Below are 55,510 nucleotides of genomic sequence, written 5' to 3'. Positions count from 1 at the left end.
TGCGGCGCGGCACGCTGTCGCCGATCGTCCGCCGCGCCCTGGAGGCAGCGGGCCTGCCGGACGGCGAGGCACTGGTCCGCGGCCTCGCGGAGCGGATCGTGACGGAGAAGGGGTTCTACGCGCTCCACGCGGACGGCGACTCGTGGCTGATGTACGACGTCATGTTCTGGCTGTACTCGCACCTGGCCACCGCGTCATCGTTCGAGGACTTCGTGAACCGAGCCGAGGGGCAGGACGACTATGAGCGGCCCTGCTACACCCTCATGGTCACCACGTCGTTCGTGGCCGACCCGTACGGTTTCTGCACGGGCGGGTACGCGGAAGGGTTCCTGCGGGACTGGTGGGACGCGAAGGTCGAACGCGGGAACCTCGTCGCCGCGGACGGCGGGTACCGGTTCGATCCGGAGTATGCGACACAGCTGCTGAGGGTTCTGCGTGCGACCGGCGGGATTCGCTGAGCGGCCGCACACGTCGGACGGTCACGGCGACCCGATCCACGCCCGGGCGTCGGGGTGCCGGGCGTGGATCGGATCGTGTGCGACTAGGCGGACGCCATCGTCGTCGCCCAGCGATAGTCCGCCTTGCCGGCCGGGGTTCGCTTGACCTCGTCCACCAGCACGATCGAACGCGGGATCTTGTAGCCGGCCAACGTCTTGCGGCAGTGCTCCTGAACCTCGTCGAGGGTCAGTTCGGGCGATCCGGGATAGGTCGCGATGACCGCGGCGACCTGTTGGCCCATCCGTTCGTCGGGCGCGGGCACGACGAGAGCGTCGGAGATCGACGGGTGCGCGTGCAGGGCGGCCTCGACCTCCTCGGCGAAGACCTTCTCGCCGCCGGTGTTGATGCACTGCGAGCCGCGGCCGAGGAAGACGATGGTGCCGTCCGCTTCCGCCCTGCCCATGTCGCCGAGCACCGACAGGCGGGTGCCATCGGCGCGAGTCGGGAACGTCCGGGCTGTCTTCTCCTCGTCCTTGTAATAGCCGAGGGGGACGTTGCCGATGCGGGCGATGTAACCGATCTCGTCGGAGCCCGCGGGAAGCTCGTTCAGCCGCTCGTCGACAAGGATCATGTTCGGCGAGGGCGGCATTCGCAGATTGCCTGCCTCGTCGATGGTGAAGGCGCCGTCGTTCCCGGACTCCGAGGCGCCGAAGTTGTCCCGCAACAGCAGGTCCGGCTTGACCGCCAGCATGCGGTCCCGGACGCTGGTGGACCAGATCGCGCCGCCGGAGGTGATCGAGAACAGGGAGCTGAGGTCGACCTCGCCCTTGCGTCGTTCCATCTCGTCGACCAACGGTAGCCCCATGCCGTCGCCGACGATGAGGATCACCTGGACCGAGTCCTTCTCGATCGATTCGACGACCTTCTGCGGGTCGAAGTCCCGCCTGAGGACCACGCGAGCACCGAGGGTGAAGAAGGTGAACAATGAGTACAGCGCGGCGCCGTGCATCAGGGGTGCGGCGATGAGGAAGGAGAATTCGGGGAATTCCTTTGCGGCGCTGGCAATCTCGGCAAGGTCTTGCCGGGTGCCCTCGCCGTATGGATTCCCGCCGGAGAGCGGCTTGCGGAAGAAGTCGTCGTGCCGCCACATGACACCCTTCGGGTATCCGGTGGTCCCTCCCGTGTAGAGCAGGTACAGGTCGTCGCCCGTGCGGGAGTCGAAATCCGCCGTGGGCGACAGCTCGCGGGCCTCGGCGAAGGAGACCACGGACACTGCACGCGCATTCGCGGCGGCGAGCAGCTCGTCGGCGACCTCGCCCACCACGAACACCGTCCGGAGCATCGGGCACGCCTCGAGGAGGGCGGCGAGGGTGCGCTGATGCTCGGGGAGTTCGATGACCACCGCGACCGAGTCGGAGTTGGTGAAGATGTACTCGAGCTCGGCGGGCGTGTACCGGTAGTTGACATTGATCGGCACCGCGCGGATCTTGATCAGTCCCAGGATGGATGTGACGTGCTCGATGCCGTTCTTCAGGAACAACGCGACATGGTCGCCCCGGGAGATGCCGGCCTGTGCGAGCAGGTGGGCGGCCCTGTTGGCCTCCGCGTCGAGCTGGGCGTAGGAGAGGTTCTCGCCCTCGTAGGTCAATGCAATGCGATCGGGTACTGCGCTGGCGACCGTCTCGAAAACGTCCGCGAGGTTGAACTGCATCTTCATTCCTTTCAGAACCGGTCCGCGATGTCGAGGGCGATGACCCGAACCTAGAACACGTTCCAGGCCATCTGCGGGGAAACTGATCGATTGGTGCATTTCCTGCGGTCAGTCGGAGGTCGTTGACGGGGCTTCCGGTATCCGCATCATGCGGAACGAGTTGAGCAGCCCGAGGAGGCCGGCGAGGATAGGAACGAGCAAGGCGATCTGAAGGGCGAGGGGTCGTGCCTCCGTGTTGATGCGGATGATCTCGTCCTGAATCTCCTGGGGCTGGTCGACGAGCAATCCCTCGAGTTGGGTGTTGCTCATGACCTCCGCGTCGTCCTCGAGCACCTGCGCCACGTGCTGCTGGTCTGCCGGCGGGAGCACGGTGCTCGATTGCGCCATCGAGGTGAACGCGATGGACAGCGTTGCCAGCAGGGTGGCGCCGGCGAACGCCAGACCGAACGACAGCCCGAACGACCCTGCCGCTGAGTTGGTGCCTGCGGCCTCGCTGACCCGCTCGTCCGAGATCGGGGCGAGCGTGTAGTCGTTGAGCTGCGACACCAACAATCCCAAGCCCGACCCCGCGATGATCAGAGGGACCACCAGTGCCCAGCCGAACTCAGCCCGGGGCACGATCGGGATCAGCGCAACGATCCCGATCGTGAGGAGGAAGAATCCCCACCGGATGATGCCGCTGGGGCGCCGATCGCCCGCCCTCTTCCCCGCGAGCACCGCCACCGCGAACATGCTGAGGGAGAGGGGTGCGAGGGACAAACCCGCCTGCATCGCGTTGTACTCGAGCACCATCTGCAGGTAGATCGGCAGCGCAATCATCGTGCCGCCCAGCGCAATCTGCTGGAGCATTTGCTGGGAGACCCCCAGCCTGAAGATCTTGGATGTGAACAGATCCGGGTCCAGCAGGGTTGGTTCGCCCCGCCGCTTGCGCCGCACCAGCCAGTACGCCAGTCCGGCCAGTGCTGTCGCACCGATCACCAGGAGCGCGGCCACTGCTTCGCCGCCCTCCTGCCACATCAGGATTCCCAGCACGATGCCGCCCATGCCCAGCACGGAGAGCGCCGCCCCGACCGTGTCGATGCCCCGAGGCTCCGTGTACGGGACATCGCGGACGAGCGTGATGCCGGACAGCACGATGGCGATGATGACGACCTCGAGCACGAACGCGATGCGCCAGGACAGGTAGGTGGTGATGAACCCTCCGAGCAGCGGCCCGACCGCCGCGGCGATCGCGGCCGCCGCCCCGACGAGGGCGTAGACCTTCTTCTGGGCGCCTCCTTCGAAGTTGCCGTGGATGAGGGACTGCATGGCGGGCAGGAGGAGTGACGCGCCGATCCCACCCAGCACGGCCCAGAAGATGACGACCGCAGTCAGGCTCTGCGCGAGGGCCATCGCCGACGCACCGATGGCGTAGCCGAGGAGGCCGAGCACGTAGGCACGTTTGCGTCCGATCAGGTCGCCGATCTTGCTGCCGATCAGGATGAATGCCGCCGATACCAGCGCCTCGAGGGCGATGGCCGCCTGGACACCGCTCACGGTCGTGTCGAGGTCTCGAACCACGGACGAGATCGACACGTTCATCAGGGACGTGTCGACGACAAGAACGAACATCGCCATTGCCAGCAGGACGGCGAGCAGGCGTTGAGTGCCCGCCAGTTGCTCGGCGCCGCTGTCAGTTGATCCTTCTGTCATCGGACACCCACCATCTCGGCAGTCGCCGTGGGCGAGCACTAAGAAGAACGAGCCACGGACCAGCAGTATTGCATGTCTGACACGATGCGCGAGGCCGAGTCCGCCGCGCCGTATCCGCACCGATCGCATGGCCAACGCGTCTGTTTTGTTACGGCGCGACGATGCAACCGGGTCCGATCGGCGTACCCGGGTTGACGGTGACCGTCTCGATCGGTCCGCCCGCCGATGTCTGATAGGCCATCAGGGTGTGTTCTCCGGGCGCGGTCGGTGTCCAGAGCGAGAAGGCGTGACCCAAAACGACGGGCGGGACGTAGTAGGGATCGACGGTGTCCCAGATCAGCTCGTGCGGGAAGAAGGTCGACGCGCGGTTGAGGTCGACGATCCCCACGCCGGGCTCTGCGAGAGTGCCCGTCCTGGCCACGACCAGGTAGGTGCAACCGGCCCCGTACGGCGTTGTCGGGCCCCCGCTGAGCCCGGGGACGACGGTGACGTCGACTACCTCCGCTGCGGCCGAGGGCGCGGACATGGTGACCACCGCGGCGCAGACGGCCACGGCGAGCGGGGTGGCGCGGGCAATCCTCGAAGAATTCATACCAGTGGGTCGGTTTTGTCGCCGGCGCCGTTACAGAGTTGAACCGGTCAGGGCCTGGCGCCTGCCCGAGCCGGCAGCCCTTCGGCAAAGGCGCGGGCCGACTCCAGGTCCGCGGCGTTCGGTCGTCCCTTCCGGATGCCGCCGACCAGCTTGAACGGAAGATAGGTATCGAACGCGCGACACGAGAAGGTGTCGATCACCTCGAAGCCCTTCTGTCCGAGACGGCGTACGAGGGGGCGGGAGAAGGCGTGGGGCCGTGCATCGGGAAATCCGCTGGTGGCGAAGACAAATGCCTTGTGTCGTTGCCCCTCCGGGAGTGACTCGACGAACTCGAGCAGCCGCGCGTGGAAGGACCCCAGGTAGATCCCTGACCCGAATCCCACGAGGTCGTAGGCGGCCAGTTCCGCAATATCGACCTGGTCAGGGGCGACAACGCGGGCATCGAGCACCTGGCCCATGACGTCCGCAACCCGCTTCGTGTTTCCGTGAGATACGGAGGTGCACACGATGATCGACTTCATGAAGACGCTCCCCTCGATTTCGGGATGGCGCCGACACGCTCGCCTTCCCCACCCCGTCCCCTTTGAGGTGCGTCGTCAGACTAGCGGCAGTTGCGCTCGGAAGGATGCGTTGTCTGCATCGTCACAGAGGTCATGAGCGCGCAGGGTCGTAGACCATCGCGATCTCGCCCAGTTCGCCGGTCTTCTGATGTGTGAGCGTCCAATTCGAACTGGGCAGGCCGTCGTCGAACAGTCGCTGCCCGCTCCCGGCGATCTCGGGGCAGATCATCAGATACAGCCGGTCGAGTAGGTCCGCCGAGAGGAGTGGCTTGATGATGCTGGCGCTGCTGTCGACGAGGATGTCGCCCTCGCCGGTGGCCTTGAGTTCGGCGTTGAGCCGGATGCTCTCCGCCTTCCCGGCTTCGGATCAGGGCTGTCGAGGTTTCTGATTCTCGGCGATCCAGGCCGCGATCTGCGTCCGCGAGGTGAACCCGAGCTTGGAAAGGACGTGCTCGACATGACCCTGCGCGGTGCGGGGCGAGATCACCAGCGTCGCGGCGATCTCCTTGTTGGTCAGTCCTTCTGCCACGAGGTCGGCCACCTCGGTTTCGCGGCGGGTCAACAGCGGTGCGACCGGTGCCGCACGGGGCTTGTCGGTTTGGCGGTCCCCGAGTGCGTAGGCGACAGCGTCGTCCACACTCATCTCGGTGCCGGTGCGAAAGGCCTCGCCGTAGGCACGGGTCCCCAGCGCGTCGCGGGTGAGTCGCTCGCATTGGTCGTGATGGCCGATCAGGTAAGTGAGGGTCACCGAGTCGCTTCCCACGGCCTTCGCCAGCGTCTGCGCGGCACCCATCAGGACGGCGGCGCGCGTCGCCTTGCCCTCGCGCATCTCGTTCCAGGCCAACGACTCCAGGCACCAGCCCGTCATGGCCGGGTCGTTGATTTTCCGGCTCAGCCGCAACGCCTGTGCCGTCAGGGTGGCTGCCCTGTCGTAGTCGCCCGCCTGTAGCGCTGTCTGTCCGAGAGCCCACGAGGAGTGTGCGCGGAAGAAGGATTCCTCTCGCGGGGTGGTGATCGCAAGGATCTGCTCGTGGCAGGCGACGGCCGTTTCCTCGTCTCCCAGCAGTCCGCTCGCGCCCGCCAGGCCGAGGAGGCCACCCAGCTGCCGGGTGATCTCGTACCCGGCTCGCCTTGGAGGGGGCCCGATCTCGGATCGCACTCCTGCGCTGGCGAGCGCGGCCTGGAACGGTTCCACCGCGGCGGCGAGGTCGCCGGTGAACAACGCCATATAGCCGCTCGCGTAGTTCGCGGTCTCGAGCGACTCGGGGTCACCCAATTGCTCTGCGAGCGTTCGGCATTGCGCAGCCCTCGCCGCGGCTTCGTCGGGTTTTGCCTGCATTCCCGCCAACACGGTGTCGTCGTACAGCGAGTTCAGGCGTTCCTCGGTCTGCGCGTTGACGGCGGTTGTCAGAGAGCGGTCCATCCAACGCCTGGCCTCCGCCAACTGGCTGCGGCACAACCAGAACGCAACGAACATGGCATTGGTGAGACGCGCGTTCACATCCGGATCGGTGGTGACGACCGGCTCGGTCAGACTGAACGCCAGCGCCTCCCGGAGGTTCGGCTGTTCGCGATCGAGCCGGGCGATCCAATCGGTCTGGCGGGGGCCGATCCACTCGGACTCCGCCCTCAGCACCAGTTGTTCGTACCACGAGAGGTGCCGCCGCTGAGCCCGATGCAGGTCGCCGGATTCGCGCAGCTTCTCCTTGCCATAGTCGCGGATCGTTTCCACCATGCCCAGGCGCACGACGTCCCCGACCTGCTCACGAACCAGGACGGACTTGTCCACGAGCGAGGCCACCGCGTCCAGAAACTCGCCGGCGACCAGCTCCTCGGGACAGATCCCCTCGGCCGCATCCAGCTCGAAACCGCCCACGAACACCGACAGCCACGCCCACAGCTTCTGCTCCCGGGCCCCGCACAGCTCGTAGCTCCAGTCCACACACGACCGCAACGTCTGGAGCCGGGTCGGCGCCGCCCGCGAGCCGACGGTCAGGAGGCGATACCTGTCGGTCAGGCGGTCCATGATCTGTCCGGCCGACATCGCCCGGATCCGCACTGCCGCCAACTCGATCGCCAACGGCAGCCCGTCCAGCCTGTCGCAGATGCCCGCCACCGCAGCACAATTGGTCTCGGTGAGCGCGAAGTCCGGCTGCCGGGCGCTGGCCCGTGTGACGAACAGCGCCACCGCCTCGTACTGGGCCATCGCCTCGAGCGGTGGGGTCTGCGCCGCGTCAGGAACCGTCAACGGCGGCACCCGCACCACCCGCTCTCCGTCCACCCCGAGGACCTCGCGGCTCGTCGTCAGGATCCGCAGCCCCGGACATGCTCGCAGCAGGCTTTCCACCAGCTCCGCGACGGCGCTGAGCAGATGCTCGCAGTTGTCCAGGACCAACATCGTCTGCCTGGTGGCGAGGTGATCGATCAGCAGGTCGGACATCGACCGACCCGGCTGATCCGGTAGTCCGAGTGTGGCAGCGACGGTCTCCGCCAACAAGGCCGAGTCGCGCAGTTCGCCGAGCTCGACCCACCAGACCCCGTCGGCGAAAGCCCGACGCGAATCCTCGGCGACCCGTAAGGCCAACCTGGTCTTGCCCACGCCGCCGATGCCGGTCAACGTCACCAACCGGGAGGCGGACTGCAGCCGCCTGACCTCGGCTATCTCGTGGCGCCTGCCGATGAAACTCGTCAATTCCGCCGGCAGGTTTCCTGGCTTGTCCATCACGGAGGTCGTCATCGAGCAGGCCTCCCATCTCGCAGGCTTCCGGTGTTCAACGCTACGCCTGCCGGGTTTCCGACCGGCTCATGGTGGCCATGTTTGTTGCCGATCGGAGAATGACCGGACCTTGGCACCGCCTCGAACCGGGAGGCGAGGCTGCCTGGTTGGGTATCGACCAGGTGGTGGGTGACGTTACGTGCCTCAGGCCCGTAGAGGGGCTATTGGGTGAATTGTCTAAAGCTCAGCGCGGGGCCAGGTTTCGTAGGGCGAGGGCGAGAACGCGGTGCATGTCCTCGGTTTGATAGCCCGTCCCGGGCTCGCACGTGTGGTCGGCGACGAGGTGGTTGGACATGGCCAGTCCGTGCAGCAGGACCCAGAGCAGGGGGCCGACCTCCCGGACGTCGCCGGCGATGAGGGTGTTGCTCTGCTGAGCCTCGACCACGAGTTCGTTGAAGTAGCCGGTGAAGTCCTGGGCGGCGTCTACCAGCACCCGGCTCGGATTGATCGCGTAGTCGCCTCCGAACTCGAGTCGGTAGTGGTTCGGGTATTCCCAGGCGACTTGGACGTAGGCGAGGCAGGCGCGAAACAGCGGGGTGGAGTCCGTCGCGGTGTCCGCGACTGCGCGCTGCATCTCTGCCTTCAGGGCGGTCAGGTTCTCGGCGGCCACAGTGCTGAGCAGGTCGTCCTTGTCCTGGAAGTGACGGTACGGCGCCGTCCGCGACACGTCGGCCGCCGCGCCGACTGCCCGCAGCGTGACGTGAGCCGGTCCGCCCCGCGCCAAGAGGTCGCTGGCCGCGGCGATCAGGGTGCGGCGCGTGTCCCGGGTTCTGTCCTGCATCTCCTGAGGGTAGAAGCTTGTTGACGCCGTCAACAAACCGCTGTTAGGTTGACGCCGTCAACCTGGTTCGTCCTAGATGGGGGCTCAATGACATCGACATCGCAGGCGAATCCGCTCGAATTACTCTGTTCGGATGTTGCTGCCTGGAATTCCCAACGGGCGGTTTGTGACTCGGGGAGCATCAGCCTCGTCGACGCCGATCTGGCGGGTGCGAATCTCGCCGGTGCAAACCTGGCCGCCGCCGACCTCACCGGCGCCGACCTGTCGGGAGCCGACCTCACCGATGCCAGTCTCGCAGGTGCGAATCTGACCTCCGCCGAGTTCGTCGGGGCCGTCCTGACGAGGGCCGATCTCGCCGGTGCAGTCGCCCATGACGCGAACTTCACCGGCGCCTTTCTCACGCGGGCCGACCTGCGGGAGGTCGACCTGACGATGGCCTTTCTGACGTCAACCTTCCTCGGGCACGCGGATCTGACCGGAGCGGATCTCTCCGGCGCGTACATGACCAGCGCATTCCTCGGTGACGTCAACCTGACCGGCGCCACCCTGATCGGTACCTATCTGGGCAAGGCCAACCTGACGGGCGCGAACCTCGCCGGTGCCGTCCTGGACGGCGCCGATCTCACCGGCGTCACCATGCCGGACGGCACGGAGGCCGGCTGACCGATGCATCCGACGGTGAAGACCGCATTGGCGTTCGTCAACAGAGTGACCGCCGCCCTGTACCGGAGATCGGACGGTCGTCTCGGTGGGAAGTCGGTAGGACTGCCCGTTCTCCTCTTGACGGTGCCCGGTCGCAAGACCGGAATTCCGCGAACCGCCCCGGTCATCTACCTCGAGCACGGCGATTCGTACGTTGTGGTGGGTTCCGCATTTGGATCGAAAACCGACCCTGATTGGATGAGGAACCTAGCGGCGGCCGACTCCGTTCGGATTCGGATCGCCGATCAGGAGTGGGATGTATCGGCACGCATCGCCACGGGTGACGAGCGAGACAGCCTCTGGCGAAACGTGATTGCGCCCGACCTGCCCTCGCTCGCGAAACATGAGGCGCGTTCCGGGCGTACGTTCCCGGTGGGCGTCCTGGCGCGACCATGAATCAGCTTGCGGGACTGCCGATGCCAACGGAACCCTCCCCGCCGGGCTGACCGGGCTCCGCGCCGCCTGCGGGCTCGCGCACGTAGGCGTACATCTGCGACGGGGCGGTCGAGGTGCCGCCGAAGTAGAAGCCGGCGTACCACTTCCCGGTTCTGGTGGGGTTGGAAGGGCAGGACCGGGGGAGCGTGGCCGTCTCGTGGATGTCCCGGCCGAGGATGGTGCCATCGACGGCGAAACGGTATACCGGCCCGTCGATCTGGATCGAATACCTCAGGGGCACAGTGGCAGCGAGATCGTCGTGGGAGAGGGTGACGAGCGCGCTTTCCGGGTATTGATGCACTCCATTCGCATTGGCGTACGGCACGAGTTCGAGTACGCGCGGCGATGTGTCGGTACGCCACCGCCAGCCGAACATGGCACCGTTACGAGCAAGGTCGAAGTCGCCGCAGTCAGAGAAGCCGGGCAGCTTGTTCCAGTCGAACTGGTCCTCTGGCTGGGTGGGAGAGGTGAGAACGTACTCGGCGGTCGGGGTCAGCACGAAGTCGTAGGTGCGCGACGCCCCACCGGGGCTGACCCAGCCCTCCAACGGGCCGGTTGCGCCGGTCGGGCGACCCACCGACGCACTGTGCGCGCCCTGCTCGATGGTGTAGCTCGACCATCCGGGGGGCGTGCCAGGGGCCAGGCAGCCGCTCAGCACGGTGGCCGCCGTCAACGCTGTGGCGGCGATGCCGGCCTTTCGGGTGATCCTGCGGCTCACGGTTCTCCCTCCGGTTTCGACCCGCACACCCTCCCACACGCTTCGTTCGCCCGCCCCGTTTTCGAAGCGGCCGATTGTCGGTGACCACGGATTCCTCGGCATGCGCCCGCGGTCAGGCAGGAGAGTTTCGACCGCCGTTCATCACGGTCTGCCACCAGTCGTTGAGGGGGCTTGGTTCCGGCCAGTGGATCTGCTCCTCGGCGGGCGGAACGTGGGGGTCGCGGCGGCTCGTATTCGACTCGCCGACCCGGGTCTGCGGGTGATCGTCCTCGCGCGGCACAGCGCTGCACCTCCCTGGCACCGGTGCGCCCGCCGAGCGCGAGCGCGGCCATTGTGCACTACGAAGTTAGCACCGAATGTGATCGACAGGTGGGACCTGGTTCCGGTTCTACGCCTGCACTATTCGATGATGATTTGAAGTGAATGGCGTGTACGTCTTGAGCTCAGCGCGGGGCGAGTGCGCGGTCCGCGAGTGCGGTGACGACCGGCGTGAGCGCCAGTGCATGCTCGAGCGTCAGGTGGTTGTCGTCGCGGAACACCAGATCCTTGCCGACGATGACGGGGCAGCGGTCCGCGGTGCAGAACAACTCCGTGAGGTCGGCGTACTGTCCGCCGCCTGCCGCGGTCGCCGCGGCCTCCGCCGCGACTCCCGCGGCATTCACCGCGACCGGGCGGAGCGGCGAGCAGGCGGTCACGTCGTCGAGGTGGGCGGACAAGCACGTCGGCACGGTCGAATGCGGATCGGGGACCGGACCGAGGACGAGGACGGCCGCTCCTGTGGCCCGTAGCTGCGCCACCATGTGGGTCAGGCTGTCGAGCCAGGCGGGGCCGTAGACGTCGAACCCGAAGTCGCCGCCGTAGCGCCGGGACATGCTCAGCACGATCAACCGTGGCCGCTCGGCCAGTAGCCGCGCGACGACCTCGCCTCGCCACTGCTCACACTCGCTGTACTCCCGACCGAGGTAGGGGCTGGTGATCGGCAGGTCGAGCAGCGGGCAGGTGACCTTGCCCAGGGTTTTGAGCCGCCAATGTCGTTGCTCGGCAGCCGATTCGAATGCGGGATCCCACATTGCGGCGTGCGAGTCGCCGACCAGCGCCACCGTCGTCGTCGAGGTCGGATCGCCCGCGGCACAGTCGATCGCACCGACCTCGAGCCAGGACCGCACGCAGCCGTTGACGAATACCTCCGGCTTGTCGGCCGGTGCGTCGGCCAACGTCGGGGACAGATTCGACGGCACGGCGAGCGTTGCGGCCGACTCCGTGACCGCGGCGTGCACCTGCGCGGTCAGCTGCTGCACCGCGGCCTCGTGCGGGTCGACGGACGGGGCCGCCGCCGCGGGCGCGGGCGCGGTGGTGACCGTCAGATCCGCAGCCGCCGCGCCGTGGCCGACCGGGACGGGGCGTGCGACGAGGAGCAGCAGCCCCGCGCACACGGCGACGGCCGTGATGGCGCCACCGAGGGCGAGACTGCGCGATGCCGAATCCCGTAGCGGTGCTGCGAACCGGACCGGATTCTCGACGAGGTACAGGGTCAGCATGGCCAATCCGGCGGACAACGCGACCGCACCGAGCCGCCCGAGCAGGCCGAGGGGATGACCGAGGAGGGCAGGCATCAGCAGGAGTGCCGGCCAATGCCAGAGATACCAGGAGTACGACACCCGGCCGACGGCCCGGATCGGCGCAAGTGAGAGTCCGCGACCGACCCCCAGTCGCGGTGCGGCGCAGCCGGCGCCGATCACCAGGACGGTGCCCAGCACCGGAAGCAGCGCGGCGGTGCCGGGATACGGAGTTGTCTCGTCAAGTCGTGTGCACGCGAGGACGAGCAGGACCAGGCCCGCCCATCCGGCGACGGTGGCCGCGGTCGCGGGCAGCCGACTCCACCCGCGGAGCGAGAGCGCCACCAGTCCGCCCGCTGCCAGTTCCCAGGCCCTCGACGGCAGCGAGAAGAATGCCCACGACGGCAGCGTGTCGGTCCAGGCCGACGAGACCGCGAACGATGCCGCCGCAACCAGCGTGAGTACGAGCAGGTACGGCGTCGGCGATGTCGGGGCATCCGCGACGCCGCGACGCGAGACGCGCCGAACCAGCCAGGCGGCCCCGATGATGAGGGCGGGCCACAGCAGGTAGAACTGCTCCTCCACACCGAGCGACCAGAAGTGCTGGAACGGCGACGGCGGCGCGTCGGCGGCCAGGTAGTCGGTGCCGTGCAGGGCGAACCGATAGTTGCCGACGTAGAGCGCGCTCGCCATCTCGTCGCCGAGGACGTCCCGCGCCTGCAGCGGAGGCAGCAGCACCGCCGAGCAGATCGCGGTGACGACCAGCACCAGGCCACCGACAGGCAGCAGCCGTCGAGCCCGCGCGCCGTAGAACCGGGCGAGGCCGACCGTGCCGGTGGTCGACACATCGCGCCACAGCAGCCCCGTGATCAGGAAGCCGGAAACGACGAAGAAGATGTCGACGCCGACGAACCCGCCGCCCACACCGGGAACGCCCGCGTGGAAGAGGACGACCATGACCACGGCGACGGCCCGCAGACCCTCGATGTCCGGGCGGAAATCCCTGGATCGTGTTGCAGCGGGATCGGTGAGGCGGTCACCGTCGGATCGGCGTTCTCGCTCTGCAGTGACAACGGTGTTCACCCCGACCAGCCGTCCTCCCCCGAAGATCCAGCCACCCCGTGTATCCGGGCAGACGCACCGCAGCGGAGTCCCGTGCAGCGGTCGGCCGCAGCGTAGGCGAAATCATCCCACTGAGATCCCCGCACGGTGCCGAGCCACGCCGGGACAACTTTCCGGTCTGTCGGGCTTCGCTCAGCGCTCCCGCGGCTTCGTGAGGAGGTTGTCCGTGGGGGTCGGACGACGAAAGAAAGGCAAGGAGTTTGCCAACTCCCTGCCACTCTCAACATATAGCGCGATGGGGGTCTTGCGGCAAGACCCCCATCGTGTTGCAGAATCTCCAAGCCGGAGGCCAGGACCTGCGGAAATCAGGGATTCGCGAAGCACGCGGGTTCTTGTCGAACGGGGGTTTTCGAATGATCGACGTGATCGTTGCCGGTGGCGGACCGACCGGACTGATGCTGGCCGCAGAGTTGCGGCTGCATGGCGTGCAGCCGCTCGTCCTGGAGAAGCTGACCGAGCCGACCAGGCATGTCCGGTCGCTCGGCCTGCACGTGCGCAGCGTCGAGGTGATGGACCAGCGCGGTCTGCTGGAGCGGTTCCTCGCGCTGGGCAAGAAGTACCCGGTCGGCGGCTTCTTTGCCGGCATCGCCAAGCCGCGGCCCGACCGGCTGGACACCGCGCATCCGTACATCCTCGGCATCCCGCAGCCCGTCACCGAGCGACTGCTTAGCGAGCACGCCGCCGAACTCGGCGCCCCGATCCGGCGCGGCCGCGAACTGGTCGGCCTGAGCCAGGACGACGACGGGGTGACCGCCCAGCTGGACGACGGCACGCAGCTGCGCTCGCGCTACCTCGTCGGCTGCGACGGCGGCCGCAGCACGGTGCGCAAGCTGCTGGGTGTCGGCTTCCCCGGCGAACCCACCCGGGTCGAGTCGCTGCTGGGGGAGATGGAGGTGGCCGCGCCGCCGGAGATCCTGGACGCCGTTGTGTCCGAGGTCCGCAAGACCCACAAGGGATTCGGCGCCGGACCCTCCGGGGACGGGGTGTACCGCATCGTCGTGCCCGCCGCGGGGGTGGCCGAGGACCGGTCGGTCCCGCCGACCCTCGAGGAGTTCAAGCAACAGCTGCGGGTGTTCGCCGGCACCGACTTCGGCGTGCACTCACCGCGTTGGCTGTCCCGCTTCGGCGACGCCACCCGGCTGGCCGAGCGCTACCGGGTCGGCCGGGTGCTGCTGGCAGGCGACGCTGCGCACGTCCACCCGCCGCTGGGCGGGCAGGGCCTCAACCTGGGCGTCCAGGACGCGTTCAATCTGGGCTGGAAGCTGGCCGCCGAGGTGGGCGGCTGGGCGCCGGAGGGGCTGCTGGACAGTTACCACACCGAACGGCACCCGGTGGCCGCCGACGTGCTGAACAACACCCGCGTGCAGTCCGAGCTGCTGTCCACCGAGCCGGGTCCCCGGTCCGTGCGCCTGCTGCTGTCGGAACTGATGGACTTCGAGGAGGTGAATCGGTTCCTGACCGAGAAGGTCACCGCGATCGGGGTCCGGTACGACTTCGGCGAGGGGCACGAACTGCTCGGCAGGCGGCTGCGGGACGTGGCGCTGAAGAATCGAGGCCGCCTCTACGGGCTGATGCACGCCGGCCGCGGGCTGCTGCTCGACCAGACCGGTCGGCTGTCGGTGGCGGGCTGGGCGGACCGCGTCGATCACGTCGTCGACGTCAGCGACGAACTCGACATGCCCGCCGTATTGCTGCGGCCGGACGGCCACGTGTCCTGGGTCGGTGAGGATCAACAGGATCTGATCGGCCGGCTGCCCACGTGGTTCGGCGCTGCGGCCGGATGAGCGCGCGTGACCCGGGTATCCGCGTGCGGATCACACCATCGGACCGCGCCAGAGGCGTACCACTCCTGACGGCCAGTCACAGCTCGCGCACAGTCCGTTGGCACCGCCGACAAGTGTGGCATCCGGACCGAGGCCTGCCGGGTGATCGAGCCGGGTCCAGGAATCGAGATCCGCTGCACCGGAGGCGAATACCTGGTGATCGTCGTCGCCGACGCACACAACGAATCGATCCTCGGCGCCAACTGCCCAGTGGAAGGGGATGCCCTCCTCGATGCCGGAATCGATGTCTTCGGAACGTATCGACATGAATGAATCCGAGTCCACGGCAGGGCGCACCCGCATGATGTCCGACTCGTGCGTCAGCGTCACCACCGAATCGACTCGGCCGACATCGAGGACGACCTCTTCGTCGTACACGAGCGGGTCGAGACGATCGCCGAGCCGAATCGGATCGATCCAATAGACCGCACAGCCATCCTGCCCTGCACCGATCGAAAGCCCGAGATGCCCGCTGCGGGTGCGGGAAACGTGTGATCCTCCCGCCGTCAGGTCGGTGAGTTCGACGGACGCGACCATCTTCCCGTCGCGGACAAGGCACCAACGATCACTGTGGTCACCAGGCTCGGTGAACGCGAATGTCTCGCTGGCCGAATCCCAGTACGCGGAACCGGTTCCCCACTCCGGCCAACCGTCGTGGACGTGCTCCCAGACGACCGATCCGTCCGGCCTGTGCAGCTGCGCTCGGTCTCGAAGACTGACCGCCGCGTAGTCGAGCGCGTCGGACACCGTCGAAGCACCGCATCCTTCGAATTCGGCTGCGAACAGCGACCGGTCGAATGTCGCGTCGAATACCTCCAGCCGTTCGGGCGACGATACGAGCCAGCCGGCCGGATGCGAGGTGACCGTGCTGCGCTCCGGCATCGTCAACTCGGCGCCCACCGGTGCCAGGAATGTGTTCGACATGGCGCCGAGCCTACAAACGATGGCGGCGACCACCGTGCGCGCTCGGTCCTCCCATGCTCGGCCTTCGATGCCCGCGTGCGCCGAGGTGCACTGCCACAACAATTCGGTGCTAACTCGGTGTGGCGACGACCTCGTCGACCTCGAGGGTGTGCGCACTGCACCGGGTGACCGTGTCGTATGACGACGGTTCAGGAAGGTCAGTTCCCATCCCGCGCATCAGCGCCCGCATCAGCGAACCGACCGAACGAGCCTGGATCACGAGCGCGGCGTCCAGAGCCGCCAGTGCGAGCAGGGCAGGGCCGCCGATCCACAGCGGAATCCTCATCGCTCCTCCTCTGGCCTCGTTGCCCGCCAGCGCCGGCGAGATGCATCGCCTCGTAGGCACCGACATAGCTGGAAGATTACTGAGCCGTGGTCCGTGCCGGGCGATTTGCCGAGGTCTGCCGATCGGGTGGTCGGCCCCGCTGGGTGGATCGGGGGTTCTACCCAGCGGGACCGGCGACGTTTCGGTCGGGGGACGAAAACGGCGCGAATGAAGTCTAGCGATGCGAACAATTGCTGGCAAGCTTCCAGCTAACTTATTGGGACTCGGCTCAGCTGGTTGCCCATCGCATCCGGTTCCGCGAACGCAGACTCAGATGACGTTGTGCTGCGGGGTTTCCCGGGCGTACCACTGCTCCGCGGTTTCCTGCGCCTTCGCCGACGCGATGCTGTCGGCGATGCCGGCTATGCCGACGGCAAACCCGATCGCGGCGACCGCTGCCACCACCGCGGCGATGAGACGCCTCTGTCGGCGGGCTTGGCTGTTGGCGGCCTCGCGGCGCTGTCGGGCTACCTCGAGGCATGTGAACTTGTCGTGCGCGATCCTTTGGGCCTGCGCCGGATGGCCGGCGGCGGCCATCGCGACTTGGTTGGAATGCAGTGCGGCGATAGCCCCCGACAGTTCCTCGTCGGTCATGTCGTTCACCGCCTCCATCAGAGGTGTACTGACGGGGGCGACGGATCTCCGCGGGGCGACGGACCTCCGGGCCGAGTGGCCTGCCTGCATGCAGAGAAGTCCGACGGCGATGAGGGCCGCGGACGCTCCTGCTGTCAGGAGTATCAGCGCTTCGGACTCGGTGAAGTGCGCCGCGAGGGCCAGTCCGCAGGTGAGGCCAATGCCTGCGGCGAGTTCGGCAACTCGATTCTTGAACGCCATCGGTTGGCCTTCGTCACGCTGGTCTCGACCATTTGCTGCGGTCATACTGCCCTCTTCGTTTTCATGCGCAGATGGACCGGCCTGTTCGGCTACTGATCGAAGCTGGAGGCATCCGGCTAATCCGCAGCACTTGGCCGTCAGGATGTTGCTAGAAGATAGCAGTTCTAGGCTTGGTCAAGGCCGAGGGCGGTGAGCCGGCTCGGATGCCTAGTCGATTGTGGTGGTTGACTCTAATTGCACGGCACCTGCCGACTTCGCGGCCGAGGAAGCGATGCGAGGCTGTAGATTTGCTGGCGCTGCTTTCGGCGTTGTGGGGGGCGCTGTCGGAGCCGGGCTCGAATCGGCGTTCGGTCGGGGTGTCACGTGGATGTCTGTGGGCAACAGGCCGGGTGTGGTCGGTTCGGCGCCGCGAAGTGGCCGCTATTGCGGGTGAGTGAAGGTTTCACGGGCATCGGTGCCCTGCCTTGCAGTCTGGCATTTGCCAGATTTCAGCAAACAGCTAGCATACCCGTGGTGGCCTGCCGACCCAGCCGATCGCTCAGTGGTTGCCCACTCACGAATCGTTGCAGGTGCGTCGCTGGATGGGGATTTGTCCGACGGCCTTCATGGGTATCGGAGTTGCTTGATCGGCGAGCGGCGGACTTGGAGACGCAATGGTGAGGATGCCGGCCGAGAGTGGTGTGCCGGCGATCGGTGGACGTGATGCAGGTGGACGCTCGTTAAAGCGCCTTCGCCGCGGCCACCGGGCGCTGGCGGTACTCCGCTGGTGCGGTGCCGGTGCAATCCTTGCCGGGATCGGCCTGGGTGGCGCCGCGACGGCGGTCGCCGACCCGATTCAGGGCTGCGCCCAGTCACACTCGCATCGACCCTGCAATCCGAACCATCCCCAGTGTCCTCATGGAGTCCCTGCGTCCGGGCCTCCGTGCGGAACCCGCCCAACGGCTCCGCAGACGGCCCCGCCGCTGGTGACGCCAGTGGTGCCCGAGCCGACCACCACGGCGCCAACGACCCCGTCCACCACGGCGCCAACGACCCCGTCCACCACGGCGCTAACGACCCCGTCCACCACGGCGCTAACGACCCCGTCCACCACGGCGCTAACGACCCCGTCCACCACGGCGCCAACGACCCCGTCCACCACGGCGCCAACGAGCCCGTCCACCACGGCCGGGGGTGGACTCGTCCCGGTCCCGGTCCCGGTCCCGGTCCCGGTCCCGGTCCCGGTCCCGATTCCGATTCCGGTCCCCCCTCTCCAGGGCGGTGGTCCCACGCTGTCCGGCAACAATCTGGTGATACCGCCTCCCATCTCCGTACCTCCGGGCGAGTTGGTCCCGGCGCACGTCCCGGCACCTCCGGGCGAGGTGGTCCCGGCGCCCGTCCCGGTGACTCCAGGTGAGTCGGTCCCGGCACCCGTCCCGGCGCCTCCGGGTGAGACGGCGATCCCTGCGCCCGTCCCGGATTCTGCCGCCGACGCCATCGCGCCTGGTTCGACCGATGTTCGTCCCGATGTCTCACCGCTCGACGAAACTCGGTCGCCGCAACCGGGCTACGAGGCCACCTCGGCCCAGTCTGGGTTGGGCGAGTGGGGGAGCGCGCTGGTGAGCCTCGGCGGGCTCTCGACCGTCGCGGCGGTGTCTGCGGTGTTCTCGGCCCGGGGCGCGCGTGCGCAGCGCGCGAGGGCGAACGCGACATACGCAGAGTTCTTCGGACCGACCGCGCGTCGCGGCCTGTGATGGGGGACGAATGACCAAGGCGATCAGGTCTCATCGCCGTGTGTCGGCGGCCGTCGATGCGGTGTGTGCGGTCGCGGCGTCGGCCGAGGCGTCAAGCCTCGCGTCGGTGGTCGTGCGGGTCGCTGCGGAGCGAGGTCGCGAGATCACCGTCCGCACGCAGCCGCTGCCCATCGGTGTCTATGGACAACACCTCAGCTTTGTCGATCATGACGAGATCATCATCGCCGATGGTTTGCCGAACCCGGACCGGACGCTCGCGCACGAGCTGGGGCACGTCGTCTTCGGTCATGCCGGTGCGGCGATCGAGGAGGAGACGCTGGCCGCCGACGATGACCTCATCGCATACATGCTCAGCCAGCGCTCGCGCGGCGTGGACCCGCCGTCCGTCGAGCACGAGATCCAGGAGTGGGAGGCCGAGACCTTCGCCGGCCTGCTTCTGCACCGGCTGGCCATTCTGTCCAGACACGGCAATCCCGTGTCGGTGCTGCGATACGACGAGGCGCTCGGGTGAGTTACTGGATAGTTGCGCTGCTCGCCTGGATCGCGGCGGGAGCACGGGTGGGGCGCGCGATAGTCCGCGCCCCCACGATGGTCAGATTCGCCATCGTGGCAGCGGTGGCGTCGCTCGCGGTCGGGGCATTCGTCGCGACCCCGGAACTCCGCGTTCTGCTGGGACGTCACGTCGACGTCGATCTGCTCTCGGTCGGACTGTGGATGGTCAGCGCGGCCTCGAGTTTCGTGATCGCCGCTGCCGTGTGGCCGCTCGATTCCCGGCGCGCCGTCGGCCGGTTCGCCGGGGTGGTGTACGCCCTGGCGGCGGTCGCGGTCGGCGCCGCCTGGGTTCTTGATGCGCCGTGGATTGCCTGCGCGGTCGTGGTTGCGATGTTCGGGGTCGTGTCCGTCACCGGTGTCCGCCACCTCGCGCCGACCCCGCTCGGTCGCGGGATCGCGCTGTTCACTGCGGGCAGCGCGGTGATCGTGGTGGCCGGGGTCGCCGCGATCGTCCGCAACGGATCGACCTTTTTCGATCCCGGCTGGCCGTGGGCGCTTGGCACCGCGTTGATGGCCTCGGGTGCGCTGTGGTTCATGGTGGAGGCGTGGGTGCGGGCGCGGATCGTGCTTGCCCGGCTGCGGAAGGTTCATCGCCTGGTCACCGAGCGCTTTCCCGAGGTGGTCGATGGCGACCTCGCGCACTCCAGCAGCGTGCTGCGGGCCTCGGATCAGGTGTCACAGATTCTCGACGCGCTCTACCTTCAGATCGGTCTCGGAATGGGTGGACTGGACGATTCGCCGGTCCCGTCGAGTGCGGCCGAACGCGCTCGGGTTGTCGCGCAATGGGTGGACCACTCGCCCGAGGTCCCGTTCGACCCGGAGTGGATCAGCACCCCAGATGGCGTCTCGGACCGCAGATGGGTTCTGGAGATCGCCCGCGCGCATTCCCGGCTCGCCCGGCGCTGATCGCGCCCGCGGCGCGGACTATTCGGTCGAGTCCGGGGGAACCGCGGGCAGGCCCTCGCTCGCGCGGAGCTTCTCGGCCATCGCGGTCAGGAGAGTCTGCGACTCCTCTGACAGGTCGAACGCGCGGCTCGAGAGCCGGCGCAGCCCGTACCCCTGCAGCTGCGAGAGGAGTTTCAGGTCGTGATCGATCTTCGCTGCGTAGATGTCGTTGAAGAAGTAGTCCGGCTTGACCTTGAAGAACTTGGCCAATGCGGCCACCGTCTCGTTCGAAGGATTCGTCCGCTGTCCCGAGCGCAACTGTGACAGGTACGGCTTCGAGATGTGGTGCCCGGCCTCGATCAGTGCATCCGCCACTTCCGCGTTGGTGTGCGGCTTTCGCCCGGGAGGGTGCACGGTCTCGAACAGCTTGTTCAAGCGCGAAGCGAAATCGGAGTCCATCTTCGGGGACTGGGTCCTTCCAGCGGGTTTACCGCGTCAGAGGGCTGAGATAGCTAGATGATAACTCACGTCACCACTCGTGTTCGGAATACTAGCCGCTGATTCGGACTCGGCCGGCTCGGGTGGGTGTGGGTCGCCGAAATCGCCGCTATTGGGGTGGCCGGTCGCACTCCCCACTCGTCGGCGGACCCTACGTATTCCGGCCTTGAAGAATGGGCACTGCTCGGAACCTTCGGTCGCCGGCCGACTTTCGGAATCGACCGCCGTTGATTAGCCTGATGTTAGCTGGCTGTCTGACGGGTCCCGCACGTTCGCTGGGGCCGAGGGCGCCGGCACGGGAGGGGAATTTCATGAATATCGTCAAGACCACCACTGCGGTCGCGGGGCTCGTTGTCGGGGCGGCGGGGGCATTGCTGCTCGGCGCCGGTACCGCGTCGGCGCTGACGCCGGTGGTGAACCCCGAACTCCAATATGTCGGTGCGGTTCTCGATCCCAGCGAAACCCGGGTCGCCGCGGACATCCAAGCAGGCAATGTGATCAATGCGGTCTTCGGGGACCGTTGGACCGTCGGTCTCGACCCGAAGTCGGTGTGGAACACCGGGGGGTGGACGCCGGTGACGGGCGATCAGTTCATCGACGAAGCCGCCTCCCATGGGGGTCGGGTCGCGGTGTACCTGCAAACCCCCGACCTCCACGGGAATGTGTTCACCGCCTACTCGCGATGGTGAGACCCGAGCCACGTCAGGTCTGTCCGCATCCGTATCTGTTTGCGGAAGTGTCACATTCGGGCAATTCCGGCCGCCGAAGTGCCACTGCCGGCGAGGTCGCTCTTGGCTAGCTCCGGGGGACCCGGAGGCGGTTCTGCCGCGCAATCAGTTCGGCAACACTGATCGTCGGTGCGTCGTCCGAACGCCGATTTCGGGTGGCCCCAAAAGCGGGCGAGACGGACGGACATGACTCGCCGGCAACGGACTTCAGCGAGGGCGCGGTTTCCGGGGCGGCTTCCTGTGCGGGCATCGGGCCATACGATGCGGCGAGATCCGGGATGTCGGATGGCATCCGCTCGTCCGCGAGGATCGGCTCGCCCATGCCCAGCTTCTCCTGAATACGCTTCATCCAGGCGGGCGCCCACCAACAATCCTCGCCGAGCAGCTTCATCGTCGCCGGCACCAGGAACATCCGGATCAGGGTGGCGTCGATGATCAGCGCGGCGATCATGCCGTAGGCGATGTACTTCATCATCACCAGCTCGGAGAACGCGAACACTCCGGTGACGACGATGAGGATCAGTGCCGCCGCGGTGATGATGCGGCCGGTGTGCGCGGTGCCGATCCGAACCGACTCGGTGGTGCTTGCACCCTGTGCCCGCGCCTCCACCATCCGGGACAGCAGGAACACCTCGTAGTCGGTGGACAGGCCGTAGACGATCGCCATGATCAGCACCAGGACCGGCGACATGATCGGGCCGGGGGAGAAGTTCATGAAACCGGCACCGCTGCCGTCGATGAAGATCCACGTCAGGATGCCGAGGGTCGCGCCGAGGCCCAGCGCGGTCATCAGCACCGCCTTGATCGGCAGCACCAGCGATCCGAACGCCAGGAACATCAGCAACGTGGTCAGCAGTACCACCGTGGCGATCATCACCGGCAGGTTGTCCAGCAGCGCGGCGATCGAGTCCTGCTCGATCGCGGGTGTCCCGCCGACCAGCATCGTGACCCCGTCGGGCACGTCCATGGCCCGGAGGTAGTCGATCGTCGCCTCGGAGTCGTTGCGGTCGGTCAGGCCGGCCTTGAAGACCGTCACCCCATCCTTGGTCGCGTTGTTCACCGAGAACGTCTCGACCAGACCGGGCGCACCGTTGGCCTCCTTGACGATCTGGGTGATCTGCGGCGTGCCCTGGGCGCCCTCGAACACCAACTTGATCGGCTCAGTTCGATAGCTGGGGAACAACTCGTCGAACTGTTCCTGCGCGAGGCGGGTCGGGTTGTCCGGTGGCAGGTAGGTTTCGTTGATCCCGCCCAGCTTGATCCCCGAAATCGGGATGGTGAGTAGTAGCAGTCCGATCACGATGGGGATCGCGACCTTCAGTGGGCGCTTCATCACCCACTGGGTCAGCCGGCCCCAGACGCCGTTCTCGATCTCCTCGGTGGTCTTGGTCTTGCGAATCGACCTGAGTCCGAGCGCATCGACACGAGGGCCCAGGATCCCCAGGATTGCCGGCAGCAGCGTGATCGAGATCAGTGCGGCCAGGATGACCGCCGCGATGGCGCCGTATGCCATGGATTTGAGGAAGCCCTGCGGGAAGATCAGCAGGCCGCCGAGGCTGGCGACGATCATCGTTGCGGAGAAGACGATGGTCCGGCCGGCGGTCATCACGGTGCGTCGCACGGCGTCGCCGGTGTCGTAGCCCTCGGCGATCTCCTCGCGGAAGCGGCTGACCATGAACAGGCCGTAGTCGATCGCCAGGCCGAGGCCGATCAGCGAGACCACCGACAGGACGAACCCGTTGACCTCGGTGAGCTGAGCCAGTGCCTTGACGACACCATTGGCGGCGATGATGGTCAGGCCGCCGACGATCAGCGGCAGGGCCGCGGCGACGATGCCGCCGAAGATGAAGAAGAGCAGGACGCCGACCGCCGGGATGGCCAGGATCTCCATCCGGTGCAGGTCGTCGGCCATGGTGTCGCTGATCGTGCCGGTGACCGGCTGCAGCCCGGTGAGCTGGACGTCGATGCCGTCGATGTAGAACTCGTCGCGGACCTTCTTGAAGTTCGCGGCGACCTCGGTGTCGTTGTCGCCGTTGATCGCAACGCTGGCGATGGCGTGTTTCTTGGCGGGATCGGCCATCAGGGCGGCAGCGATCTTGGTCTGCCAATAGCTGGCGTTGACCTTGAGGATCTCGTCCGGGTTGTTCGCCGCCAGCTCGTCGAGGCTCTTGGTGACCTTCGCGCCGAACGCCGGGTCGTCGACGGTCTTGCCCTCGGGCGCGGTGTAGAGGAGCACCACGTCCGCGCGGGTGTCGCGACCGAAGGTGCCGTCGGCCAACTCTGCGGCGGCCACGGACTCAGATCCAGGGTCGACCAACCCGCTCTGGCTCAGCTGCTTCTCGACCCCGAGGCCGTACGCCCCGAGGGCGAGCATCAGCCCGACCATCAACCCGATCACGGTGAACCGCAGGCGATAGGCGATCCGTCCCCACGTAGCGAACACCTGCTGCGCTCCCCCCTGGTGGTGCACGGACCGGGCGCACCGAACGCCGGGCCCGGTATGCCCGCGCATGTCGAGGCAACATCCCCACCGGTCCTCGACCTGCTCGGCACTGCGAGGCTCACGGTACGCAAGGTCTCCGGTTCTGGAGGGCAGTCACATGCTGATCGGGCTGGGTCAGCCGACCGAATCGCAGGCGGAAGGTGCACGGCGAAGGGTGAATTCCCTGGTGGTCAGGTGTCCAAGAGTGATCTCCGGCGGTCCTCTAAGAAGGTTCTGAGAATCCCACCAACCGCCGCGTCTCTTCGTCCGAAGAGCCTGACGTGCAGGCTGTCGGTGGTCGATCGTAGGGTCGGCGCGACGGGCCGAGCGGCCCGCGGATCAGGAGGAGCGAGGCGTGGGGACATGGGGTTCGGGACCGTTCGAGAACGACGGAGCGGGCGACCTGCTCGCGGCGATTCGGGCAGGTGACTTCGAGATCGAAGACTTCAGCGGTCATGTCGACGAGGGGTACCTCGAGGCGGACGACGCGCAGGCGGCCATCGCGCTTGCGGAGGTCGTCGCGGTGGCCCACGGACTCTTGCCTGCGCCCCCACAGCTCGAGGGCATCGACACCGCCGCGTACACCGGGTCCCTGACCCAGGAGCAGCGCGGATGGATTCTCGCCACGCTCGAACGGACGATCGCCGACAGCGACACCTCGGAGCTGCACGAGTTGTGGGCTGAGAACGGTCCGGAGGATCTCGAGGCGTGGCGGGCGCCGATCCTGAGCAGGCTGGAGAGCCTCAGAGCGCTGAGCTGAGTCGACCAGCCGCTGCCGTGCCACGGGGACCGGAAATGGACCCCGTGACACGCTGCGGCTTCGTGGGTCTGCATCCGATCAAGCGGCGTCGAGGGCACCGGTGATCTTGCGGGCCATCTCGGTCATGGTGGGGCTCGGCTCGCCCTGATGGATCTGGGCGGCTTCGATGGTGACGTTGATGGTGCTGCGGAAGTTCTCTGCCTCTGCCGGAGCCTGCTTCTCGAGCAGGCTCATGGCCGCCGTCAGCGCCGGGAGCACGTGGTCGGCGAGTTCGGCCACGGACTTGCCGTTCAGGTCCTTGATCGAGGACTTCTCGGCGAGCACGCGCCCGACGAGGCCGGTCGCGGAGGACAGGGCGATGGTGCCGTTGGTGGCGATCTTGTGGGGCGAGCGGCCGGCGGCGGCCAGCAGCGACACGGCGCCGTAGGCGGCGGTCCGCAGGGTGATCTTGTCCTGGTCGGTGAGGGTGACGGACATGGTGGTGTTCTCCTTCGAATCTGTTGTGGTGAAACTGAATTGAAGAGTCAGGTAGTCGAATATGTTGGGCTGGTCGGCGATTGGTTCGACTAGTCCCGCTGATCCAGGGCCGCCGCCGTCTCACGTACGGCCTCGGCGACGGCCCGGAAGTCCTTGCGAAGAATGTGGGAGTGGTTGCTCGCGACCTTCGCGCTGACCTGGATGTTCGGGTTCCGGTCGAGCACCGGGTCGAGTGAGGCCCGCACCGCTTCCATCTCCTCCTCGCCTCCGCCGAGGTTGGCGCCGGTGGCCAGCACGTAGCGCACCGGGCAGGTCACGCGGTCGAGGACCGGACCGAGGGCGGCGTGGAGCTCGTTGGCCTCGATGTTGACCTCGGCGTGCTGGTCGGCGGTCATCCGCGCGGCCATACCGAGCGGGCGCGCCACCGGCATCAGAAACCGCATCCGGCGGAACAGCTTCCGGATCCGCTCACGCGCCTCCTCGCCGGTGATGCCGTATGGCATGGCGCCGTCCACCGACACCACCCCGGCGACGCGGTCCGGGTTCCGTTCGGCCCAATGCGCCGCGAGCAGCGCGCCATAGGACCAGCCCACGAGGATCGGCCGCTCCACCCCACGCGCCGCGAGGATCGCGTCGACATCCCGCAGACACGCCTCGAAGGAGTAGTCCGCCGACCGCTTCGATTTGCCGCGGGCCCGCTCGTCGAAGGTGATGTGCCGGTAGTCGGGGCCGAGTTCGGCGAGCAACGGCCGCCAGGGCTTCTGATCGGCGTAGGAGCCGTTCAGATAGACGATGGGACGGCCGGGTCCACCGGTGTCGGTCACGGCCAGCTCCGTGTCGTCGACGGGAACCATGCCGGTCCAGCTCGAAGTGGTCGAGTTCGAAACAGTCATTCTTCTCATCTCCTTGCGGCGCCACCGGCACCCCGTCGATGTTCGGTAACTTCTGAACGATTGAGACAGTACGTTGCGTTTATTAATCCGTCAACACGCAACTTTGGTCTATTTAGCCAGTTCAAACGGAAACGATTGGCTTGTTTTGCAATGAATATGACGGTGAACGCAATGGGTGGTTTGGTTTGAGCTTTGCAATGGGGTGGGGCTGAATGCATACTGGGGCGGGTGCGGGCGCCGCGCTCAGCGCATGTCGATACGGAGGGGACCGGCACCGATGCCCGGAGGCAGACTCACCAATGAGGACCGTCAGCACATCGCGGCGGGGCTGGCCAAGGGGCTCGGATACGCAGAAATCGGCCGCCGTCTGGAGCGGCCCGCCTCGACCATCATGCGGGAGGTCACCCGCAACGGCGGACCCGACGACTACCGCGCGGACCGGGCGCAGAAGGCCACACGCCAGCGCGCGCGCCGGCAGAAGCAGGCTCAGCCTCCGGCGCCGCCGATCCCCGACGGCGGCCATGGGCGTGACCCCCAAGCGGTCCAGGAAGTCGCCGAATCCTTCACCGAACTCCTGATTCAGCAGGGGCTGCCCCGGATGGAGGCCAGGGTGCTGGCATGCCTGCAGATCACCGACTCCGGCGCTCTCACCGCCGCCGACCTGGTCGAGCGGCTTCGGGTCAGCCCCGCATCCATCTCACACGCAGTCGCATTCCTCGAACAGCAGGGAATGCTCCGGCGGGAACTGGTTCCCGGTGGGCGTCGCGAACGTTACGTCATCGACGATGAGATCGGGCTCCGGAACCTTCTCACCGCTGTGCAGATGAGCGTCGCCCTTGCGGCCGCATCGCAGCGCGCCGCCGAGATCCTCGGGCCAACCACCCCGGCGGGCGCCCGCTTCGAATCCTCCGCCGAACTGACTCTCCTTGTGAGCGAGGCCCTCCGGCAGGCCATGGAGCAGTGGCGGCAGCGCCTGGCCGCCCGCAGTGCCGGGTGATAACCGAGATCCCTCGCTGGTGGTCACGCGCGGACGCCCGTAGTCAAGCGATACGGAACACCCGGGCATCGTTGGGCTCGATGCCCGGGTGTTTCCGCTCAGCGGAGCAACAGGTCGGCCACCGTGATCCACTGGTCCGGATGGACGAACGCCACCACGGTGTCGTGGGCGATCCCCGCTCGGGCGAAGGCATCGTCCACCCCGCGGTGCCGCGGGGACAACGACGCGTGCAAGGAACCGCCGATGCCCGAGAACCCCAGCTCCACCATGTCCCGGTAGGCGGGTCCCTCTGGCACCAGCGGCTCCGGCCGTCGCTCGATCCGGAGGATCGCCGAGTCGACCGAGGGCACCGGCCTGAAGCTCTCCCTACCGATCCGTTCGAGCAGCTCCCAGGTGAACCACGGCCAGCTCTGCACCGTGACCCGGCTCCAGCGGCCGTAGTCCCCGGACCGCTTGCGCGCGTACTCCAATTGCGTGACCAGTGTCGCCGAGGTCAGCGACGGGGCCCGCAGGCACCAGTCGACGATCTTCGACGTGATCGAGAACGGGATGTTGCCGACCACCGCGAACGGCTCGCGCGGCGGCCGGGCGGCGGTGAAGTCGCCCGTGACCACCTTGAGTCCGGTCCTGGCCTTGAGCGTGACGGCCAGCAGCGGGTCGATCTCGTAGCCGACGACATCGGCTCCGGAGCCGGCGAGGGCGACGGTCAGCGCGCCCTTGCCGGATCCGGGTTCCAGGACCAGTCCGGCAGGTCTGGCCGCCTTGACCACCAGGTCGACGGCGTGCCGGTCGGTCAGGAAGTTCTGCGAGAGCTCCCGCCTGGCTCGGTCCCTTGGCGTGCGACCGCCCTTGGCCCGTACCTTTTTCTGCGTGTGTGAGTAGTTTCCGTGTGCGAATGACTGTGACGCCACAGCTGCTGCCCTTCCGGGTCCTCGAGTGAATGAAGGTCTCGAAGGGCCCTGGGCGCGCCAGCGCGACCGGGAGTCCGCTAGCGGGCCAGAGCCCGGCTGTGGCGGATGCGGATGAAGTGGAGGCAATGCATGCGACAGAACCTAATGAGTTGTCTCTCCCGCGGCAACGCAATTAACAGAGCGGCCGTGGGACGCAGATCGGATGAGCTCCAGGTCGTTCTCGCGCCGCGCAGGGAGCGGTAGCCACACCGGCTCCGCCGGGATCCGTTCCAGCACACCGTCCGCGAAGACGTCGTACAGCGGAAGCTGTTCGGCATGGACGTAGCCGATGTGGCAGTCGCACACGTCGAGCGGGCAGGGCCGCGGCCGCAATGCGTCCCGGAAGGACCCGTCGTACAGGTTGCCCAGCACCTCGGGGACGAAATGGCAGCGCCGGACGGTGCCGGCACCGTCGACGGACACCACCGAGTCCCCGGTACGACAGGCGCGACCCCGCGTGCGATGCGGACTCCGGCTGAACTCGAAGAGCGGGTCGATCCCGATCCAGCCGGCCGCGTCGGCGTCGGTGTACTCGTGGCCCTCGGCGGCGTTGACCCACAGGTACACAGAATCGGGCAGTTCGGCGCGCAGCAGACGGGCCGCCTCCAGGTGCTCCGGCAGTCCGACGACGCCCACGCTGAAGCGCACACCGAGCGCCGTCAGCTCGGTGGTCTTGGTCAGGAACCGATCGTGAGGCGTCTGGCCGGGGTGGTACGTGCACCACAGCGCGACCGCGTCGCGATCGGCGTCGCCGAGCCAGCCGGTGCGGCAGCTGAGGTTGGTCTGGATCGCCACCCTGCGAACCTGCGGGAGCCGAGACAGCGTCACCAGGGCCCGTCGGTACCAGGACCGAACCAGGCCCTCGCCCCACGGCGTGAACAGGATCGACAGCTCCTGATCCTGACCCGCCACCCACCCGCAGAAGCGTTCCAGCGCGGCCCGGTCGGTGCGCAGCTGCTCGGGGGTGTCCCGGCGTTTGGCGAACGGGCAGTACGGGCAGTCGTAGTCGCATGACGCCAGGGGGCCTCGGTACAGGATGGTCAGCACCGTCAGCGGCCCTCGTACTCGGCCATCGCGGCCCGCACCTCCGGTGAGAACAGCTCCGGTCCGAGGGCGTCGGAGTACGCCAGGCCCAGCGCGGTCAGCCGCAGTCGGTCACCATCGGAGAGCAGCCATCCGCGCTCGGTCCACCGGTCCAGCTCGGCGCCGAAGTGCTCGTGCGGGTCGGCACCGAACTGGGAACGATAGTCCGCCAACAGCATTCCCGTTGCCTGCAGCACGGACTGCAGCAGGTGCCGGCGTCGGGCCTCGTCCCCGGTCATCGCGTGGCCCACCACGGCGCGGCGGAAGTCCGCGGTGGTGCCCGCGACGTAGTCGTCGATGATGGCCCGCACCTCGTGTGCGTCGACCGCGTAGTCGAATGAGTAGTGCAGTCCTCGGGTGTACGACCTCGCGCCACAGCCGAGTCCGATCATGCCGTCGGTCTGACAGGCGTAGTCGTTCGGACCGAGATCGGGCGCGTCGGCGCGGCGGAACATGCGCATCGACTCCTGGATGTAGCCCGACGCGGTCAGATGATCGCGGCCGCGCCGGTAGAGGTCCAGTCGGCGGGCGTCCCATTCCGGATCGGGCCCGCCGCCGCGGCGGGCCAGACCCGTCAGCGGTCGCACGTACAGCGGGTACAGGTACAACTCCTCCGGGCGCCAGGCCAACGCGGCGTCGAGGGAGGCGATCCAGGATTCCGGTGTCTGGCCGTCGATCCCGTAGATCAGATCGATGTTCAGGACGTCGATGGCCGCGTCCCGGATCCGCTGCAGTGCGGCCTCCACGTCCGCGCGTCGTTGTGGTCGGACCGCCGCCCTGGCATCGGTCTCGTCGAAGCTCTGGACCCCGAGGCTGAGCCGGGTGACGCCACGCCCTGCCAGCACCGCGAGCCGGTCGGCGGTGGCCGTCGACGGGGACGCCTCCACCGACAGGGGGATCGCCCGCAGGTCCGCCCCCATGCCTTCGGCGATGTCGCACAGCCGGTCCAGTTCCGCCGCGGTCAGGTAGGTGGGGGTGCCGCCGCCGAACGCCGCGGTCGCGAACCGGGCGGACGGCGCCAGGGCCTCGCGCACCGCCTCGGCCTGCCGCTCCAGGGCGTCCAGGTATCGGGTGGTCAGCTCGCCCGGCGCGCCGACGCGGGTGAAGAGGTTGCAGAATCCGCAGCGCACCTCGCAGAACGGCACATGCAGATACAGCGACAGCGCGTCCTGCGGCTCGTCCGCCCACAGGTCGGTCAGGGCCGGGCGCGGGTGCAGCGGCCGGTACGCGGTCTTGTGTGGGTACGCGTACACGTAGTTCTGGTATGGCGGAACGTATCCCGCCGGAGCCATGCCGGTCGGCAGGGGCAGGTCGACGGTGGTCATCGTGGTCCCTCGAGGAAGAAGTGGGCGTAGGGCACCGTCCACACCGAGGGATGGCCCAGTCGGTGCCCGGTGTACCCGCCCTCGCCGTAGGTGGTTCCGTGGTCGGAGCACACGATCGCGAAACACCGGCGCCTGCCGGACATGGCGGCGAACAGCCGCCCGATGTGCCGGTCCACGTACTCCAGGGCTGCCGCGTGCGTTTCCCGCGTGTCCCCGTGATCCGCGGTCGCGCCCTCGGCATGGAACCAGTTCGGTTGATGCAGCGCAGAGACATTGACGAACAGGAACAGGCGACGCTTCGTGGGAAGTTCGGCCACCACACGTTCCGCCAGACTCACCTGCGCCTCGAATGAGGTCGGCGAGGTCACGCCGAGCTCGGGCGACCAGTGCGCCTCCTGGAACAGGTCGGGCAGCACCGAGCCCAGCGCACCCCGGCGGTTGAAGAAGCCGACACCACCGATGCACACCGTGCGGTAGCCGGCGGCGGCGAGGCCGGCGGGCAGGTTCGACTCCGCGAACACGAAAGTCCCGTTGGCAGTCGATTCGCTCCCGCCGAACTCGGCCGCGAACAGCCGCGGGTGTGGCCCCTGTCCGACCGGGGTGGGGAGGAATCCGGCGAACATCGCCTGATGCGAGGCATAGGTGAAACTTCCGGGGGCGTGGCGTTCCTCCCACCGGCCGTCTGGCAGGTGCCGCACCAGGTTCGGGATCCGTCCGGCGGCCGCGAGCTCGCACGCCACGTCGTAGCGCAGGGTGTCGAGCGTGATCATCAGGATGTCGTCGGATCCCACGACGGAGTTCATGTCCGGCCGTGCCGCAGTCGATTCCGACTGTGCGGCGGCCGTCGCGTCAGGCCGCGGCATGATCGGTCCACCCCGCGATCGCGGCCAGTTGCGCCGAATAGGTGTCGAGACCGTCGGCGCGGCCCGGGAGACCGCTCAGGCCAGGGAGTAGGTCGCCGAAGGCGTTCACCTCACCGACCGCAGCGCCGCGCCAGTTTGCGGCGGGCAGCAGGTCCACCCCGACGCACAGGGTGCGCGGGAACCGGGCGGCGGCCCGTTCCGCAACGGCGAGCGCGTTGTCCCAGCCATATCCCGCGGAGTCGAAACCCGCTCGCGCAGTGTCCAGGTCGCCGCGCTGCCCGCCCAGGTGCAGGTTGGTCATGGGGTGGGCGCTGGTGCGGAGCACCGCGTGGGTCGCCCGCCCGGCGACCACCACGATCCGAAGGTCGGCGGCGCGGCCCCGCAATGACGGCTTCGGCAACCACGCCTCGATGTGCAGGAGTTCGCCCGCCAGAGCGTCGACCAGGGCGCCGACCTCGGCTTCTCCGGTGAGCCGGCGGACGCGCAGTGAGTTGTAGACACCGTCCGGCGCGATCTCCACGCTGCTGCGGGCCTGCACCCGGCCACCGGGCGCGGTCTCCACCGCGACCACCCCGGCCGCGGACGAGCCGTGCGTCGGCTTGACGAAGAACCGCCGCAACCCTGCCGCTGCGGCCAACTCGCGCGCCGCCGGCCAATCCCGCGGCACCGGTGCGTCGCCGCCCGAGGTGGGGGAGGTCGGCACCGGGACGCCCCCGGCCGCGAGGACCGCGTGGCACCGTCGCTTGTCGAACAGCACGGCCAGATCGTCCGGATCGGTCAGTCGTCGCCCGCCGCGAAGCGTTCCCACCGCGGCGATCAGCGATGCGTACCAGCGTGGGCCACCGGCGATGCGGGTCGGGTCTCCTGGCCCGCGAAGAAGTGCGTCCACCTCGGGGTCTTCACCGGGCGAGTCGAGCCGCACCAACTCGTCGGGGTCGAACCGCGCCCCGCGCTCGGCGAGCACCTGGCGCCAGGACACCACCCGCGGGGCGGGAATGCCGTTGCGGGCCGCGGCATCCTGCAGCAGCGTGACGCGTCGGTTCTCCGGATTTCCCACGACCGCCAGGCGGGGACGGGTCATTCGCCGACCGCGACCGATCGGTAGATCGTTCCGTCGTACTCGTCCTCGTCGGCGTCCCCGGCGTCGAGGTTCAGGGCAACACCGGACGGCTCGAGTGCCGCCCGAAAACGTTCCCGCATACCGTCGCTGAGGTAGTTGTGGTGCAGGTCGAGCGATTCGAGGTGGGTGAGCGACTGTCCGGCGAGCAGCGCCTCGGCGCCCGCGTCCAGCAGCACACCCTTGGACAGATCCAGGGCACGCAGCTGCGGGAGGATCGGTGCTGCCGCGACGGCGGCCGCGATCGCGTCCTGTTGGTCACTGTTGGAGAGTGCGAGGCGGGTCAACCGTGGGAACTTCTCGCCGGCAAGGATCGGGGCGAGGTCGTCGACGGTCGAATCCGCACCGTATTCCTCTGTGCCCAACCACAATTCCAGGTCGGTCAGGGCCGGCAGATCCGAAGCGGCGACGGCCCTGACCACGTCGGCGGGCAGGCCGCCAGTCTCGATCACCAGGCTGCGCAGGTATTCGTGCCGGACCGGGTTCAGCGCCAGTTGGTTGCCGCCGCGCACCCCCAGGTGCTCCAGCCGAGGAAAGGCCGTCAGCAGGGCGGTCACGTCCGACTGCACGATCCACGAGATCTCGCAGTCCTCGGAGGTCATGTCCCCGATGAACAGCGACCGCAACGCGGGAAGTTCGCCGGCTGCCGCGGTGAGAGCCTCCACTACATGAGCTGAACTGTGGTCGTCTTCGTACGGATCGGACCAGCCGCCGACGACGATCGCCTGCACGGTCGACGGATCGACCGCGGCACGGAACTTCGCGAACGCCTCCGGCCACTCGAAGGGCGGTTCGTATGTGGGGACGGAGATTCGCCAGGCGACCGGGCCCTGCGCGGGCACGGTGGGGGCGGTGTCGATGGGGAACTCCACGACGGGAAGGCCGTGGACCTTGTTCTGCAGCTCGCTGATCACCGGGGGCGCTCCTGGTCTCGGGTGGGTTCGACGGGGATTATGCCCGACTTGCGAAGGTCGAGATGAACCAGCCGGGCCAAAGCGGGGTGGCTATCACCACCCCTCGGGGCACTATTCGCATGCCGGGTGTTCGACGGACGCTGGGAGTCGGAAATCGACCACTCGTCGAGAGTGACCCTCGGCCGAAAGGAACCCGCTGCCATGCCCCGCATCCTCGGTACCACCGCCCCCGACGTGCACGAACACGGCCCGCCTGGCGCAGCCCTGCCCGCCGTCGAATCCGTCAGGAAGGCTGTCCGTCACCACTGGGCCTTCGCCCGGATCGGCATGTACCTGCTGCTCGCTTCCCTACCGCTGCTCGCGATCTCGGCGCACGTGTTCGGCGTCGTGTCGATGAATGCCACCGGTCCGCTGCTGATCATTCCGCTCGCGGCCACCCTCATCGTGTTGTGCGTGTTCGCGCCGCACCCGATCGACCGCATCGTCGGCCATGGCCTCGGCTGGGGGATGTTCGCGTGTCTGGTCTATGACGTCTTCCGCCTCGACACCGTGTATCTGCTCGGCCTCTGGGGCGACTTCATCCCGAAGATGGGTACGTGGCTCCACACGGGAACCGACCCCAGGACCGGCGCGATCGTCGGTTACCTGTGGCGCTACCTCGGCGACGGCGGTGGCATCGGAATCGCCTTCTTCCTCATCGCCCTCGCACTCGGCCTCCAACACCGATCACGGCGCACCGTCCTCCTCGCGTTCGTCGCGTTCGCGGTGTTCCCCGTATGGTCCGGGCTCATCGGAACGGTTGCCCTGTCGCCGCACGGTCAGGACGACATGTTTCCGCTCACGCCGACGACGATCACGCTGTCGCTGATCGGGCACCTGATCTTCGGGCTGGTCCTCGGCCTCGGCTTCCTGCATGTGCGGGGCCGCCTCGGCCGGCACTGGCCGTGGCGGCCGCTGCTCCCGGTGCGGTCGCCGGCCGGTGCGGGACAGCCGCCCATCGAGGCGCTGCCGCCCGCGTGTGGTGAATGTGGCGCCGCTGCTGATGCGCGGTGGTCAATCCGCGAGGGGCGCGGTGACCCCGAGCGATAGGGCGCCCAGGATCTTCGGGGCGCCCTTCTCGTAGAACGTGTCGATATCGCGGATCTCGAACCCGGATGCCCGCACGAGAGCGGGGATGTCGCGGGTGAGGTGGCAGCCGCCCGCAGTGGCCTTCTGGATCGGTTCGAAGCGGTGTTGCCACCGTCGGACCTTCTCGTGCGGGGCGCGACCGTGTTCGACGAAGTGCAGGGTGCCACCCGGCTTCAGGACCCGCCGCACCTCGCGCAACGCGGCGTCGACATCGGGGATCGTGCACATCGTCCATGTCGACAGGGCGGTGTCGAAGGTGTTGTCGGGGAAGGGAAGTGCCTGGCCGTCCAGTCCGGAGCGTTCGACGGGGACAGAGGAGGCCTCGAGTCGCTTGCCGGCCAGCTTCCAGGCCAGGTCCGCCGGTTCGACGGCGCTGACGGACTCGACGGCGGCCGGGTAGAACGGGACATTGAGGCCCGACCCGAACCCGATTTCGATCACGCGACCGTGCAGGCCGGAGCACACCCGCTCCCGTGACCGTTCGGTCAGCGACATCCCACACGAGCAGTCCACCAGCCGCGGAACGATCTGCTCCCCATAGAACCCCATGACAGCCTCCCCATGCTCGCATTTCCCGCCTGCTCCAGCATTGCACGGCCACGCAAGGTGCCGCCTTGTCCTCCGGGCGGTGAGGACTTGACCCTGACACAGTGACAAGGACTCGAATGGTCGACGAAGGAGGTGGTTGTCGTGAACACAACCAATCACGGTGGGTCGAATGCCCATCTCGTCGACGCCCTGGCCGCCGCGGACCCGTCGGGTCGGCTGCAGGCGGCGCTCGCTGCGGGCACGCGCCCTGATCCCCAGCTGACGGAGGCTCTCGTCGCGCGGTGCGCCGTCGAGCCGGACTTCTTCGTCCGCGACATGCTGACCTGGGCGCTGTGCCGCTTGTCCGCCGAGATCACGGTGCCGCGCCTCGTCCACGAGCTCAGGTCCGACACCGCGCAGGCCCGCAGTCAGGCGCTGCACACCCTGTCCAAGATCGGGGACCGGCTCGCCTGGCCCGCGGTGTCGGCACTGGTGCACGACGAGCACGACGAGGTCGCGCGCAGCGCGTGGCGGGCGGCCGTGGCACTCGTTCCGCCCGGCGACGAGGCCGCTCTCGCGGCCGCCCTCGCGACCGAGCTCGGACGGGGGGACCGCCAGATGCAGCTCAGTCTGAGCCGAGCGCTGGCGGGACTCGGGGACACGGTCCTCCCGGTCCTCGACGCGGCCGGGACGAGTCCCGATCCGCACATTCGTGCGCATGCGGAGGCCACGAAGCAGCTCTGCCACGACCCCGACAGCGGGTTCACCGTCTCGCTCGAGATGGCCAAGCGCGTCGCGGTCGTCGGTCCGGACACGTAGGAGGAGATGGGATGTTGATCGGTGAGGTCTCGCGGCGTTCCGGTGTCAGCACGCGGATGTTGCGCCACTACGACTCGCTGGGGCTGGTGCAACCCACGGGCCGCACCTCCGGCGGCTACCGCGAGTACTCCGCCGACGACATCCGACGGCTCTTCCATGTCGAGAGCCTGCGAACCCTGGGGCTGTCGTTGAACGACGCCAAGCGCGCGCTGGACGAGGCCGATTTCGCACCGACCGAGTTGGTGGGTGACCTCATCCGGCACACGCGCCAGCGAATAGCCGCCGAAGAGGAACTGCTCGCGAAGCTCGAGCGCGTCGACGCCGCCGCACCGGCGGAGTGGGACGACGTCCTGCGCATCGTCGCGCTGTTGCGAGCGCTGGAATCGGAGTCCGCGGCTCGCCGTCAACAAGCGGTGCTGTCCCACGACGAGAGCGCGCCGCTGCCGGTCGAAGCGCTGGTCGCGGCAGTCCTGTCGGAGGACGACCCCAATGTGGCGGGGGCGCTGCAGTGGTCGTTGGCGAGGGCTGCAGGCCGGGGACTGGCCGACCTGGCTGTCGGTCTGGATTCGGAAGTCGTCGACGTCCGGCGCCGTGCGGTGTCGGCGATAGCCGCAGTGCCCGCAGCGGAGGCGACGGTGCTGTTGCGACGAGCCCTCACCGATTCCGACGACACGGTCCGCGGCCGCGCAGCCCTCGCCCTCGGCTCCCGGGGGAGCATCGACTCGATGCCCGTGCTCCTCGACATGGTCGTCGATGGGCAGCGCGATGTCGAGGCCGCCGAGGTGTTGGGCTTGCTGGCCGAGGTCTCGCCGGCGGCCGACGACGTCGTGAGGGCCCTGCAGGACACGCTCGACAACGCGGACGATGTGACGACGCGGTTGCGAATCACGCAGGCCCTTGCGGAGATTCCGGGCACATCGGCACGGGAGGCCCTAGCGCGGCTGGCCGATGACAGCGAAAGGACGATCGCCGCCACCGCGGCAGCGATCGTGAGTACGCAGGACCGCGGACGGGGATCCCGCCGACAATCGGAATGTTAGAGAGGCTCGACTCGACACCCAGTAGCTTCGGCTCGGTCTCCCCGTATCACCTGAGGGCGGGGCCTGATTCTCCTGTCATGTGAGGACCACCCATCCTGACCGAACCATCCTCGTATGATGAGGGTTCAGCAATGTCAGTTCCCATGCCGCGTAACAGGCTTCGCGTCAGCGAGCCCACTACCCGGACCTGAAGTTCGAGTGCTGCATCTACAGCCGCGAGGGAAATCAAAGCAGGGCCGCCGATCCAGAGCGGAATCTTCATCGCTCCTCCTTTGGCGTGGTGCCGTGCGGTGCCGGCTCCCGGGGCGGTGCATCCATCGGCGTCGATCCGGTGTAGATCCGGGTGACACGGCCGCCGATCCGGGTGAGGATCTCGTAGGCAATCGTCCCGGCGGCATCTGCCCAGTCGGTGGCTGTGGGCTCGCCGTGGTCGCCCGGGCCGAACAGTACGACGTCGTCACCCGCCGCGGCGGGCTCGTCGCCGATGTCGATGACGAACTGGTCCATGCACACCCGCCCTGCCACCGCGCAGCGCCGTCCGTGGACATGTACGGGCCCGATTCCGCTCGCGGAACGGGGCACTCCGTCCGCGTACCCGAGGGGCACCACCGCGAGTGTGGTGGCGTCGGGAGTTGTGTAGGTCTGCCCATAGGAAACCGGGGTGCCCGCAGGCACACGCTTGACCTGAGCGAGGCGGGCCTCCAGCGTCATCGCCGGGCGCAGCGCGACGGTGGGCGAACGGAGTTCGGTGGGAAGTGGATCCACGCCGTATACCGCGATTCCGGGACGCACCATGTCGTAATGGCCTTCCGGTAGGTAGAGCGTCGCCGCCGAGTTGGCGATGTGCCGGACGTCGGGCCGCACCCCGCCGCGCGCGGCCACCTCCAGCGCCTCGTCGAACACCATGAGCTGCCGCCCGATGCTGGGTTCGCCAGGTTCGTCCGCGCTGGCCAGATGTGACCAGATGCCCGCGACCCGCACCAGTCCATCGCGCTCACGCGCTCGGGCCTGCTCGACGAGTCCGGGCCAGTCGTCGGTGGCTGCACCACCACGCCCCATCCCGGTGTCCACCTTGAGGTGGATCTGGGCCCTGTGTCCGGAATCTGCTGCTGCACTGGAAATCTCATGTAGCTGATCAATGGTGTGTACTGCCAGGTCGATGTTCTCGTCGATTGCCCGTCGGTACGGTGCGCCGGGGACCGCAAGCCAGGCGAGCACCGGTGCGGTGACACCTGCGCTGCGCAGCGCGAACGCCTCCCCGAGCACCGCCACCCCGAGTCGGGTTGCGCCGCCGGCCAGGGCGGCACGGGCGGACGGAACCAGTCCGTGGGAATAAGCGTCGGCCTTCACGACGGCCATCACCTCGCAGGTGCGGGCCCGCGACCGGAGTGCCGCGACGTTGTCGCGGATGGCATCGAGGTCGATGACGGCGCAGGCTTGCGGCGCAGCCGGCATCGCAGGGAATCTGTTCTCGTGGATCATGATTGCCTACTCTCGAGATCGAGTGCGGTCACCTTCGGTGGTGCCTCCCCAGACTCCGAACGGTTCTCGAGCGCGGAAGGCGTGGAGCCGACATGTCTGCAGGACAGGGCACCGAGCGCAGACGGCCTTCGCGACGCGTTCGCGGCGGGCCCGCGCTCCGCGTCCCTCGTCATCGCGGGGGAAGAACAGGTTGGTGTCCATGTTTCGGCATCGTGCGCGGAGTTGCCAGTCCCACTCTTCGCTGACAGGGGCTGGGAGCTCCGGGACCGATAGTGGCATCGTGGAGTTTGCGCGTCAGTGGCTGTGGCGGAGACCGGACTGAGCAAGACGAGTGATGCAGAGGGTATCGAGTTGGTGCACTACATGTTCCGGCAGACTTGGGGCTGAGCCGCTGTGCAGGTAGTGGCGGAGACGCTGGAAGTACATGGTCGGGGTGAGGCCGAACTCCACCAGGATGTCGCCTGCCGAACCGCCTCCCCAATGCCTCCATTTCAGGGCGAATGCGAGGAGGTGGTCGTTGTCGGTCATGGTGCCTCCGTGGGGCTTACGATGCCAGCGGTTCTGTGAATGGCGTCCGGACGGCGGTGTCGGACAAGTGATCGGGCCGCCCGACTGGCTGCGGGCGACCTGCGAGATGTGCGGGTCAGGCGACCTCGACGACGAGTTCGACCTCGACGGGTGCATTCAAGGGTAGTTCCGCGACGCCGACAGCTGAGCGCGCATGTGCCCCGGCGTCACCGAAGACATTCACCAATAGTTCCGAGGCCCCGTTGATTACGGCTGGCTGGCCGGTGAAATCGTCCGCGGACGCGACGAACCCGACCACCTTCACCACACGCACAACGGCGTCGAGTCCAACGAGCGCATCGATGGCAGCGAGGGCATTCAGGGTGCAGGTCTCCGCCGCCCGCGACGCATCAGTCACTGAGACGTCCCGACCCACCTTTCCCGGCCGCTCGATCATTCCCTGAACCAACGGTAGCTGTCCCGAGGTATAGACCAGATTGCCAGCCCGCACGGCCGCCACATATGCACCGATCGGCGCCGACGCTACCGGCAGGGTGTACCCGGACTTGCTGAGGATCGCCGCTCCTGATGTCAAGCGTGAAGGGGCGGCACTCGTCGCGTCGCGGGGCGCATCTGGGGCGGATAGGTTCTCGTACATACATTGCTCCTGTCTCGAGTATTGTTGTTATTTAAGGGAATTGGCCTTCTGGCGAAGGACGTGTGCTGCCTGAGCGGCATTCAACATTCAGCGCCCATGACCGTCGTTCGATGTGTCAATTGTGCTGCTCGTCACCCAGAATTGCATCGTCCCGTCGGCACCAATCGCAGCGGAGATCTAGTGCGGATTCAACAATGAGAAGGGCTTTGGTCCGGGACCCGGCGACTGTGGTCAGTACAGCAGTGGGCCCCGCCTGATCTGAAGCGCGCGTTGCGTTGCGTCCGGGGTTCCTGGCACGTAGCCGCTACGGTATGTCCTCGGACGTCTGGTCACTCGGACCTTCAGACACCGCCCCATCTTCGGATGATCCAGCGGTGACGTCCCCGGCTGTGAGGTCCTTCTTGGCTTTCGTGTCGTTTCGGGCGTCCAGGACTGAGGTGAGATGGATTGCGATAGCAAGGCGGAGTCGGGTCTCAGTCAGGTCGAGTCCGGTGAGTTCGGTGATGTGCTTCATTCTGTAGCGCAATGTATTCGGATGGATATGGAGCGAGTGTGCGGCCCGCTTCGGTTCGCCGTAGTGCGCGAGGAATGTGGACAGAGTGGTCACGTATTCGGTTCCGCGCTCTGCATCGTGCTCGACCAGCGTCTGGACAGGTCCCTCGCCGAGCGGCGTTCTCCCCGTGAGTAGAGCTGCTCGGGCTCTCGCGAGAACGATTTCGTGCCAGGCTTCTTCGAAGGTCGTCGCCGGAGCCGCTACGCGACCGGTGCGGGCCAGATCAATGAGTTCGGTTGCCTCGGTACGTGATCGGGGGAGATCCTTCGTCGTGTGCGCGGGCCTTCCGGCGAGGACCGCCACGCTACTGTCGTACGAGGATGTCTCGGCGGCCAGTGCACGGAGCCATGCCCAGCTCCCCGTGGTACGCGGCGCCCCATTTTCTGTGACCAGGGCTATCGGAATGCCATCGATGGCAGTGAGGAGTGGCTGTGTCCATCCATGCCGGCGCATGACCGACTCCCACAGTTCGACGCGATAGTCCGGCGGCTCATCGGTACCGGTGTCGGCCAAAGCGACGACCCGCCATGGGCCTGGAGGGAGTCGCAGGCCGGTTTCGTGGTCTGGTGTGAGCAATGCGGCACGAAGACGGTCAGCCATCATGCGTCGTGCTGCACCAGACTGGGCGCGCAATCGCAGCAGGTGCAGGGCGATCACCGAAGCGGTTCGGGTCAGCTCGCGTACCTGGTCGTCGGGGACGGGTCCGGGGTCCACGGCCCAGATGGAGCCGAGCAGCTCGCGTCCGGCGCGGATAGGAATGATGAGGCGCGGCAGAACGCCGTCGGGGCCGGCATCGACCCAGATCGGCTCGTCGGACTTTTGTAGTCGCCGGAAGGTTCCGCGGGAGCGAAAGTGGCTGATGATGCGGTCAGGGACGCGACGTCCGACGATGGTGGAGATGCGGGCGGGGTCGGCGGTGTCCTGGAGTTCGGAATAGGCGAGGACGCGTGAGTCGGCGTCCTCGATTGTTACGGGTGCGGAGACGATCGCGGCGGCAGCGTCGGCGAACGCGAACAGTTCGCCGTAGCCGCTGGGATCACGCTGAATCTCCGATCCCGCGAGTGTCGTGGAGTGATCGAGGACGCTGCGTGTCAACCAGACCAGGTGTGTCCACGATGCCTGCGGCTGCAGCTCGACCAGTCCGATGCCCAGTTCGGTGGCGAGGCCGGCCACGTCCGGGTCCTCGGCGAAGGGTGCTTTGAGGATCACGGCAGCGGCGCCCGTGCGGTCTGAGCGATTGAGGAGGTCGACGGCGGCGGCCGTGCTGTCGATCCCGAGTCCCAGGACGAGGCCGCCGGAGTGTTCGAAGGACGGGTCGCCAGAGAGGGTGACGTCGCTGATCTGGTCTCGGTGGCCGGCGACAACCTGGCGAAGCAGGGCTCCGCCGAGAGAGTCGATCAATGCACTGACGTGGATCATCGGTACTCCTCGGTGCCGGAGGCAACTCAGCTGGGCCTGTTCTCATTCGCTCAAAGGTGCAAGTCATGATCGAAGCCCAGCCGGCCGAACTGGTGTTCTTACGGTAGTGCCCAGCGGCTCGCTGCCGGTAGTCCGCTCGTACACCGCTACTCCTGGACCGGGGGTCCGATCGCAGGCACATGTTTCAGCTCGGAATTCTGCCGTCACCTCGACGCGACCTGACGCCTGGCACGGGAGATCGCCAAGCCGGAAGGCGCGTCGAGGGCGACGGCATGTGCATAGGACTTCACCGCCGCTCGACTTATCTCAGGGGATTGAACGGTGCCAGCTCGGGCGCGATTCGCCCGGTGGTGATGGTGTCGGCAAGCAGACGCCCCGTCGCGGGCCCGAGGGTGATCCCCCACATGCCGTGACCGCCGGCCGCGAACACGCGCGGCGATCGGGTCGCTCCGATCACAGGCAGTCCGTCCGGTGTGCACGGTCGTGAACCCACCCATTCGTCGCGCCGCGCATCGAGGTCAGCGCCACGCAGCAACGGCCGCGCGGCCCGCACGATCGCGGCAATCCGCCGCCGATCCAGGGCAGCATCGGGGGCGCGGAACTCCATCATTCCGGCGACCCGGAGGCGGTCTCCGAGGGGGGTGCAGGCCACCCGCTGTGCCGGGAAGTAGACGGGCCCGGCCGGAACGTGATCGATCGCGACGCTGAAGCTGTATCCGCGTCCCGCCTGTACAGGAATCCCGACGCCGAAGTCGCGGGCGGTGTCGCCGAGCCACGTCCCGGTCGCGAGGACGACGGCATCGAATCGCCTAACGTCGCCAGTTGGACTCGAAACACGCACGGCGCCAACTTCATCGACGACACCGGAGACCTCGTAGCCTTCGTGGATCGTGCCTCCGCGCTTGCGGACCGCCTCCGCGAGGCTGTTCACGAAGTCACCGGGATTCATGAATCGCTGGCCGTGTAGCCGGATAGCGGCTCCGATCTCGTCGGAGAGTGACGGCTCGACTTCGCGCGCGTCGTCGCCGGTCAGAACGTCGAATTCGATGCCCTGGCCGGCAGCCCGAATGTGCTCGATCTCCTCGAGCAGGATGGCCCGTTCCGCCGGCGTCCGGTACGCAGCCAGAAAGGACTTCGCCTCATATGCGCTTCCCGTCACGCCGCCGTCCGTGAGTTCGTCGAACGCGGACAACGCATGTCGGTTGATTCCCACCAACGACTCCATCGCCACGCGCCACCGTGCGGCGGTGCTGTGTCGGGCGAACGATGCAAGGAACCGAATCAACCGAGGATTCAAGGTAGGCGGCACATAGACGGGCGAGGACGGGCTGAGCATGGCGCGAATGCCGTATCGGAGCACCGCAGGTTCGGGTAGCGGAGTGCTGATGCCGGGCGTGATCCACCCGGCATTCCCCCACGATGCGCCGGCCGCAATTCCCTTGCGGTCGAAGACCGTAACCTCGATTCCCCGCTCCTGCAGGAACCATGCTGTCGACAGCCCGACCATTCCTGCACCAACGATGCCGACGCGTTGTGGGGCCGTGGAACTGAGCCTCATGAAGTACCTCTCCTCGAACGTGGTGGCCGTCACACAATCTTCGAGTGGGTCGTGCGGTAAGTCACGGTGCTGTCCTTCCAACACTTCGCCTGCAGTCAGTGCCGACAGCACAATCAGTCCCCTGACCAGCGGTGACACGATCGAGGTCTACGGCAGCGGCGTGATGCGCCCTTTGGCGATGCGCCTATGGAGATGCGGGCCGCGACTACCCCGATTCGGCCGCCTGTGGCCAAATCGGTCCGCTGCGGGGAGGTTGCCGCACCTGTCGCTGGGGGTGGAACGAGTGGCGCCGTCATTGGTGCCGTAAGACGTTGTTGCTCTGCGAATTTGGCTAGAATTGGGCGCAACATCCGTGTGTTCACAGTGAATCCATGTGGCCTGGCGATTTGAATCGACCGTTGCGCTACAGCCCCGCCCGCCCTACAGTGTGATCCGCGGCACAGGACTCAGGTGCGAGGCGCTGAGGCCAAGGGCCGGAACGTCCTTCAGTCGCAGTGATGGCTTGCGACCATTCTCCATCGGCTAGATGCCGGAGAAATCGCGAGGGGCAATGCCGGTGTTGTCGAGGACCATGGCCGTTCCTTGGCATCCGAGCAGTTGGGAGGCGTAGCCGTGCTCTCTCACGGCATCCCAGCTGCGATCGATCCGACCGGTCGAGTCGGGCCGTGTTTCGGCCCCGCCCGTGGGCCCAGAGCTGTTGCTGTGCAGCACCCATCCCAAGCTAGGAGCATCTTGTGTCCGAGTACACGAAGCCAAGAGTCGCATCTGAGCCACCTACTGGCGCAGCCGATGAGTCACACGAGCCGGGACTGTCCCGGCAATTGTCCAACCGTCACATCCAGCTGATCGCGATCGGTGGGGCGATCGGCACTGGCCTGTTCATGGGGTCTGGAAAGACGATCTCCCTGGCCGGCCCATCGGTGATCTTCGTATACATGATCATCGGCAGCCTGCTGTTCTTCGTCATGCGGGCGATGGGGGAGCTGCTGCTGTCCAATACAAACTACAAATCGTTTGCGGACTTCGCCGCGGACCTGCTCGGACCGTGGGCCGGCTTCTTCACCGGATGGACCTACTGGTTCTGCTGGATCGTCACCGGCATCGCCGATGTCATCGCAATCGCAGGATATGTGTCGTACTGGTCGGGTTCGCTGCCGTTGTGGATCCCGGCCCTCGTCTCGGTAGCGCTGCTGATCGGCCTCAATCTGCCCACCGTGAAGGCGTTCGGCGAGACCGAGTTCTGGTTCGCGTTGGTCAAGATCGTGGCGATCGTCGGCCTGATCGTGGTCGGCCTCGCGATGGTTTTCAGCCATTTCACCGCGCCGGGCGGCGCGGAGGCCTCCTTCACCAATCTGTGGAATGACGGTGGGTTCTTCCCGACCGGCTTCATGGGCTTCGTCGCCGGCTTCCAGATCGCGACGTTCGCGTTCGTCGGAATCGAACTCGTCGGCACGACCGCCGCCGAGGCCAAGGACCCGGAGAAGAACCTGCCGAAGGCGATCAACTCGATTCCGGTCCGCGTGATGTTGTTCTACGTGGTCGCCCTGGTCGTGATCATCTCGGTGACCCCGTGGCGGGAGATCAGCGCCGACCGCAGCCCGTTCGTGGCCATGTTCACCCTCGCGGGCCTCGGCATCGCCGCGTCGGTGATCAACTTCGTGGTCCTCACCTCCGCCGCGTCGTCGGCGAATTCGGGTATCTACTCGACATCGCGAATGGTCTATGGCCTCGCCCAGCAGGGTGACGCGCCGGCCTCGTTCAGCAAGCTCACCTCGCGCCGCGTCCCGGCCAACGCCCTGTATCTCTCGGGGGTGTTCCTGTTGGCCGGTGTTGTGATGGTCGCCGTCGGAAGCTCGCTCATCGAGGCCTTCACGATCGTGACGACCATCTCCTCACTCTGCTTCATCTTCGTCTGGACGATCATCCTGATCAGCTACATCGTCTACCGCAAGCGCCGCCCACACCTGCACGAGGCCTCTACGTACAAGATGCCCGGCGGCATCCCGATGTGTTATGTCGTGATGGCCTTCTTCGGATTCCTGATCTGGGCGTTCACCCAGAAGGAGGACACCCTCCAGGCGCTGCTGATCACCCCCGTGTGGTTTGCGGTACTGGGCGTCGCATGGGCGATCGTTCGCCGTCGACCCGTGCAGATGGCCCGCGCGGCCGCTTTCCAGGACGGGACAGACAAGTAGTGATCCGTCGGCTCCACCAGGCATGGATGTCATACCCCAGTCTGATGACGGGACACGTCCGCCACAGCAACCATGTCGGTGCAGACACGAAATGCCCACCCGGTGGGCCGACAGGAGAAGGGCATCACCATGTTTGACATCACCGCGTTCGGATTCGTCGTGATCGCCGCCTGCGCAGCCATCCTCGGCTATGCCGTGGCACAGGTCTTCTCATCCAGATCAGGACGACGGTACTGGGCGGTCAGTGCAGCGATGATCGGAATCGGTGTGCTCGCGTTGACGGTCTACGTGGCCAACCCTGGCGAGGTGGGGCCGGACGGCGTACTTCACGAGCCGTTCTTCGCGCTCGCGCCCCTCGGGTACCTGCTGATGCTTGCCGGGGCGGGAGCCGTTCTGGCTCGGTTGGGTCGCCAGCTGGGCCACCGCATGCCGGCTACCGGTTAGGGTTCCCATCGGTGAACACATCCGAATCCCCGTCCGTCGCAGCACCCGGCGATGTCTTCGCCTTCACCCTCGAACGGATCGGTCGCTACGGAGCGTGCCAGGTCGTCGCGGTCGACGAGACCCGGGATCTCGCGACGGCCGCGGTCCTCGCCTGGACGGGCACCGAGGTTCCGGACGTCACCACGCTTGCCGGCGTGCCGCGGATGGTGCGGGACTTCATGTTCTGGACCCCGGAGGAGATGCTGAGGAACGTCCCCCTCACGGTTCCCGCCTCCTACCTTCGGATCGGTTCGCTCCCCGTGATCGGCGAGACCGTCTCCCGCGCGTACTTCTCGTGGGAGTTCGACCGCGACGTCGAGCGTCAGTACCGCTGGAACTCGATTCCCAGCGAGGCGAGGACTGCGTTCAGGGCCGCGCTGAACGGCGAAGAGGTGGCGACGACACCGGGCCTCACGTGCTCGCGCAGCGGTGAACGGTACGAAGCGCGCCTGGCCCATGCCCGCCGATTCAGCGACGACGCCGGCTACCTGATCGGCGACGACTTCCGCCTGGAATCGCTTCGCGCCTGGCCCACCCTCTACCAGGTGGAGCTCCACGCGTGGCGCGACGACCTCCTGCCGTTCCTGGAGTCATCACCTCTGGTGAAGGAGCTGAACCTCACGGGCCACGGACAACGGGAACTGGACTTCTCCGGCACGAACCTCGACCAACTCACGATCGACATCACCGGTCTCCACCGGCTCGTGCTCCCGCAGAGCCTCGATCACCTGATCCTGCGCGGCGACGGCGCGGTCAACAGCTTCGACTCGCTGGACTCGCTGGACTCGCTGGTCGACGAGCTGAGCGCGGCGGAGCCCGCGGCGGAGCCGATGCTGCAGGTGGTCGCCGAGCAGGACGGCCGCTGGATCACCGTGAACCTCACCGGCACCGTGCCGCCCGTGCGCGGTCTGGAGCGCGCGCACGGGCTGCGGATCAGTGCAATCGAGGAGCTCGAGATCGGCGACATCGTCGAGCATTTCCCTGGCGTCTCGTGGCTGCATTTGTTCGGAGCCCCCGGCCTACTCGACGAACTCGACGAGCTGCGGGGGCTGTCGCAGCTCACGACGCTGTGGATCTGCGACCTGTTCGGCTACGACTCCTCCGACTTCCCGGGCCCCGACGAGCTCCCGTCCCTCACAAGCCTCGACCTCGACAGCATTCCCGCCGACGCCGCCACCGGCGTGCGCGCCCAGTACCGGAAGGTGCCCCGCGTCGCCCTCACCGTCCGTAAGCCTCGCAAACCCGAGTGGCTGGCCGAGAACCTCGAGAACCCGCTCCGCCACTGGGACGGCCGGGACGGCATCCCCGGCGCGGTCTCCAAGAAGGCCCGCACAGCGTTTGTCGCTGCGCTCCGTCAGGTCCGCGACACCTCCGGCGCCGCCGAGCCCGCGCACACCGAAGCGGTCACCACGGCGGTCACCGAGTTCCTCGACACGATCGCCGCCCTCAACCGCAAGCATCAATTCCTCTACACCCTGGAACGCGACGAGGTCATCGACGCCGTCAACGCCCTGACCGAAAGCCTTTCCCCCGAGGCCAATCGAGCGCTCGAACCGCACATCGAGGAAGCGCTGGACGACTGAACATCGGATCCTGCCGGCAAGTTGCCGGCGGTCGGGGCGTCCCATCGGCGATCATCGACGGCATGGAGATCAACGCGAGCACCCGAACAGGCGACACCGTCCGAAAGTCGTACTCGGCCAGGTCCCAGGAGTACGTGGATCTGTTCGGCTCGATGACTTCGACACATCCGTCCGATCGGGCGCTGGTCAGCAGCTGGGCCGACACCCTGACGGGTCCCGTACTCGACGCCGGGTGTGGTCCGGGGCAGTGGACCGACTTCTTGGCCGCCGAGTGCGGGCCGGCTGTGAGCGGGATCGATCTGGTTCCTGAGTTCGTCGAACGAGCTCGCGCGCAGTATCCAGAGCTTTCCTTCGAAGTCGGCAGCTTCGAGGCCTTGGACGCCGCGACGGATTCATTGGGTGGCGTGCTCTCCTGGTACACGCTCATTCACCACAGTCCGCAGGACATCCAGACTCCGCTCGCCGAGTTCGCGCGAGTGATCCGCCCGGGGGGAGGGTTGTTGGTGGGCTTCTTCGAGGGAGCAGCAGTAGGGCCTTTCGACCATGCCGCAACCACTGCCTATCGATGGCCGGTGGCTGAAATCAGCCAGGAGTTGGTCGCGGCCGGCTTCGAGGTGATCGAGACGCATACCCGAACGGCGAGCGGCACCAGGCCTCACGGCGCGATCACCGCACGCAGGCAGAGCACCCGGTGAGGGATCGACGGAGGCCGCATCGAGCGATACCGCCTCGTCGATGACCTGGCGTGGATGGCTCATGGCCATCCCGATCGCGGTCGCGTTGCTGGCGGCGGCCGTGATGGTCCGGTCCGCGCCCGCCACGCTGCTGGTAGCGCTGCCGTTCGCAGGATTCGTTGGCGCGCTGCTCGGTGGATGCGCGCTCGCCGGCGCTTTTGCCGCGATTGCTGTTGCCCGAGAGATCAACCCGCGCCGTTGGATGTGGCGTCAGCTGTTCGCGATCTGCGTCGGAGCCGCCGTCTTTCTCCTGAGCCTGCCCGTCACCGTGTCGTTGCTCGGCTCGGGAGCTGCCGCCACGTTGTACTGGTACGAGGCGGCGGTCGCCGGCCTCGCATACCTCTGCGCACTGGTTGTCTGTCCGCCACTGAATCGGGTGCTGGAGGCCAATCCCGAACCGAACGAGCAGGGGCGGTAAGCCCTGAGAGCGTCGGTGCTGTCTGGTTCAATGTCGCCAGAAACAGACGCGGGAGGATGCGGACACCATGGGGACCTGGGGCAGCGGCAACTTCGACGACGACACCGCCGCCGATCATCTCTCGGACCTGACCGGCCGGCTCGTCGATGAAATCACCCAGGCGATGTCCGGCGACCCGGTCGAGATCGAGCCGGACGAATACTGGGGCGTCGCGGTGCCGTGCAACCTGGAGCTGCTCCACCTGATCGCGCAGCAGCCTTACGTCGGGGTCATCCTGCCCGACCCGGAGACCATCGCCGGCTGGAAGGACCGGTTCCTGGCCGTCTGGGACGGGGCGATCGACGGGCTGGAGCCCAAGCCCGGCCACAAGGAGCGCCGACGCGAGGTCCTCGTGAGGACTTTCGACCAACTGGCCGAGGTGGCGCGGCGCGAGGGATGAGGAGCCTATCGGCCGATCATGTCGGGGCGGGCCTCCACGATGATGCGGAAGCCGATGCCTACGGGGACACTGCCGGCGACGCGGACGGTGAGTTGCACCCAGTGCAATTGAGCGTCCCGTGGGTCGGGCGCGAGTTCGGCCTGCCCGGCGACGATAAAGGCGTCCGGGCCGCTCGACACCCACGTGTGCGTGACGACCTTCGCCTCGGCGTCCAGGTAGGGCAGGGAGTCGGGCAGGAACACGGACGCCACACGGGGCTTGGATGCCAAGACAGTACGACGGAGATACATGCCGCCGGTGGGTGGTTGACCGCCGATCCACACCACACCGCTGTACTCGGTGCTGCGCATGGCCTGCCCTGTCGCAGCATCGGTGACCATATGGTCAAGCCGGGGTTCGGTGAACAGCGGCGAGGTCATGCGCCCACCGTAGCGGCGCGGCGACCGGCCCATTGCCCCAACTCGTGGCGACAGGTATGCGATAGGAACAAGGCATGACGCCAGAGGAGCACGCCGCCGGTATCCGCTCGCTGGGACTGCCGGAGGTCGTCGTGCGCATCGCCCTCGAGGGCGGCGCGACCGTTCACCCAGTTCTGCAGAACCGGGCCGACTCTGTGTGGGCGCCGGCCTGGTCGGTCGTCGAGCGGCATCCCGAGCTCGTGCCGCTGTGGAGCTCGGGCGCCACCGCGGTGTTCGCTGCGCCCGACGGCACCGTGCAGTGGTGGGGCGCCGAGTATCCGGAGGAGCCGCTCGACACCTACCCCGACTTCGCGGCCGCCATCCGCAAGCTGCTCACCGACCTCTGGGAACTGGATACGCACGACGATGACCGCACCGCCGTCGCCGAGCTACTGTTGCCGACCGAGCAGATCGAGGCAGCCCTCGTGCCGGTCGAGCGCTCAGCGACGCACCTGAATTGACGAGTGCGGCGGACATGCCGTGCAGGGGAGGTGGAGAAATGGCAGGCGGATTCCCCGTGTTCCGGCTTTTCACCGCCGCGTTCGGGAGCGCGGTTCTTGTCAGATTTCGGATGCCGGACTTCTCGACCGCGAACGCTGACAGTGAAGACCACGCATACGACCAGGCAGACCGCATTACCCGTGACCTGCTGGACGCCCTGCCTTCCGGGTGCGGACCATTCACCTTCATAGGCGCGCTGGAGGGCTACCCCGTCGGCGACATCCTCGTCGACGACACTGTGCCGTCCACCGAGCTCTGGTGGGCGCCAACCCGATACGGATCCACGTGGCTAGTCCTCGGAACCGCAGTCGATGAATCGAGTTTCTGGCGCCTCGTCAACGACGACGATGACCTCAACACGCTCGGAGCCCACGGCCCTGCAACACGCCAACGAGTCACTGTCATCGGAACACTTACCCAAACCAACTGATGGAGATGGAGACTTCCCGACCTGTCGAAGTGCCGGTTTGAGCCATCGGTGCCGTGTCAACCGTCACGGTCCATCTCATTCCGGCCAGCCTCATTTACTGAATTCCTCGTCTGGATTCGTGGTCAGGAGAAGCGCTCAGCGAATACGATCCCCACCGCACACTTCAAGGGGGGAGCTGCCCGCTGGGCGCGGGCAGCTGACAGTGGAACGGACGTCGTATGAACACCATCGCACGCGCTGACAGCGCCGAACGGGCCGAGATCATCCAACAGGCGAACAGCCTCTGGCGACGTGCCGGTGTCCGCGGGGCTGATCGTCGGACGCTGCTCACGGAACTCGAGGCTGAACTCCGCGGCGTCGGCCGAGATGGACTCGGTATACCGGCGGTCCCGGAAGCGGTGAGTGAGCAGATGCTCCAGGAACGGGCGCTCGAGCGGGGCATGTGCGGTCGCGCGTTGCGGTTGGAATTGGCCATTCCAGCCGCCGTTCTCGGCCTCGTGGCTGGTCTGGCTACACCTTCGCTTTTGCTCTGGCTCGTGCTCTCGCTTGTGCTCGCGCCCCTATCGGCGATCCAGATGGGACAGTACGAAGAGACGCTGAATGTCTCGTCCGGGATCCTGGGATATCTGGGCACACTGCTGTTCGTGTGGCGGTTCCTTCACAACTTCGGTGATCCTCGCGCCAAGTCGACCGTGCGGTGGCTCGCTGTATTGCTTCCGATAGGTGCCGCGTTCAGTGCCGGCGCGGTGGTTGTCATCATGCGGACCACGAACTTCTTCACGTCTCTCGCGGCCTACCTCGTCGGTGTAGCGGTCGTCGCTGGTGTTGTGGTGGTCGGTATCGGGCTGACTGTCGGGATCGCGCGGTTCTTGGCGGTCAGGACAAACGACATCGAGACAACAGGAAGGTCTCCACATGCCCACCCGTGAACTCCTCGAATCGCTCCCGGCGCCCGAGGAACTACGGCGCCGCAGCATCGTGCTGGCCGCACTCGACGCAGTCATGACCACGGGCTCTCCCAAGTACGTGTATCGACCTGGCTGGCGGGCAGATGAGTCGCTGGCCTCGATGGACAACGGCGCCGGCGACGAGTACTCAATCATCTTCGGTCCCAAAGGAACCTACGTTCGGGGATTCGACCATGAATCAGAGATGAACACCTACGACCAGGTTGATGCCGCCCTATGGCCGGGGCTCACCGACCACCTACCCGCTGTGTTCCGTTCCTATATAGACGATTTCACTCTCGATGGCGTGCCGACGATGACGGTGTGCCTGTGGTGGGCGGTGGGTGACTCGTCGTGGAACTGCTCGGACTTCGCCTATCCCGATGGCGATGTCTACGCGGACGGGGCCTCGTGGATGTTCGGGGCCTTGACCGACTGGACCCTTGAGGACTTCCTCGGCCACGCGACCTACTACGGGTGCGAGATGAGTCCGGCTCTCGCACACCACCTCATGGCGTCGCTCCCGCTCACCGAGGAGCATATCGCCGCGCTGAATCCCAGGGCGGACGCCACCGAAGCCCTCGCCAAGATCGAGGCGCTCCGGTATCCGGTGCAATGAATCGGTCTCAGCCGAGGAGGTTGACCGCGTTGGCGACGACCAAGCTGAGAATGACGATCGACAGGATCGATTGCACGGACATGGTGAGCTTCGCCCACCGCGCGAGCGGCATGACGTCGGTGGGGCTGAAGGCGGTCGCGTTGGTCAGGGCCAGGTACAGGTAGTCGACGAACACCGGCCGCCAACCGGGTGCCGCGAGGCCGGGATCAAGCTGCTGGGGGAACGCCAGATCTGGGTGGGTCGGGGGCTGCAGATGCCTGTTCACGGGTCCTCCGCCGTCGAGTTCCCAGTACAGGAAGCCAAATGCGAGGACGGTCTGCGACCACACCAGAGCCCCCGATATCAGCAACTCGGTCGCCACGGTCGTTTGTGGGGCGCCGTGCAGCAGATCCCAGACGAGCCGCGCCGAACCCCACGCTGCGCCCGCGGCGATGGCCACCACGAGCGCGATCGACAGCGCCCGCACCCACCGTCCTGGCCGGTCGATGCGGCCCGGGTCGACCACGATCAGGGTGAGGAGCACGAACCCTTCGATCGCGGGCAGCACCCAGTCGGTGCCCGGTGAGTAGCGCGAGGGAAGCAGGAACGGCACGGCCATCGCAACCAGGACGAATGCCGATGCGGTCCAGCGCCGCTCCGCGCGGGACTCGCTACCTGAGGGAGTATGAGGATCGTCGCTCATCGTGGAACCCTCGTTCCTGGTGATGGGAACCTTTGGATGTCCGACCCATGACCTGTGTAGAGCGGAGACAGATCAAGATGGCCGACTCGAAGGTACCGGAATTGCAGGCCCTCGCGCCGGTTGCCGACTATCTGTTCGGTGATGACGTCGTACAGACGGACGACCCGGGTGTGCGGTCGATTGCCGACCGCCTACTTGGCGAGTCAGTCGACCGAACGGACTATGCCCGACGGGCGTTCGAGTTTGTCCGGGACGAAGTGGCGCATTCATGGGACGCCGACGATCCCCGCGTGACGGTGACGGCAGGCGAGGTCCTCGAGAGCCGGGTCGGGTTGTGCTACGCCAAGTCTCACCTCCTCACGGCCGTACTGCGAGTCGGCGGAGTTCCGACCGCGCTGTGCTACCAGTGGCTCGTCGATGACGGGTACTACATGCTGCACGGGCTCGTCGCCGTCAGCCTGGAGGGGCGCTGGCATCGGCTGGATGCTCGAGGCAACAAGGCAGGTGTCGACGCACAGTTCGACCTCGACGTCGAGCGGCTGGCGTGGCCGGTGCGGCCGGAACTGGGGGAGCGTGACTTCCCGACATTGCACGTCAGCCCGCCGCCGCAGGTGATTCGGGCGTTGCGCTCCGTCGACGACATCAGGTCCCTGGCCACCGGCGGCCTAGGCGTCCTGCCAGATCCAGAACCCGGGAATTCCCCATACGTGGCCGACAGTGAAACCGTCAATGTGGGCAGGGTGTCGTCGACGGATTCCTGAGGCAATGCGCCATCCTCGTCAACTACGCGCGCATCTTGCCTGGTCCGGCGTGGGTCTTGACACGGCGTCATTCACGGCGTTTGACTGGGACGCAAGCTTGTTGCCTCGCCCGACGGTGTTCTGGGAGGTTGACGTATGCGCGTCATTAGATTCGCGGGTTCGGGGCATCGGCGCGGAGCAACTTCCCGCCGCAGGACCACTTCGTTGCTGGCACTGGTTGGAGCGTGCCTTCTCTCCCTGACAGTTACCCAGACAGCCAGCGGTGAACCAGCGGCGGACACCGTCGCCACCGGGTTCGCGATCCCCTTCTCCGGGGCGCCCGGCTACGAGCATCTCGCACCGACGCAGATGACCAGCCCGGGTCAGCTCAATCAGCCCCTCGGTCAGCAAGCGGCGGACGAGATTGCCGGCCAGATCGGGCTCAACAGGGCCGACGCCTTATCCGAGCAGCAGTATCGCGACCTCACTTCCGGCGGTGGAGTCGGCGGCAGCTTGGAAGATGCCGAGGTGATCAATGCATGCGTCCAGATCCTGACCAATACGAACGGCCGCCCCGTCTATACCAACGTCGACGGCAACTCCACACCGTCGGTTCTGGCCAGCTACGGGCTATACGTGAACCCCAGCGGACAGCTGGAGAGCCCGGCCAACGCGGACGCGCCGACGAGGCAGGTGAACCCGCTGCTCGCTCCCGGCGGGTTTGTGGGCACATGGATGCGGAACAACGGTGCGACCCAGACCCTGATAGCGCTCTACCAGTCGGCATACACGGTACAAGCGGTCTATGGCTTCGCATCGCAACAGATTTCGGGCGCAGCTCAACTGGTCACCAACACCAAGGGGGGTGTGAGTTCGGAGGTGGGCATGTCGATGGCGCCGCCCCTCTGGATAGTGAACTTCGCCCTGCTCTACATATTGAATCCATCCCTGGCGGCCGCGATGCCTGCCCGCTGGGCTCCCATTCCTTCGGCGGTTGCCGACGCCGTGAAGTCGAGCCCCACCGGCCAGGTTCCTTTCAGCGACTATGCGTCCTACTTCCAGTGATTCGATTCCGGAGCCCGGCGGGGTCTCGCACCCGATTGAATGAACGGCGGTGAACGTATCGTCGACCGTTCAGCTCAATTTCTCGGGGGTAAACGGAACTGTCGGCCTGCCACACGAACGCAGGGGTGGGTGCTTCGATGTCGTCGAGCAGCGCCATAACCTGTGGATCCCAGTCGGTGAAGTCGTTCAGCGCTGCGTGGAATAGAAAGTAGTCGCGGTTCGGGATCGACAGCTTCGGCGTCGGATCATCTGCGCGAACTTCGCCCTCCCGCTGGCCTGGATAGCTGGGGTCCGGGATGAATCGCAGGCGCGCGTACTTGTCGAAGCAGACCGGGCCCCGAACAGCCAGCCGGTGTCAATCTTCCTGTCGTTCCTCGATCCATCGCGCGGCCGACAGGTCAACACACCTTGTGATACTCACTCATCCAGTATCGCTGTTGCGCACCGACTTCCTACTCTCGGTAATGAGTCCCAATGGGGATTCAGTTAGGAGATGACCGATCAGCATCGGCCCGCACGTGTGCACGTATCCCCTGCGGGCCGAACAGGATTAGTAGCTCGACCACTCCGCCGTCGGCACTGCCGAGCCAATGCGGCATGGACGTGTCGAACTCGGCGGCCTCACCGGGCGGCAATGTCATGTCACGATCGCCGAGGACGAGCCGCAGGCGACCGTTGAGCACGTACAACCATTCGAAACCGTCGTGAGTCTGCGGGGTCGGTTCGAGCGGTTCCGGCTGAGCGGGGATGACCATCTTGAACGACTGCACCCCGCCCGGCCTCCGTGACAGCGGCACGAAGATCATCCCGGCCCGCCGGATCGGTTTCAGGTGAATTCGGGGGTCGCCGGTGCGTGGGGCACCGACGAGATCGTCCAGCGGCACGTCGTAGGTACGGGCGAGCGGCAGCAGCAACTCGAGCGTCGCCCGGCGTTGACCACTCTCCAGCCGCGACAGCGTGCTCTCCGACACCCCGGTCCTCGCCGCGAGATCAGCGAGCGTCAAACCACGGGCGCGCCGCAGCGCTCGCAGCCGCGGCCCCACCACCTCGAGCACGTCCTCCGTTTCGCGATCCACGCGCCCATCTTGCCGGAACCGCAAGAAGTAGTGCCAGATCGTTGTGCGCCCGGCGAGACTGAGCGTGTCCCGACCAGAGGAGCCATGATGAGCACCACCGACGCGGGCCCGTTCTGGGACGGCGCCCACGCGGCCCGACCGGCAGCCACGAACCCGCAACCGA

General features: G+C 66.9%; 58 protein-coding genes and 1 pseudogene (2 of these 59 cut by a window edge). 25 read left to right on the top strand and 34 right to left on the bottom strand.

Annotated elements, in window-relative coordinates; all coding sequences use genetic code 11:
* Window positions 1–458: the end of an SMI1/KNR4 family protein gene (locus tag C8K38_RS12150; RefSeq protein WP_097211707.1), read on the top strand. It extends 577 nt beyond the left edge of the window; the window shows 458 of its 1,035 coding nt (coding positions 578–1,035); its start codon lies beyond the left edge, outside the window; the stop codon is at window positions 456–458.
* Between the two features lie 83 nt (window positions 459–541).
* Here C8K38_RS12150 and C8K38_RS12145 read toward each other — a convergent pair whose 3' ends face one another.
* The 7 genes from C8K38_RS12145 to C8K38_RS12115 all read right to left on the bottom strand — a co-directional run bounded on the left by C8K38_RS12145 (window position 542) and on the right by C8K38_RS12115 (window position 8,550).
* Window positions 542–2,149, bottom strand: a complete 1,608-nt coding sequence (locus tag C8K38_RS12145; RefSeq protein ID WP_097211808.1) for an AMP-binding protein — start codon at window positions 2,147–2,149, stop codon at window positions 542–544.
* 108 nt (window positions 2,150–2,257) lie between these two features.
* Window positions 2,258–3,841 (bottom strand): MFS transporter, encoded by a 1,584-nt coding sequence (locus tag C8K38_RS12140; RefSeq protein ID WP_097211706.1) that lies wholly within the window; start codon window positions 3,839–3,841, stop codon window positions 2,258–2,260.
* Between the two features lie 148 nt (window positions 3,842–3,989).
* A complete protein-coding gene (locus C8K38_RS12135) occupies window positions 3,990–4,433 on the bottom strand; it encodes a hypothetical protein (RefSeq protein ID WP_097211705.1) in 444 nt (147 codons plus the stop codon).
* Between the two features lie 47 nt (window positions 4,434–4,480).
* A complete protein-coding gene (locus C8K38_RS12130; RefSeq protein ID WP_097211704.1) occupies window positions 4,481–4,954 on the bottom strand; it encodes a flavodoxin family protein in 474 nt (157 codons plus the stop codon).
* A gap of 130 nt (window positions 4,955–5,084) precedes the next feature.
* Entirely contained in the window at window positions 5,085–5,336 is a 252-nt protein-coding gene (locus tag C8K38_RS12125) for a dihydrofolate reductase family protein (protein ID WP_209929218.1), read from the bottom strand.
* A 24-nt stretch (window positions 5,337–5,360) separates the two neighbouring features.
* Window positions 5,361–7,730, bottom strand: coding sequence for an ATP-binding protein (locus C8K38_RS12120; protein WP_097211703.1), 2,370 nt, complete (start codon window positions 7,728–7,730; stop codon window positions 5,361–5,363).
* 223 nt (window positions 7,731–7,953) lie between these two features.
* Window positions 7,954–8,550: a TetR/AcrR family transcriptional regulator gene (locus tag C8K38_RS12115; protein ID WP_097211702.1), complete on the bottom strand. Its 597-nt coding sequence runs from the start codon at window positions 8,548–8,550 to the stop codon at window positions 7,954–7,956.
* Window positions 8,551–8,598: 48 nt separating this feature from the next.
* On the opposite strand from C8K38_RS12115, the gene C8K38_RS12110 reads away from it, so the two are divergent.
* Both C8K38_RS12110 and C8K38_RS12105 read left to right on the top strand, forming a co-directional pair.
* The gene (locus tag C8K38_RS12110) at window positions 8,599–9,213 is read left to right on the top strand and encodes a pentapeptide repeat-containing protein (protein ID WP_245221128.1); all 615 of its coding nucleotides are present in this window, start codon (window positions 8,599–8,601) and stop codon (window positions 9,211–9,213) included.
* Between the two features lie 3 nt (window positions 9,214–9,216).
* Complete coding sequence (locus tag C8K38_RS12105; RefSeq protein WP_097211700.1) at window positions 9,217–9,648, top strand: nitroreductase/quinone reductase family protein; 432 nt, start codon at window positions 9,217–9,219, stop codon at window positions 9,646–9,648.
* A 1-nt stretch (window position 9,649) separates the two neighbouring features.
* Here C8K38_RS12105 and C8K38_RS12100 read toward each other — a convergent pair whose 3' ends face one another.
* A complete protein-coding gene (locus C8K38_RS12100) occupies window positions 9,650–10,405 on the bottom strand; it encodes a hypothetical protein (protein WP_179800542.1) in 756 nt (251 codons plus the stop codon).
* A gap of 443 nt (window positions 10,406–10,848) precedes the next feature.
* Complete coding sequence (locus C8K38_RS12095) at window positions 10,849–13,044, bottom strand: acyltransferase family protein (RefSeq protein ID WP_097211699.1); 2,196 nt, start codon at window positions 13,042–13,044, stop codon at window positions 10,849–10,851.
* Between the two features lie 392 nt (window positions 13,045–13,436).
* Here C8K38_RS12095 and rox point away from each other — a divergent pair, with 392 nt between their 5' ends.
* Window positions 13,437–14,867, top strand: a complete 1,431-nt coding sequence (rox, locus tag C8K38_RS12090) for a rifampin monooxygenase (protein ID WP_097211698.1) — start codon at window positions 13,437–13,439, stop codon at window positions 14,865–14,867.
* Window positions 14,868–14,897: 30 nt separating this feature from the next.
* On the opposite strand, the gene C8K38_RS12085 is transcribed toward rox, so the two are convergent.
* The 4 genes from C8K38_RS12085 to C8K38_RS27135 all read right to left on the bottom strand — a co-directional run bounded on the left by C8K38_RS12085 (window position 14,898) and on the right by C8K38_RS27135 (window position 18,190).
* The gene (locus tag C8K38_RS12085; protein WP_097211697.1) at window positions 14,898–15,830 is read right to left on the bottom strand and encodes a hypothetical protein; all 933 of its coding nucleotides are present in this window, start codon (window positions 15,828–15,830) and stop codon (window positions 14,898–14,900) included.
* Window positions 15,831–15,939: 109 nt separating this feature from the next.
* A complete protein-coding gene (locus C8K38_RS12080; RefSeq protein ID WP_097211696.1) occupies window positions 15,940–16,155 on the bottom strand; it encodes a hypothetical protein in 216 nt (71 codons plus the stop codon).
* Window positions 16,156–16,464: 309 nt separating this feature from the next.
* Entirely contained in the window at window positions 16,465–17,073 is a 609-nt protein-coding gene (locus C8K38_RS12075) for a hypothetical protein (protein WP_143548450.1), read from the bottom strand.
* A gap of 850 nt (window positions 17,074–17,923) precedes the next feature.
* Entirely contained in the window at window positions 17,924–18,190 is a 267-nt protein-coding gene (locus tag C8K38_RS27135; protein ID WP_181320857.1) for a hypothetical protein, read from the bottom strand.
* A gap of 581 nt (window positions 18,191–18,771) precedes the next feature.
* Here C8K38_RS27135 and C8K38_RS12065 point away from each other — a divergent pair.
* Together C8K38_RS12065 and C8K38_RS12060 are read left to right on the top strand one after the other, a co-directional pair.
* Window positions 18,772–19,272, top strand: coding sequence for an ImmA/IrrE family metallo-endopeptidase (locus C8K38_RS12065; RefSeq protein WP_097211693.1), 501 nt, complete (start codon window positions 18,772–18,774; stop codon window positions 19,270–19,272).
* Window positions 19,269–20,219, top strand: coding sequence for a hypothetical protein (locus C8K38_RS12060; RefSeq protein WP_143548448.1), 951 nt, complete (start codon window positions 19,269–19,271; stop codon window positions 20,217–20,219). The genes C8K38_RS12065 and C8K38_RS12060 overlap by 4 nt, the downstream gene beginning before the upstream one ends.
* A gap of 18 nt (window positions 20,220–20,237) precedes the next feature.
* On the opposite strand, the gene C8K38_RS12055 is transcribed toward C8K38_RS12060, so the two are convergent.
* Window positions 20,238–20,657 (bottom strand): helix-turn-helix domain-containing protein, encoded by a 420-nt coding sequence (locus tag C8K38_RS12055; RefSeq protein ID WP_097211691.1) that lies wholly within the window; start codon window positions 20,655–20,657, stop codon window positions 20,238–20,240.
* Window positions 20,658–21,007: 350 nt separating this feature from the next.
* On the opposite strand from C8K38_RS12055, the gene C8K38_RS12050 reads away from it, so the two are divergent.
* Window positions 21,008–21,385 carry a hypothetical protein gene (locus C8K38_RS12050; RefSeq protein WP_097211690.1) on the top strand — a complete coding sequence of 126 codons (378 nt, stop codon included), beginning with the start codon at window positions 21,008–21,010 and terminating at the stop codon, window positions 21,383–21,385.
* A 306-nt stretch (window positions 21,386–21,691) separates the two neighbouring features.
* On the opposite strand, the pseudogene C8K38_RS12045 reads toward C8K38_RS12050, so the two are convergent.
* Window positions 21,692–23,867: pseudogene (locus C8K38_RS12045) on the bottom strand (MMPL family transporter); the annotation flags it as partial.
* A 394-nt stretch (window positions 23,868–24,261) separates the two neighbouring features.
* On the opposite strand from C8K38_RS12045, the gene C8K38_RS12040 reads away from it, so the two are divergent.
* A complete protein-coding gene (locus C8K38_RS12040; RefSeq protein WP_097211689.1) occupies window positions 24,262–24,666 on the top strand; it encodes a DUF4259 domain-containing protein in 405 nt (134 codons plus the stop codon).
* A gap of 78 nt (window positions 24,667–24,744) precedes the next feature.
* On the opposite strand, the gene C8K38_RS12035 is transcribed toward C8K38_RS12040, so the two are convergent.
* Both C8K38_RS12035 and C8K38_RS12030 read right to left on the bottom strand, forming a co-directional pair.
* On the bottom strand, window positions 24,745–25,143 hold the full coding sequence (locus tag C8K38_RS12035) for a hypothetical protein (protein WP_097211688.1): 399 nt from the start codon (window positions 25,141–25,143) through the stop codon (window positions 24,745–24,747).
* An 89-nt stretch (window positions 25,144–25,232) separates the two neighbouring features.
* The gene (locus C8K38_RS12030) at window positions 25,233–26,036 is read right to left on the bottom strand and encodes an alpha/beta fold hydrolase (protein ID WP_097211687.1); all 804 of its coding nucleotides are present in this window, start codon (window positions 26,034–26,036) and stop codon (window positions 25,233–25,235) included.
* Between the two features lie 277 nt (window positions 26,037–26,313).
* Here C8K38_RS12030 and C8K38_RS12025 point away from each other — a divergent pair, with 277 nt between their 5' ends.
* Window positions 26,314–27,033: a GbsR/MarR family transcriptional regulator gene (locus tag C8K38_RS12025; protein WP_097211686.1), complete on the top strand. Its 720-nt coding sequence runs from the start codon at window positions 26,314–26,316 to the stop codon at window positions 27,031–27,033.
* Window positions 27,034–27,131: 98 nt separating this feature from the next.
* Here C8K38_RS12025 and erm read toward each other — a convergent pair whose 3' ends face one another.
* The 6 genes from erm to C8K38_RS11995 form a co-directional block, all read right to left on the bottom strand.
* On the bottom strand, window positions 27,132–27,944 hold the full coding sequence (erm, locus tag C8K38_RS12020; RefSeq protein WP_097211685.1) for an ErmE/ErmH/ErmO/ErmR family 23S rRNA (adenine(2058)-N(6))-methyltransferase: 813 nt from the start codon (window positions 27,942–27,944) through the stop codon (window positions 27,132–27,134).
* A gap of 141 nt (window positions 27,945–28,085) precedes the next feature.
* Window positions 28,086–29,030 (bottom strand): STM4011 family radical SAM protein, encoded by a 945-nt coding sequence (locus tag C8K38_RS12015; RefSeq protein WP_179800540.1) that lies wholly within the window; start codon window positions 29,028–29,030, stop codon window positions 28,086–28,088.
* A gap of 2 nt (window positions 29,031–29,032) precedes the next feature.
* Window positions 29,033–30,391 (bottom strand): STM4012 family radical SAM protein, encoded by a 1,359-nt coding sequence (locus C8K38_RS12010; RefSeq protein ID WP_097211684.1) that lies wholly within the window; start codon window positions 30,389–30,391, stop codon window positions 29,033–29,035.
* Window positions 30,388–31,254, bottom strand: coding sequence for an STM4013/SEN3800 family hydrolase (locus C8K38_RS12005; RefSeq protein WP_097211683.1), 867 nt, complete (start codon window positions 31,252–31,254; stop codon window positions 30,388–30,390). The genes C8K38_RS12010 and C8K38_RS12005 overlap by 4 nt, the downstream gene beginning before the upstream one ends.
* Entirely contained in the window at window positions 31,241–32,335 is a 1,095-nt protein-coding gene (locus C8K38_RS12000) for an STM4014 family protein (protein ID WP_097211682.1), read from the bottom strand. The genes C8K38_RS12005 and C8K38_RS12000 overlap by 14 nt, the downstream gene beginning before the upstream one ends.
* Window positions 32,332–33,285: an STM4015 family protein gene (locus tag C8K38_RS11995; RefSeq protein WP_097211681.1), complete on the bottom strand. Its 954-nt coding sequence runs from the start codon at window positions 33,283–33,285 to the stop codon at window positions 32,332–32,334. The genes C8K38_RS12000 and C8K38_RS11995 overlap by 4 nt, the downstream gene beginning before the upstream one ends.
* A 201-nt stretch (window positions 33,286–33,486) precedes the next feature.
* Here C8K38_RS11995 and C8K38_RS11990 point away from each other — a divergent pair, with 201 nt between their 5' ends.
* Window positions 33,487–34,374 carry a hypothetical protein gene (locus C8K38_RS11990; RefSeq protein ID WP_097211807.1) on the top strand — a complete coding sequence of 296 codons (888 nt, stop codon included), beginning with the start codon at window positions 33,487–33,489 and terminating at the stop codon, window positions 34,372–34,374.
* Here C8K38_RS11990 and C8K38_RS11985 read toward each other — a convergent pair.
* Window positions 34,339–34,962, bottom strand: a complete 624-nt coding sequence (locus tag C8K38_RS11985; RefSeq protein WP_097211680.1) for a class I SAM-dependent methyltransferase — start codon at window positions 34,960–34,962, stop codon at window positions 34,339–34,341. The genes C8K38_RS11990 and C8K38_RS11985 overlap by 36 nt on opposite strands.
* Window positions 34,963–35,094: 132 nt before the next feature.
* Here C8K38_RS11985 and C8K38_RS11980 point away from each other — a divergent pair, with 132 nt between their 5' ends.
* Window positions 35,095–35,760: a HEAT repeat domain-containing protein gene (locus C8K38_RS11980; RefSeq protein WP_097211679.1), complete on the top strand. Its 666-nt coding sequence runs from the start codon at window positions 35,095–35,097 to the stop codon at window positions 35,758–35,760.
* A gap of 11 nt (window positions 35,761–35,771) precedes the next feature.
* Entirely contained in the window at window positions 35,772–36,800 is a 1,029-nt protein-coding gene (locus C8K38_RS11975) for a MerR family transcriptional regulator (protein ID WP_097211678.1), read from the top strand.
* Between the two features lie 46 nt (window positions 36,801–36,846).
* Here C8K38_RS11975 and C8K38_RS26870 read toward each other — a convergent pair whose 3' ends face one another.
* The 7 genes from C8K38_RS26870 to C8K38_RS11945 form a co-directional block, all read right to left on the bottom strand.
* Window positions 36,847–37,062: a hypothetical protein gene (locus C8K38_RS26870; RefSeq protein ID WP_143548447.1), complete on the bottom strand. Its 216-nt coding sequence runs from the start codon at window positions 37,060–37,062 to the stop codon at window positions 36,847–36,849.
* The gene (gene alr / locus C8K38_RS11970; protein WP_097211806.1) at window positions 37,059–38,255 is read right to left on the bottom strand and encodes an alanine racemase; all 1,197 of its coding nucleotides are present in this window, start codon (window positions 38,253–38,255) and stop codon (window positions 37,059–37,061) included. The genes C8K38_RS26870 and alr overlap by 4 nt, the downstream gene beginning before the upstream one ends.
* A 33-nt stretch (window positions 38,256–38,288) precedes the next feature.
* A complete protein-coding gene (locus C8K38_RS11965) occupies window positions 38,289–38,561 on the bottom strand; it encodes a WhiB family transcriptional regulator (protein WP_097211677.1) in 273 nt (90 codons plus the stop codon).
* A gap of 15 nt (window positions 38,562–38,576) precedes the next feature.
* Window positions 38,577–38,810: a hypothetical protein gene (locus C8K38_RS11960; RefSeq protein WP_097211676.1), complete on the bottom strand. Its 234-nt coding sequence runs from the start codon at window positions 38,808–38,810 to the stop codon at window positions 38,577–38,579.
* Between the two features lie 115 nt (window positions 38,811–38,925).
* Entirely contained in the window at window positions 38,926–39,384 is a 459-nt protein-coding gene (locus C8K38_RS11955; RefSeq protein WP_245222178.1) for a RidA family protein, read from the bottom strand.
* A gap of 367 nt (window positions 39,385–39,751) precedes the next feature.
* Complete coding sequence (locus C8K38_RS11950) at window positions 39,752–41,419, bottom strand: PucR family transcriptional regulator (RefSeq protein ID WP_097211674.1); 1,668 nt, start codon at window positions 41,417–41,419, stop codon at window positions 39,752–39,754.
* Between the two features lie 301 nt (window positions 41,420–41,720).
* Window positions 41,721–42,977, bottom strand: a complete 1,257-nt coding sequence (locus tag C8K38_RS11945) for an NAD(P)/FAD-dependent oxidoreductase (protein ID WP_097211805.1) — start codon at window positions 42,975–42,977, stop codon at window positions 41,721–41,723.
* Between the two features lie 734 nt (window positions 42,978–43,711).
* Here C8K38_RS11945 and cycA point away from each other — a divergent pair.
* From cycA to C8K38_RS11915, 6 genes are all read left to right on the top strand, one after another.
* A complete protein-coding gene (gene cycA, locus C8K38_RS11940; RefSeq protein ID WP_097211673.1) occupies window positions 43,712–45,172 on the top strand; it encodes a D-serine/D-alanine/glycine transporter in 1,461 nt (486 codons plus the stop codon).
* 72 nt (window positions 45,173–45,244) lie between these two features.
* Window positions 45,245–45,616 (top strand): DUF3955 domain-containing protein, encoded by a 372-nt coding sequence (locus C8K38_RS11935; RefSeq protein ID WP_097211672.1) that lies wholly within the window; start codon window positions 45,245–45,247, stop codon window positions 45,614–45,616.
* An 11-nt stretch (window positions 45,617–45,627) separates the two neighbouring features.
* Window positions 45,628–47,238, top strand: coding sequence for a hypothetical protein (locus C8K38_RS11930; protein WP_097211671.1), 1,611 nt, complete (start codon window positions 45,628–45,630; stop codon window positions 47,236–47,238).
* Window positions 47,239–47,300: 62 nt separating this feature from the next.
* Window positions 47,301–47,933, top strand: a complete 633-nt coding sequence (locus C8K38_RS11925) for a class I SAM-dependent methyltransferase (RefSeq protein WP_097211670.1) — start codon at window positions 47,301–47,303, stop codon at window positions 47,931–47,933.
* 40 nt (window positions 47,934–47,973) lie between these two features.
* Window positions 47,974–48,390, top strand: coding sequence for a hypothetical protein (locus C8K38_RS11920; protein ID WP_097211669.1), 417 nt, complete (start codon window positions 47,974–47,976; stop codon window positions 48,388–48,390).
* A gap of 67 nt (window positions 48,391–48,457) precedes the next feature.
* Window positions 48,458–48,829 (top strand): DUF4259 domain-containing protein, encoded by a 372-nt coding sequence (locus C8K38_RS11915; protein ID WP_097211668.1) that lies wholly within the window; start codon window positions 48,458–48,460, stop codon window positions 48,827–48,829.
* A 5-nt stretch (window positions 48,830–48,834) separates the two neighbouring features.
* Here the strand turns inward: C8K38_RS11915 and C8K38_RS11910 are convergent, their stop codons facing one another.
* On the bottom strand, window positions 48,835–49,248 hold the full coding sequence (locus C8K38_RS11910) for a hypothetical protein (protein WP_143548446.1): 414 nt from the start codon (window positions 49,246–49,248) through the stop codon (window positions 48,835–48,837).
* Between the two features lie 74 nt (window positions 49,249–49,322).
* Here C8K38_RS11910 and C8K38_RS11905 point away from each other — a divergent pair, with 74 nt between their 5' ends.
* The 4 genes from C8K38_RS11905 (at window position 49,323) to C8K38_RS11890 (ending at window position 51,784) form a co-directional block, all read left to right on the top strand.
* On the top strand, window positions 49,323–49,748 hold the full coding sequence (locus C8K38_RS11905) for a hypothetical protein (protein WP_097211666.1): 426 nt from the start codon (window positions 49,323–49,325) through the stop codon (window positions 49,746–49,748).
* 38 nt (window positions 49,749–49,786) lie between these two features.
* A complete protein-coding gene (locus C8K38_RS11900) occupies window positions 49,787–50,218 on the top strand; it encodes a hypothetical protein (RefSeq protein ID WP_097211665.1) in 432 nt (143 codons plus the stop codon).
* Between the two features lie 218 nt (window positions 50,219–50,436).
* Complete coding sequence (locus C8K38_RS11895) at window positions 50,437–51,147, top strand: hypothetical protein (protein ID WP_097211664.1); 711 nt, start codon at window positions 50,437–50,439, stop codon at window positions 51,145–51,147.
* On the top strand, window positions 51,134–51,784 hold the full coding sequence (locus C8K38_RS11890) for a hypothetical protein (protein WP_097211663.1): 651 nt from the start codon (window positions 51,134–51,136) through the stop codon (window positions 51,782–51,784). The genes C8K38_RS11895 and C8K38_RS11890 overlap by 14 nt, the downstream gene beginning before the upstream one ends.
* A gap of 7 nt (window positions 51,785–51,791) precedes the next feature.
* On the opposite strand, the gene C8K38_RS11885 is transcribed toward C8K38_RS11890, so the two are convergent.
* The gene (locus tag C8K38_RS11885) at window positions 51,792–52,466 is read right to left on the bottom strand and encodes a hypothetical protein (protein WP_097211662.1); all 675 of its coding nucleotides are present in this window, start codon (window positions 52,464–52,466) and stop codon (window positions 51,792–51,794) included.
* A gap of 77 nt (window positions 52,467–52,543) precedes the next feature.
* On the opposite strand from C8K38_RS11885, the gene C8K38_RS11880 reads away from it, so the two are divergent.
* Together C8K38_RS11880 and C8K38_RS11875 are read left to right on the top strand one after the other, a co-directional pair.
* Window positions 52,544–53,227, top strand: a complete 684-nt coding sequence (locus C8K38_RS11880) for a transglutaminase-like domain-containing protein (protein WP_097211661.1) — start codon at window positions 52,544–52,546, stop codon at window positions 53,225–53,227.
* A gap of 135 nt (window positions 53,228–53,362) precedes the next feature.
* The gene (locus C8K38_RS11875) at window positions 53,363–54,271 is read left to right on the top strand and encodes a hypothetical protein (RefSeq protein WP_097211660.1); all 909 of its coding nucleotides are present in this window, start codon (window positions 53,363–53,365) and stop codon (window positions 54,269–54,271) included.
* A 482-nt stretch (window positions 54,272–54,753) separates the two neighbouring features.
* Here the strand turns inward: C8K38_RS11875 and C8K38_RS11865 are convergent, their stop codons facing one another.
* On the bottom strand, window positions 54,754–55,347 hold the full coding sequence (locus C8K38_RS11865; protein ID WP_097211659.1) for a helix-turn-helix domain-containing protein: 594 nt from the start codon (window positions 55,345–55,347) through the stop codon (window positions 54,754–54,756).
* 87 nt (window positions 55,348–55,434) lie between these two features.
* On the opposite strand from C8K38_RS11865, the gene C8K38_RS11860 reads away from it, so the two are divergent.
* Window positions 55,435–55,510, top strand: partial view of a class I SAM-dependent methyltransferase gene (locus C8K38_RS11860; RefSeq protein WP_097211804.1) — the 5' end (the start) only. The gene runs 323 nt beyond the window's last position; only the first 76 of its 399 coding nucleotides appear in the window; its start codon is at window positions 55,435–55,437; its stop codon lies beyond the right edge, outside the window.

The organism is Rhodococcus sp. OK611 (assembly GCF_003050885.1).
In the GTDB taxonomy this organism is placed as follows: domain Bacteria; phylum Actinomycetota; class Actinomycetes; order Mycobacteriales; family Mycobacteriaceae; genus Rhodococcus_G; species Rhodococcus_G oryzae.
This window is presented reverse-complemented; position numbering and strand designations above follow the sequence as displayed.

Bases quoted from the DNA above. Each gene is read 5' to 3' on its own strand.
- rox (WP_097211698.1), top strand. From the start codon at position 13,437: ATGATCGACGTGATCGTTGCCGGTGGCGGACCGACCGGACTGATGCTG.
- C8K38_RS11935 (WP_097211672.1), top strand. From the start codon at position 45,245: ATGTCGGTGCAGACACGAAATGCCCACCCGGTGGGCCGACAGGAGAAG.
- C8K38_RS12050 (WP_097211690.1), top strand. From the start codon at position 21,008: ATGAATATCGTCAAGACCACCACTGCGGTCGCGGGGCTCGTTGTCGGG.
- C8K38_RS12055 (WP_097211691.1), bottom strand. From the start codon at position 20,657: ATGGACTCCGATTTCGCTTCGCGCTTGAACAAGCTGTTCGAGACCGTG.
- C8K38_RS11885 (WP_097211662.1), bottom strand. From the start codon at position 52,466: ATGAGCGACGATCCTCATACTCCCTCAGGTAGCGAGTCCCGCGCGGAG.
- C8K38_RS11990 (WP_097211807.1), top strand. From the start codon at position 33,487: ATGCCCCGCATCCTCGGTACCACCGCCCCCGACGTGCACGAACACGGC.
- C8K38_RS12030 (WP_097211687.1), bottom strand. From the start codon at position 26,036: ATGACTGTTTCGAACTCGACCACTTCGAGCTGGACCGGCATGGTTCCC.
- C8K38_RS11975 (WP_097211678.1), top strand. From the start codon at position 35,772: ATGTTGATCGGTGAGGTCTCGCGGCGTTCCGGTGTCAGCACGCGGATG.
- C8K38_RS11880 (WP_097211661.1), top strand. From the start codon at position 52,544: ATGGCCGACTCGAAGGTACCGGAATTGCAGGCCCTCGCGCCGGTTGCC.
- C8K38_RS11890 (WP_097211663.1), top strand. From the start codon at position 51,134: ATGCCCACCCGTGAACTCCTCGAATCGCTCCCGGCGCCCGAGGAACTA.
- C8K38_RS12140 (WP_097211706.1), bottom strand. From the start codon at position 3,841: ATGACAGAAGGATCAACTGACAGCGGCGCCGAGCAACTGGCGGGCACT.
- C8K38_RS11915 (WP_097211668.1), top strand. From the start codon at position 48,458: ATGGGGACCTGGGGCAGCGGCAACTTCGACGACGACACCGCCGCCGAT.
- C8K38_RS11905 (WP_097211666.1), top strand. From the start codon at position 49,323: ATGACGCCAGAGGAGCACGCCGCCGGTATCCGCTCGCTGGGACTGCCG.
- C8K38_RS12065 (WP_097211693.1), top strand. From the start codon at position 18,772: ATGACCAAGGCGATCAGGTCTCATCGCCGTGTGTCGGCGGCCGTCGAT.
- C8K38_RS12035 (WP_097211688.1), bottom strand. From the start codon at position 25,143: ATGTCCGTCACCCTCACCGACCAGGACAAGATCACCCTGCGGACCGCC.
- C8K38_RS12025 (WP_097211686.1), top strand. From the start codon at position 26,314: ATGCCCGGAGGCAGACTCACCAATGAGGACCGTCAGCACATCGCGGCG.
- alr (WP_097211806.1), bottom strand. From the start codon at position 38,255: ATGCCGGCTGCGCCGCAAGCCTGCGCCGTCATCGACCTCGATGCCATC.
- C8K38_RS11950 (WP_097211674.1), bottom strand. From the start codon at position 41,419: ATGATCCACGTCAGTGCATTGATCGACTCTCTCGGCGGAGCCCTGCTT.
- C8K38_RS11910 (WP_143548446.1), bottom strand. From the start codon at position 49,248: ATGACCTCGCCGCTGTTCACCGAACCCCGGCTTGACCATATGGTCACC.
- C8K38_RS12115 (WP_097211702.1), bottom strand. From the start codon at position 8,550: ATGCAGGACAGAACCCGGGACACGCGCCGCACCCTGATCGCCGCGGCC.
- C8K38_RS11895 (WP_097211664.1), top strand. From the start codon at position 50,437: ATGAACACCATCGCACGCGCTGACAGCGCCGAACGGGCCGAGATCATC.
- C8K38_RS12135 (WP_097211705.1), bottom strand. From the start codon at position 4,433: ATGAATTCTTCGAGGATTGCCCGCGCCACCCCGCTCGCCGTGGCCGTC.
- C8K38_RS12120 (WP_097211703.1), bottom strand. From the start codon at position 7,730: ATGACGACCTCCGTGATGGACAAGCCAGGAAACCTGCCGGCGGAATTG.
- C8K38_RS12145 (WP_097211808.1), bottom strand. From the start codon at position 2,149: ATGCAGTTCAACCTCGCGGACGTTTTCGAGACGGTCGCCAGCGCAGTA.
- C8K38_RS11965 (WP_097211677.1), bottom strand. From the start codon at position 38,561: ATGCCACTATCGGTCCCGGAGCTCCCAGCCCCTGTCAGCGAAGAGTGG.
- C8K38_RS11925 (WP_097211670.1), top strand. From the start codon at position 47,301: ATGGAGATCAACGCGAGCACCCGAACAGGCGACACCGTCCGAAAGTCG.
- C8K38_RS12130 (WP_097211704.1), bottom strand. From the start codon at position 4,954: ATGAAGTCGATCATCGTGTGCACCTCCGTATCTCACGGAAACACGAAG.
- C8K38_RS12075 (WP_143548450.1), bottom strand. From the start codon at position 17,073: ATGACCGCAGCAAATGGTCGAGACCAGCGTGACGAAGGCCAACCGATG.
- C8K38_RS12085 (WP_097211697.1), bottom strand. From the start codon at position 15,830: ATGTCGAACACATTCCTGGCACCGGTGGGCGCCGAGTTGACGATGCCG.
- C8K38_RS12000 (WP_097211682.1), bottom strand. From the start codon at position 32,335: ATGACCCGTCCCCGCCTGGCGGTCGTGGGAAATCCGGAGAACCGACGC.
- C8K38_RS11960 (WP_097211676.1), bottom strand. From the start codon at position 38,810: ATGACCGACAACGACCACCTCCTCGCATTCGCCCTGAAATGGAGGCAT.
- C8K38_RS11900 (WP_097211665.1), top strand. From the start codon at position 49,787: ATGGCAGGCGGATTCCCCGTGTTCCGGCTTTTCACCGCCGCGTTCGGG.
- C8K38_RS11985 (WP_097211680.1), bottom strand. From the start codon at position 34,962: ATGGGGTTCTATGGGGAGCAGATCGTTCCGCGGCTGGTGGACTGCTCG.
- C8K38_RS11920 (WP_097211669.1), top strand. From the start codon at position 47,974: ATGACCTGGCGTGGATGGCTCATGGCCATCCCGATCGCGGTCGCGTTG.
- C8K38_RS26870 (WP_143548447.1), bottom strand. From the start codon at position 37,062: ATGAAGATTCCGCTCTGGATCGGCGGCCCTGCTTTGATTTCCCTCGCG.
- C8K38_RS12080 (WP_097211696.1), bottom strand. From the start codon at position 16,155: ATGAGGATTCCGCTGTGGATCGGCGGCCCTGCCCTGCTCGCACTGGCG.
- C8K38_RS12010 (WP_097211684.1), bottom strand. From the start codon at position 30,391: ATGACCACCGTCGACCTGCCCCTGCCGACCGGCATGGCTCCGGCGGGA.
- C8K38_RS11945 (WP_097211805.1), bottom strand. From the start codon at position 42,977: ATGAGGCTCAGTTCCACGGCCCCACAACGCGTCGGCATCGTTGGTGCA.
- C8K38_RS12105 (WP_097211700.1), top strand. From the start codon at position 9,217: ATGCATCCGACGGTGAAGACCGCATTGGCGTTCGTCAACAGAGTGACC.
- C8K38_RS12005 (WP_097211683.1), bottom strand. From the start codon at position 31,254: ATGCCGCGGCCTGACGCGACGGCCGCCGCACAGTCGGAATCGACTGCG.
- C8K38_RS11875 (WP_097211660.1), top strand. From the start codon at position 53,363: ATGCGCGTCATTAGATTCGCGGGTTCGGGGCATCGGCGCGGAGCAACT.